46 protein-coding genes (1 of these 46 cut by a window edge) are annotated in these 57,671 nt (G+C 61.5%); 23 read left to right on the forward strand and 23 right to left on the reverse strand.

The features are described from left to right. Nucleotides 1–261, forward strand: the 3' portion of a protein-coding gene (locus C9E91_RS18355; protein WP_280951180.1) for a TetR-like C-terminal domain-containing protein. The gene continues 51 nt to the left of window position 1, outside the view; 261 of the gene's 312 nt are visible here — the last part of the coding sequence; its start codon lies beyond the left edge, outside the window; its stop codon occupies nucleotides 259–261. A 158-nt stretch (nucleotides 262–419) separates the two neighbouring features. Further along, nucleotides 420–1,745, forward strand: a complete 1,326-nt coding sequence (locus C9E91_RS18360; RefSeq protein WP_107109699.1) for a glucoamylase family protein — start codon at nucleotides 420–422, stop codon at nucleotides 1,743–1,745. A gap of 265 nt (nucleotides 1,746–2,010) precedes the next feature. On the opposite strand, the gene C9E91_RS18365 is transcribed toward C9E91_RS18360, so the two are convergent. The 3 genes from C9E91_RS18365 to C9E91_RS18375 form a co-directional block, all read right to left on the reverse strand. Continuing rightward, nucleotides 2,011–3,000, reverse strand: coding sequence for an Ldh family oxidoreductase (locus C9E91_RS18365; RefSeq protein ID WP_107109700.1), 990 nt, complete (start codon nucleotides 2,998–3,000; stop codon nucleotides 2,011–2,013). Between the two features lie 89 nt (nucleotides 3,001–3,089). Further along, nucleotides 3,090–4,625, reverse strand: a complete 1,536-nt coding sequence (gene amaB / locus C9E91_RS18370; RefSeq protein WP_107109701.1) for an L-piperidine-6-carboxylate dehydrogenase — start codon at nucleotides 4,623–4,625, stop codon at nucleotides 3,090–3,092. Nucleotides 4,626–4,729: 104 nt separating this feature from the next. Continuing rightward, a complete protein-coding gene (locus C9E91_RS18375; RefSeq protein ID WP_107109702.1) occupies nucleotides 4,730–6,013 on the reverse strand; it encodes an NAD(P)/FAD-dependent oxidoreductase in 1,284 nt (427 codons plus the stop codon). Nucleotides 6,014–6,224: 211 nt separating this feature from the next. On the opposite strand from C9E91_RS18375, the gene C9E91_RS18380 reads away from it, so the two are divergent. Beyond that, nucleotides 6,225–6,461, forward strand: a complete 237-nt coding sequence (locus C9E91_RS18380) for an Lrp/AsnC ligand binding domain-containing protein (protein ID WP_107109703.1) — start codon at nucleotides 6,225–6,227, stop codon at nucleotides 6,459–6,461. A gap of 402 nt (nucleotides 6,462–6,863) precedes the next feature. Continuing rightward, nucleotides 6,864–8,066 (forward strand): glycosyltransferase family 4 protein, encoded by a 1,203-nt coding sequence (locus C9E91_RS18385; RefSeq protein WP_107109704.1) that lies wholly within the window; start codon nucleotides 6,864–6,866, stop codon nucleotides 8,064–8,066. Here C9E91_RS18385 and C9E91_RS18390 read toward each other — a convergent pair. Next, nucleotides 8,033–8,887, reverse strand: a complete 855-nt coding sequence (locus C9E91_RS18390; protein WP_107109705.1) for a glycosyltransferase family 2 protein — start codon at nucleotides 8,885–8,887, stop codon at nucleotides 8,033–8,035. The genes C9E91_RS18385 and C9E91_RS18390 overlap by 34 nt on opposite strands. A 187-nt stretch (nucleotides 8,888–9,074) precedes the next feature. Here C9E91_RS18390 and C9E91_RS18395 point away from each other — a divergent pair, with 187 nt between their 5' ends. The 4 genes from C9E91_RS18395 (at nucleotide 9,075) to C9E91_RS18410 (ending at nucleotide 14,543) form a co-directional block, all read left to right on the forward strand. After that, entirely contained in the window at nucleotides 9,075–10,589 is a 1,515-nt protein-coding gene (locus C9E91_RS18395; RefSeq protein WP_107109706.1) for a lipopolysaccharide biosynthesis protein, read from the forward strand. 10 nt (nucleotides 10,590–10,599) lie between these two features. Beyond that, on the forward strand, nucleotides 10,600–12,387 hold the full coding sequence (locus C9E91_RS18400) for an alpha/beta hydrolase family protein (protein WP_107109943.1): 1,788 nt from the start codon (nucleotides 10,600–10,602) through the stop codon (nucleotides 12,385–12,387). A gap of 82 nt (nucleotides 12,388–12,469) precedes the next feature. After that, on the forward strand, nucleotides 12,470–13,138 hold the full coding sequence (locus C9E91_RS18405) for a response regulator (RefSeq protein ID WP_107109707.1): 669 nt from the start codon (nucleotides 12,470–12,472) through the stop codon (nucleotides 13,136–13,138). Further along, nucleotides 13,128–14,543, forward strand: a complete 1,416-nt coding sequence (locus tag C9E91_RS18410; RefSeq protein WP_107109944.1) for a sensor histidine kinase — start codon at nucleotides 13,128–13,130, stop codon at nucleotides 14,541–14,543. The genes C9E91_RS18405 and C9E91_RS18410 overlap by 11 nt, the downstream gene beginning before the upstream one ends. Nucleotides 14,544–14,582: 39 nt before the next feature. On the opposite strand, the gene C9E91_RS18415 is transcribed toward C9E91_RS18410, so the two are convergent. Continuing rightward, nucleotides 14,583–15,296, reverse strand: a complete 714-nt coding sequence (locus C9E91_RS18415; protein WP_107109708.1) for a DNA helicase — start codon at nucleotides 15,294–15,296, stop codon at nucleotides 14,583–14,585. A 317-nt stretch (nucleotides 15,297–15,613) separates the two neighbouring features. Next, complete coding sequence (locus C9E91_RS18420) at nucleotides 15,614–16,294, reverse strand: peroxiredoxin-like family protein (protein ID WP_107109709.1); 681 nt, start codon at nucleotides 16,292–16,294, stop codon at nucleotides 15,614–15,616. 350 nt (nucleotides 16,295–16,644) lie between these two features. Here C9E91_RS18420 and C9E91_RS18425 point away from each other — a divergent pair, with 350 nt between their 5' ends. Together C9E91_RS18425 and C9E91_RS18430 are read left to right on the forward strand one after the other, a co-directional pair. Further along, nucleotides 16,645–17,136 carry a GNAT family N-acetyltransferase gene (locus tag C9E91_RS18425; protein ID WP_107109945.1) on the forward strand — a complete coding sequence of 164 codons (492 nt, stop codon included), beginning with the start codon at nucleotides 16,645–16,647 and terminating at the stop codon, nucleotides 17,134–17,136. A gap of 232 nt (nucleotides 17,137–17,368) precedes the next feature. Next, nucleotides 17,369–17,632 (forward strand): hypothetical protein, encoded by a 264-nt coding sequence (locus C9E91_RS18430; protein ID WP_107109710.1) that lies wholly within the window; start codon nucleotides 17,369–17,371, stop codon nucleotides 17,630–17,632. A gap of 191 nt (nucleotides 17,633–17,823) precedes the next feature. Here C9E91_RS18430 and C9E91_RS18435 read toward each other — a convergent pair whose 3' ends face one another. The 3 genes from C9E91_RS18435 to C9E91_RS18445 form a co-directional block, all read right to left on the reverse strand. After that, nucleotides 17,824–18,705, reverse strand: coding sequence for an ABC transporter permease (locus C9E91_RS18435; protein ID WP_107109711.1), 882 nt, complete (start codon nucleotides 18,703–18,705; stop codon nucleotides 17,824–17,826). A 13-nt stretch (nucleotides 18,706–18,718) separates the two neighbouring features. After that, complete coding sequence (locus tag C9E91_RS18440; RefSeq protein WP_107109712.1) at nucleotides 18,719–19,537, reverse strand: ABC transporter ATP-binding protein; 819 nt, start codon at nucleotides 19,535–19,537, stop codon at nucleotides 18,719–18,721. Nucleotides 19,538–19,646: 109 nt separating this feature from the next. Beyond that, complete coding sequence (locus C9E91_RS18445; RefSeq protein ID WP_107109713.1) at nucleotides 19,647–20,660, reverse strand: ABC transporter substrate-binding protein; 1,014 nt, start codon at nucleotides 20,658–20,660, stop codon at nucleotides 19,647–19,649. A 1,310-nt stretch (nucleotides 20,661–21,970) separates the two neighbouring features. Here C9E91_RS18445 and C9E91_RS18450 point away from each other — a divergent pair. From C9E91_RS18450 to C9E91_RS18475, 6 genes are all read left to right on the forward strand, one after another. Further along, nucleotides 21,971–22,429 carry a helix-turn-helix domain-containing protein gene (locus C9E91_RS18450; RefSeq protein WP_107109714.1) on the forward strand — a complete coding sequence of 153 codons (459 nt, stop codon included), beginning with the start codon at nucleotides 21,971–21,973 and terminating at the stop codon, nucleotides 22,427–22,429. A 352-nt stretch (nucleotides 22,430–22,781) separates the two neighbouring features. Next, nucleotides 22,782–24,734, forward strand: a complete 1,953-nt coding sequence (locus C9E91_RS18455; protein ID WP_107109715.1) for an AfsR/SARP family transcriptional regulator — start codon at nucleotides 22,782–22,784, stop codon at nucleotides 24,732–24,734. Between the two features lie 71 nt (nucleotides 24,735–24,805). Then, nucleotides 24,806–25,021, forward strand: a complete 216-nt coding sequence (locus C9E91_RS18460) for a hypothetical protein (protein ID WP_107109716.1) — start codon at nucleotides 24,806–24,808, stop codon at nucleotides 25,019–25,021. Nucleotides 25,022–25,061: 40 nt separating this feature from the next. After that, nucleotides 25,062–26,282, forward strand: a complete 1,221-nt coding sequence (locus C9E91_RS18465; protein WP_245407535.1) for a YcaO-like family protein — start codon at nucleotides 25,062–25,064, stop codon at nucleotides 26,280–26,282. Continuing rightward, nucleotides 26,279–27,001 carry a TfuA-like protein gene (locus C9E91_RS18470; protein ID WP_107109718.1) on the forward strand — a complete coding sequence of 241 codons (723 nt, stop codon included), beginning with the start codon at nucleotides 26,279–26,281 and terminating at the stop codon, nucleotides 26,999–27,001. Before C9E91_RS18465 ends, C9E91_RS18470 begins: the two co-directional genes overlap by 4 nt. Before the next feature lie 136 nt (nucleotides 27,002–27,137). Beyond that, nucleotides 27,138–27,380 (forward strand): hypothetical protein, encoded by a 243-nt coding sequence (locus C9E91_RS18475; RefSeq protein WP_028751435.1) that lies wholly within the window; start codon nucleotides 27,138–27,140, stop codon nucleotides 27,378–27,380. 140 nt (nucleotides 27,381–27,520) lie between these two features. Here the strand turns inward: C9E91_RS18475 and C9E91_RS18480 are convergent, their stop codons facing one another. After that, nucleotides 27,521–28,204: a TetR/AcrR family transcriptional regulator gene (locus C9E91_RS18480; protein WP_107109946.1), complete on the reverse strand. Its 684-nt coding sequence runs from the start codon at nucleotides 28,202–28,204 to the stop codon at nucleotides 27,521–27,523. Between the two features lie 99 nt (nucleotides 28,205–28,303). On the opposite strand from C9E91_RS18480, the gene C9E91_RS18485 reads away from it, so the two are divergent. From C9E91_RS18485 to C9E91_RS18495, 3 genes are read left to right on the forward strand one after another with little or no spacing between them, the layout of a single operon-like run. After that, a complete protein-coding gene (locus C9E91_RS18485; protein WP_245407525.1) occupies nucleotides 28,304–29,599 on the forward strand; it encodes an efflux RND transporter periplasmic adaptor subunit in 1,296 nt (431 codons plus the stop codon). Nucleotides 29,600–29,607: 8 nt separating this feature from the next. Then, entirely contained in the window at nucleotides 29,608–32,751 is a 3,144-nt protein-coding gene (locus C9E91_RS18490) for an efflux RND transporter permease subunit (RefSeq protein ID WP_107109720.1), read from the forward strand. A gap of 39 nt (nucleotides 32,752–32,790) precedes the next feature. Further along, nucleotides 32,791–33,813, forward strand: a complete 1,023-nt coding sequence (locus C9E91_RS18495) for a zinc-binding alcohol dehydrogenase family protein (protein ID WP_107109721.1) — start codon at nucleotides 32,791–32,793, stop codon at nucleotides 33,811–33,813. A 26-nt stretch (nucleotides 33,814–33,839) separates the two neighbouring features. Here C9E91_RS18495 and C9E91_RS18500 read toward each other — a convergent pair whose 3' ends face one another. From C9E91_RS18500 to C9E91_RS18520, 5 genes are all read right to left on the reverse strand, one after another. Next, nucleotides 33,840–36,944, reverse strand: a complete 3,105-nt coding sequence (locus C9E91_RS18500) for an efflux RND transporter permease subunit (protein ID WP_107109722.1) — start codon at nucleotides 36,942–36,944, stop codon at nucleotides 33,840–33,842. Beyond that, nucleotides 36,941–40,060, reverse strand: a complete 3,120-nt coding sequence (locus C9E91_RS18505) for an efflux RND transporter permease subunit (protein WP_107109723.1) — start codon at nucleotides 40,058–40,060, stop codon at nucleotides 36,941–36,943. The genes C9E91_RS18500 and C9E91_RS18505 overlap by 4 nt, the downstream gene beginning before the upstream one ends. Next, a complete protein-coding gene (locus C9E91_RS18510; RefSeq protein WP_107109724.1) occupies nucleotides 40,057–41,601 on the reverse strand; it encodes an efflux RND transporter periplasmic adaptor subunit in 1,545 nt (514 codons plus the stop codon). Before C9E91_RS18510 ends, C9E91_RS18505 begins: the two co-directional genes overlap by 4 nt. Nucleotides 41,602–41,964: 363 nt before the next feature. Then, complete coding sequence (locus C9E91_RS18515) at nucleotides 41,965–43,128, reverse strand: amidase (protein ID WP_107109725.1); 1,164 nt, start codon at nucleotides 43,126–43,128, stop codon at nucleotides 41,965–41,967. A gap of 200 nt (nucleotides 43,129–43,328) precedes the next feature. Then, complete coding sequence (locus C9E91_RS18520) at nucleotides 43,329–44,438, reverse strand: RHE_PE00001 family protein (protein ID WP_107109726.1); 1,110 nt, start codon at nucleotides 44,436–44,438, stop codon at nucleotides 43,329–43,331. Between the two features lie 172 nt (nucleotides 44,439–44,610). Between C9E91_RS18520 and C9E91_RS18525 the strand changes: the two genes are divergently transcribed. Together C9E91_RS18525 and cueR are read left to right on the forward strand one after the other, a co-directional pair. Continuing rightward, nucleotides 44,611–47,094, forward strand: coding sequence for a heavy metal translocating P-type ATPase (locus C9E91_RS18525; RefSeq protein WP_107109727.1), 2,484 nt, complete (start codon nucleotides 44,611–44,613; stop codon nucleotides 47,092–47,094). An 11-nt stretch (nucleotides 47,095–47,105) separates the two neighbouring features. Next, complete coding sequence (cueR, locus tag C9E91_RS18530) at nucleotides 47,106–47,492, forward strand: Cu(I)-responsive transcriptional regulator (protein WP_107109728.1); 387 nt, start codon at nucleotides 47,106–47,108, stop codon at nucleotides 47,490–47,492. Between the two features lie 252 nt (nucleotides 47,493–47,744). Here cueR and C9E91_RS18535 read toward each other — a convergent pair whose 3' ends face one another. Further along, entirely contained in the window at nucleotides 47,745–48,935 is a 1,191-nt protein-coding gene (locus C9E91_RS18535) for an acetyl-CoA C-acyltransferase (protein WP_107109729.1), read from the reverse strand. 197 nt (nucleotides 48,936–49,132) lie between these two features. Between C9E91_RS18535 and C9E91_RS18540 the strand changes: the two genes are divergently transcribed. Together C9E91_RS18540 and C9E91_RS18545 are read left to right on the forward strand one after the other, a co-directional pair. Then, nucleotides 49,133–49,363, forward strand: coding sequence for a type II toxin-antitoxin system VapB family antitoxin (locus C9E91_RS18540; RefSeq protein ID WP_107109730.1), 231 nt, complete (start codon nucleotides 49,133–49,135; stop codon nucleotides 49,361–49,363). Next, nucleotides 49,363–49,758: a type II toxin-antitoxin system VapC family toxin gene (locus tag C9E91_RS18545; RefSeq protein WP_107109731.1), complete on the forward strand. Its 396-nt coding sequence runs from the start codon at nucleotides 49,363–49,365 to the stop codon at nucleotides 49,756–49,758. The genes C9E91_RS18540 and C9E91_RS18545 overlap by 1 nt, the downstream gene beginning before the upstream one ends. 16 nt (nucleotides 49,759–49,774) lie before the next feature. On the opposite strand, the gene C9E91_RS18550 is transcribed toward C9E91_RS18545, so the two are convergent. The 7 genes from C9E91_RS18550 to hutI form a co-directional block, all read right to left on the reverse strand. Next, nucleotides 49,775–50,083: a hypothetical protein gene (locus C9E91_RS18550; RefSeq protein ID WP_107109732.1), complete on the reverse strand. Its 309-nt coding sequence runs from the start codon at nucleotides 50,081–50,083 to the stop codon at nucleotides 49,775–49,777. 104 nt (nucleotides 50,084–50,187) lie between these two features. Next, nucleotides 50,188–51,627 (reverse strand): MFS transporter, encoded by a 1,440-nt coding sequence (locus C9E91_RS18555; RefSeq protein WP_107109733.1) that lies wholly within the window; start codon nucleotides 51,625–51,627, stop codon nucleotides 50,188–50,190. Between the two features lie 203 nt (nucleotides 51,628–51,830). Then, nucleotides 51,831–52,493 (reverse strand): sulfite oxidase-like oxidoreductase, encoded by a 663-nt coding sequence (locus C9E91_RS18560; RefSeq protein WP_107109734.1) that lies wholly within the window; start codon nucleotides 52,491–52,493, stop codon nucleotides 51,831–51,833. 78 nt (nucleotides 52,494–52,571) lie between these two features. Further along, complete coding sequence (locus C9E91_RS18565; RefSeq protein WP_107109735.1) at nucleotides 52,572–53,135, reverse strand: HutD/Ves family protein; 564 nt, start codon at nucleotides 53,133–53,135, stop codon at nucleotides 52,572–52,574. 1 nt (nucleotide 53,136) lies between these two features. Next, nucleotides 53,137–54,822 (reverse strand): urocanate hydratase, encoded by a 1,686-nt coding sequence (gene hutU, locus C9E91_RS18570; protein ID WP_104824744.1) that lies wholly within the window; start codon nucleotides 54,820–54,822, stop codon nucleotides 53,137–53,139. Between the two features lies 1 nt (nucleotide 54,823). Continuing rightward, nucleotides 54,824–56,359, reverse strand: coding sequence for a histidine ammonia-lyase (gene hutH / locus C9E91_RS18575; RefSeq protein ID WP_107109736.1), 1,536 nt, complete (start codon nucleotides 56,357–56,359; stop codon nucleotides 54,824–54,826). Beyond that, nucleotides 56,356–57,612: an imidazolonepropionase gene (hutI, locus tag C9E91_RS18580; protein ID WP_107109737.1), complete on the reverse strand. Its 1,257-nt coding sequence runs from the start codon at nucleotides 57,610–57,612 to the stop codon at nucleotides 56,356–56,358. The genes hutH and hutI overlap by 4 nt, the downstream gene beginning before the upstream one ends. Nucleotides 57,613–57,671: the final 59 nt, after the last annotated feature.

Here is a 57,671-nt window from a genome sequence, read left to right on the forward strand (position 1 = left end):
AATCTTACCGCACCGGCAAGCGCCGCCCTCGCGGCGCGCCAGGCGCTTATGGCCGCCGTCCAGGCCCGCACATCAGACACATCGGCATCGCCGCTGAAGATGGCGGCACAGGCGACGGCCCTCTGGTCACTGGTGCATGGCTTCGCTATGCTCCGGCTAGAGGGACGTCTGAACGGCATGATCAGATCGCTTCCCGGCGACGAAACGGCCGATGGTTTGCTGGACGCAGTGCTCGCGGCTATTCGTCTTGTCGATGATTGAGCTTTCTGGAGGCGGCCGCCTGCCGGTATATCCGGCGGACGTTTCCATCTTAAACAATCGTCCACAAAAGCGTGGCAGCATCAATCATCTTTGATTTGCAACTGTCCGAGCTCTTGTGCTCAGCAGAAACGGGGGGCGCCGAGGAGATGGATCAGACAATGCTGCAACAGACCAACGAAGCCGACGATGTGCTGATCGATCGCTTGCAACGTTCAGCCTTCGACTATTTCATGCTCTACACCAATCCGGAAAACGGGCTGGTGGCGGATACGTCGATCAAGACGAGCCACTGCAGCATCGCCGCCGTTGGTTTTGCACTGTCGAGCTACCCCGTCGCCGTCGAACGCGGCTGGATCAGCCGCGCGGAAGCGGCAGAGCGCGTGCTGACCACACTCAATTTCTTTGCCGAAAGCCAACAGGGCGAAGAACGCGGCGCCACCGGTTATCGCGGCTTCTACTATCACTTCCTCTATATGGCGACCGGCAACCGCGCCTGGAACAGCGAACTCTCGACCATCGATACCGGCCTTTTCCTGATTGGCGTCTTGACGGCGGCTGCCTATTTCAACGGCCCCGACCAGGACGAAGTGGACATCCGTAAGCAGGCGCAGTTTCTCTACGAGCGCTGCGATTGGCATTGGGCCCTGAACAAGGGCCAAACGATCAGCATGGGCTGGAAGCCGAGCAGCGGTTTCCTGCGCTGGCGCTATCAGGGCTATGACGAGGCGATCTTCCTTTATGTGCTGGCGCTCGCTTCGACCACCCATTCCGTGCCGTCCTCGAGCTACGACGCCTTCGCCTCGACCTATACCTGGATGATGTTCAAGGACACGCCCTATCTCTATGCCGGGCCGCTGTTCATCCATCTCTTCTCGCACGCCTGGATCGATTTTCGCGGCATTGCCGACCGGCATGTGGCCGACAAGGATACGGATTATTTCCGCAACACCCAGACGGCCATCGCCGTTCAACGCGATTACACCGACCGCAACCCCGGCCACTTCATCGGCTATGCTAAGGACATCTGGGGGCTCTCGGCCTGCGACGGCCCGAACCCGACGGGCACCAAGCACAGCCGGCGTTACAGCCCGAAGGTTCTCGGCTATGCCGCCCGCGGTGCGCCGCTCGGTCCCGACGACGGTACGATTGCGCCCTGGGGGCCGCTATCCTGTCTGCCGTTCGACCGCAAAGCCGCGCTCGATGGCACCAGGGCTATCCTTGCCACCTATCCGAACCTGTTGCTGGACGGCCGCTTTCCCGGTGGCTTCAACCCGAGCGTCAGGGGTCCCGGCCCGGAAGGCTGGGTCGACGACCGTTCGGTTGCCATCGATCAGGGCCTGCTCGTCATGATGATCGAAAACGAACGCACCGGGCTGATCTGGAACCTGATGCGGCAATCGCCGATCCTGCGCCGCGGCCTGGAACGCGCCGGCTTTACCGGCGGCTGGCTGGACGAAAAGCAGGCAGCGCCGGCGATCGCCTGAGCTTTGGATCGCGGGTGAACGTCAGGCATCTCTATCAATGTCGCAGCCATGTGCCTGGCCCCTCACCCTAGCCCTCTCCCCGCAAGCGGGGCGAGGGGACGATCGAGTCAAGCAAATACCCTCTCACGCGTACAAGCCTCATGCATGTAGCGCCTTGTTTGCGCGATAGCTCCCTCGCCCCGCTTGCGGGGAGAGGGCTGGGGTGAGGGGCCGTGCACAAGAGCGCGGCAAAAAATACATTCACCCGACCATCACCGTCGGCGGTTCAAAGCCTCTCTATCGCGGCAATCACTGCGTCCTCGACGTCGATGCCCTCACTTAGCGCAAGACGCCGCGCCGTCTGCCCGCGCCGACCCGGCAGGCGGACATTGGGATCTTGGGTGATCTCGCTTGCCAGCAATGCCAGCCGCTGCGCCGTGTCGACGGCGCTCGTGGCTGCCGGATTGATCGCGATGATCATATGGCCGAGTGCCGGAGGCGCCCCTTGATCATCGAAGAGCGAAGAGGACTCGAAGGCATAATTGGCACCGGTCAGGCCAGCCGCCAGTATCTCGACCATGAGGGCGAGGGCTGCTCCTTTCGAATCGCCAGCGGGAATCATCGTGCCGGCCAAGGCTTCTTCGGCATTGGTGGTCGGCTTGCCGCTGTGGTCGAAGGCCCAATCCGGCGGGATCGGCACCCCTTTCTGCCGGGCGGCCATGACCTTGCCGCGCGCCACTTTCGAAAGCGCTAGATCGATCACGATCGGCTCGTCATCGGGAAGCGGCGCGGCAAAGGCGATCGGGTTGGTGCCGAAGACAGGTCTTTTGCCGCCCCAGGGCGCCATGGAAGCCGGGGCATTGGCAACCATCAGGGCCACCAACCCCTGATCGGCAAAACGCTCCACGGTGAGGCCCATGACGCCGGCATGATGCGAACGGCTGATGGCCGCGAGCGCAATCCCCTGCTCGCGGGCAATGACCGAAAGCTCGGCAACGGCAAGGTCGAGCGCCGGATAAGCATAGCCGTTGCCGGCATCGATGCGCAGCACAGCAGGATAGGGCCGAACGAGCTGCGGCTTGGCGAAGCCGTCGGTCTTGCCGATCTTTGCCTGTGCGGCATAGGCGGGCACGCGGCGCAGACCGTGCCCACTCTGCCCGGCCGCCTCCGCCGCCACGAGGGCAACGGCCACCGAACGGGCGTTTTCGGGACTGACCCGATTTCGCCGCAGCGCCTCAGCAACCAGCGTTTCGGCCTCGGCGAGCGACAGATACATGGGGAGGAACCTTGGAACGATTAAGGAGGGCGAAAGCGATCCTACGCCCACGCCCTCCTCATCGCAACGCGACGATTGCCATGCTCGCCTTACTCGACGTCGAACTTGACGCCCTGTGCCAGTGGCAATGTCCTGCCATAGTTGATGGTGTTGGTCGCCCGGCGCATATAGGCCTTCCAAGCGTCGGAGCCGGATTCACGGCCGCCGCCGGTCTCCTTCTCGCCGCCGAAGGCACCGCCGATTTCAGCGCCGGAAGGGCCGAGATTGACATTGGCGATGCCGCAGTCCGAACCGCGCGCCGAAACGAAGGCTTCCGCCTCGCGCATGTCATTGGTGAAGATCGACGACGACAGGCCCTGCGGCACGGCGTTGTGCAGCGCCAGGACCTCGTCGAAATCGCTGTACTTCATCACATAGAGGATCGGCGCGAAGGTTTCATGCTCGACCGGACCGGCCTGCTGAGGCATCTCGACCAGGGCCGGACGAACGTAGAAGGCATCGGCGGTACCGTTTTCGACGCGTTCGCCGCCGGTCACCTTGCCGCCGGACGACTGCGCCTCTCCAAGCGCCGCCTGCATCTTGTCGAAGGCCTGCTTGTCGATCAGCGGGCCAACGAGCGTGCCCGTTTCCAGCGGATTGCCGATGGTGACCGAGCCGTAAGCCTTCTGCAGCCGCGGCACGAGCTGATCGTAGACGCTTTCATGCACGAAGAGGCGGCGCAGCGTCGTGCAACGCTGGCCGGCGGTGCCCATGGCGGAAAAGGCGACGCCGCGCAGCGTCAGGTCGAGGTCGGCCGTCGGGCAGACGATCGCGGCATTGTTGCCGCCGAGTTCGAGGATGGCGCGGGCGAAGCGGTTGGCAAGACGCGGGCCGACAGCGCGGCCCATGGCTGTCGAGCCGGTTGCCGAAACCAGCGGAATCTTCGGGTGATCCACCAGCACTTCGCCGACGTCGCGGCCACCGATGATCAGGGTCGAGAGATTAGCCGGCGCCTCGCCGCCCTCGGCGACATAGCGTTTCAGCGCCTTTTCGAACAAGGCCTGCACGGCAAGCGCCGTCAGCGGCGTCTTTTCCGATGGCTTCCAGACGGTGGAATTGCCACAGACAATGGCGAGCGCTGCGTTCCACGACCAGACGGCAACGGGGAAGTTGAAGGCGGAAATGATGCCGACCGGCCCCAGCGGATGCCAGCTTTCCATCATCCGATGTTCCGAGCGCTCGGTGGCAATGGTCAGGCCGTAGAGCTGGCGCGACAGGCCGACGGCGAAATCGCAGATATCGATCATCTCCTGCACTTCGCCTAAACCTTCGGAGGTGATCTTGCCGACTTCGATGGAAACGAGGCGGCCAAGCGCGGCTTTGCCGGCACGCAACTCTTCGCCAAGCAGGCGGATCAGCTCTCCACGTTTCGGCGCCGGCACGGCGCGCCAGGAGAGAAATGCCTCATGCGCCTTGTCGATTGCGGCTTTCGCTTCGGCAGCCGAATGCTCCCTGAGCCGGCCGATTTCAGCGCCGGTCACGGGTGAGGTGACGGCAAGTGTTCCGCCCGTATAACGATCGGCGGCAACGCTGAGTTCGGTCAGGATTGCCTTTGTCTCGGCGGCGAGATCGAGTGTGGCGGTCATGTCGTCTTCCTCTTCTTGTTTTGATGGTCCAGTTCCCGTCCCCAGGACGTCACTCGCACGCGGACCGGAGCGACCCTTGTGCGTTCAAACGAACTCACGGCGCTTCAGCCCCTCGCGCCAACAAAATGCGCGGCCTGGGCGCCGGCTTCGTACCACATTTCCTTCAACGCCCGAAAGCTGGGCTCTTTGGGATCGGTCGGCGGCAACGGCAGGTCGGCTTCGGAAACGCGGCCGAGAACATGGTCGGACAATATTTTGCCGAACACCGTGCCGGGCGCGATACCACGCCCATTATAGCCGGAAAAGCCGACGACATTCGGCGCAAATCGGTGGAAGCGCGGCAGGGCGTTGTCGGTCATGCCGATCTTGCCGTACCACTCGCTTTCAAAGGCGATGTCTCCGAGTTGCGGAAACAGCTTCTTCAGCGAACGTCGCACCCAGTTCTTGTGGATGGCGAGCCCGGTATTGCGCAATGCCCCGACGCTGCCGAAGACAAGGCGGCCGGCCTGATCCATGCGGAAGGACGACAGGATCTCCTTCGTATCCCACGCCCCCTCGCGTCCCGGCAGGACCGATTTGCGCAGGTTGTCGCCAAGCGGCACGGTGGCGAAATTGAAATAGGGAAGATGCACCTGCTCACTGCGCACCTGTTCCCAGGGGCCGGTGCTATAGGCATCCGTCGCGACGATGATCCAATCCGCACTGACAGTGCCGCCGGCAGTCCCGACGATCCATCGCCCACCGTTCTTCTCGGTCGCCGTCACGCGACTGCCGGTGTGGATGACAACACCGGCCTTGGCCGCCGCATGCGCCAGACCGCGGACATAGGCCAGCGGCTGCAATGTGCCGGCCCGCATATCGAGCAACGCCCCCGCATAGGCAGAACTCCCCACCCGCCGCGCCGTCTCGCCAGCATCGAGGACGGTGACCGGGGCACCGCGCTTGCTCCATTGACGGGCACGCTCCTCGATCTCCTTCAGCCCCTCGGATCCAACGGCGCAATGCAAAGTGCCGTTGCGCTCCAGCTCGCAGGCGATGCCGTGTTTCTCGATCAGCGCCATCACCAGCTTTGGCGCATCGCCCAGAAGCTCCAGCAGCCTTTCGCCATAGACCGGGCCGAGCACGCCGGGCAGGTCTTCGGGCATGACCCACATGCCGGCATTGATCAGGCCGACATTGCGCCCTGCACCGCCAAAGCCGATTTCATTGGCCTCCAGCAGCACGACCTTGGTTCCAGCTTCCGCCAGATGTAGTGCCGAGGAGAGCCCCGTATAGCCGCCGCCGACCACCACCACATCGGCCGAAACATCGCCGGCAAGCGGCTCTGTCGCAGGCGGCGGCGGAGCAGTTTTCTCCCAGAGTCCGTGAGAGCGAGGGTCATTCAGCATCGAGTCGATCCAATTGCCTAAAAGAATCCGGCCAATCTAGCGCCACCTCCCGACTTGCGGAAGCAGGAACAACGACATCCGGTGGATAGAGAAAAACTTGCATGGCCACGCCGCTTTCGACCATTATAGAGCAAAGCGGCGGCCGCCATCGCGGCCGGGACAGAGTCAAGACAGCCGCCATCGCGGTCGCGGACAGAACCAGGACAATCTCATGAAGCCCATTTTCGTTCAGCTCCAATGCGCCCCCGGCAAGACCTACGAGGTCGCCGATGCGATCTACCAGACGGAGCTGGTCTCGGAACTCTATTCCACCAGCGGCGACTACGACCTGCTGCTGAAGGTCTACATCAAGGACGAGCTGGATATCGGCAAGTTCATCAACGACAACATCGCCAATATCCCCGGCATCGTCCGCTCGCTGACCACATTGACGTTCCGGGCGTTTTGAGAGGTCCGATTGAGTGACGGGTTATGCCTCTCTTTCCGAGATGGCCCCTCACCCCAACCCTCTCCCCGCAAGCGGGGCGAGGGGGCATACAGAGTTCTGTGTCCAGGAGCACGGTCACGCCGCGAACACCGAAGCAGTCCCCTCTCCCCGCCTGCGGGGAGAGGGCTAGGGTGAGGGGCCCGGAGCCGCCGGGCACAAAACAACACCCGCCTGACAAGCCCAACCTTCCCTAACGGAACGCTCCGATATTAACCCTCTTGCTTGAAACGCCGCGGCCTCTCGTCCGCAATTAAGCTCTTTTTAACCGGCAAGATGATGTGCTTTGCGCGCTGATCAAGAGACGGCGCCTTCGTGCGCCTGATCGCCGCGGCTTTGCGCGGCTTAGGGATCGAGGGCGGGTCAATGACATCGGCTATTTCGGATATTCAGGCACAGAATGCCGCGGGACCGCTGATCGTGCATGTCGTGCGCCAGTTTTTGCCCAACAAGGGCGGGCTGGAAGACGTGGTTGCCAATCTCTGCCGGCAGTTGATCGGCCGCGGCTATCGTGTCCGGGTCGTCACCTGCAACAGCCTGTTCTCCGATCCCACCCGCGAACTGGCGCCGGCCGAAACGATCGACGATATCGAGATCGTCCGCATCCCCTGGTCCGGCTCCAGCCGTTATCCCTTGGCGCCGCAGGTGTTCAAGCATATCGCCGATGCCGACCTCATCCACGTCCATGCCGTCGATTTCTTCTTCGACGCACTTGCTTGGGGCAAGCTGTTCCATGGCCGTCCGATGGTTGCCACCACCCATGGCGGTTTCTTCCACACGCCGAAATATGTCGCCATCAAGAAGCTCTGGTTCAACACCGCAACCCGGCTTTCCGCCCTCGCCTACGCTGAGCTCATCTGCTGCAGCCTGTCGGACGAACGGCTGTTTTCCAGCATCGCCGGCCGCCGCACCCGCCTGATCGAAAACGGCGCCGATGTCGGCAAATTCGCCAATTGCGCCGCGCTCGAAGCCCGCCGCCGCATCGTCACCATCGGTCGTTTCTCCGTCAACAAGCGGCTCGACCGCATGCTTGATGTCATGAAGGTGCTTGCTGCCCGCAATCCGGATTGGCATCTCGACATTATCGGCGCCGTCTCCGATCTCGATCAGCCGACGCTGGAAAAGGAAATTGCCGTCCGCGACCTTGGCCGCCATGTGTCGCTACATATATCGATCGACAATTGCGCCATCCGCAACATCATCGCCCGCGCCTCGATTTTCGCCTCGGCCTCCGAATATGAGGGCTTCGGCCTTGTGGCGATCGAGGCGATGAGTGCCGGCCTGCTGCCGGTGCTGCACACGAACGACGCCTACAAGGCGCTCGCCGAGACCCATCCGATGCTAATGCTGTCCGATTTTTCCAATCCGGAAACTGCTGCCGACGCCCTAGCCGCCGCTTTCGCACGCTTAGGGGCCGAAGGCCTCGGCCTCAGGGAAGAACTCATTCATGACGCCCGCGCCTATGCATGGGATGAGGTCGCGCAGCGCTATATCGATGCTTATGCCGAAGCCATGACGCCGCGCGGCGAACGGCATCAGCCCCTGCCCCACCGCGGCCAGGTCGCATAACCTTCCAGAATGCCCATCAGCCAGGCCCGCTTGTAACGGGCCGTATCGGCCCTGCATCGTACCAGCGCCGCCAGCCAGCCGGCGACGGGCCGGCACAGGCGATAGCCGACATAGGCGAGCGGAAAGCGCTGCTTGCGCATCAGCGCGCCGAAGCCGCGGCCATACTTGCGCGCCCGCTCGATCTGACGCGGACCGTATTCACTGGTGACCTGATCGTGATGAACGATCAATTCGGGAAAGAACATCAGCCGCTTGCCGGCAGCAAGCGCCCGCAACAGAAAATCCGCCTCCTCGCCGCTTTGGAACGGCGAGTCCGAACCGACCCCGAGATTCTCGTCGAAGCCGCCGATATCAGGCAGTGCTGCACGGCGCACAAAGATGCTGTTGGAATTGCCGCACTTCAGGTAGTTCCAGCGCGTCACCGCAAGCGAGATTTCGCCCGTCGGGCTGACGGAGGCCAAGCCGCCGGCATCGAGCGTGCGGCCGGTGACGATGGCAAGCTCGGGATGCTCGGCGAACAGCCGCTCCGCCATCTCCAGCGTATCCGGCTCATACCAGCAGTCATCGTCGGGAAAGCAGACATAGTCGCCATTCGCTGCCGCCATCCCATTGTTGCGTGCCCGCGAAAGGCCTTTGGGCGAACGGATATGGCGGATCGCGAAAGAGGGCGAAAAGCTTCCGATCAACTCCAACAGCCGATCGTCCGGATTTTGATCGACGAGGATCACCTCGAAATCCCTCTGGCGCTGATTCATCAGCGACAGAAACAGCCTTTCCAACTGGTCGAAACGGTCGATCGTGCAGACGACGAGGCTGAACAAGGAGGACCCTCCGAACAAACGGCAAGCCAGCCAATATGGGGATATCGCATATTAGCTGAAGTAAAAATGAAAGTTACATTAGGAATAGACGGTAAATATTAAGGCATATGAAATACAGCAGACGCTATTCCATGAAGAGCCGGACATTTGCGGCCACTTTCTGCGACCTGGGAAAACGGTAATCTTCATGACGAAGAGCATCATGGCGAATTCGGCGTTGAACGCAGCGGCGGGGCTGACCCTGCTGGCGACCGGTTTTGCCTGTTCGATTATCGCGGCCCGCCTGCTTGGCCCGGAGGCCAACGGCATCATCGCCTTTTCGCTCTGGTTGACGACGACGGGCGCGCTCGTTGCCGAACTTGGCACCGGCATCACGCTGCTGCGCATCCTGCCGCAACTGAAGGTCCAGGGCTATTCGACGGAGGAGCGGCGCGGTTTTGCGGCCTATCTCCTGCATCCAACGATCCTGTCGACGCTGATCCTGCTTGCCGGCTATGCCGCCTATTATTGGGAAGCGGAGCGGATGCATTGGGCAAACGATGCATCGTCCATCATCGTCATCACCGGCGCGTTTTTCGTCCTGCAGTCGCTCGGCGCCTACAGCAAGAACTATCTGGTCGGCGAACAGCAGCTCGGCGCTTTCTTCCGCATGACCCTGACCAGCTCGGTGCTGCAGCTCGCCACCGTGCTTCTCGGCGCCATCTTCTTCGGTGTCACCGGCGCCCTTGCCGGCTATGCCATCGGTCAGATCCCGATGTTCATCTCGAGCCTGAGGATCGCCGCCGCTCCCCGGAACAGTTGCGGCGTCGGCCTTGGCTATCTCGTCCGTTCCTCGCTCATTCTCTCGGCCGAATTCATCAACAGCTCGATCTTCCTGAATCGCATCGAGCTGGTGTTCCTGCAGCATTATTGGGGCATCGAAGCCGTCGGCTTCTATGCTGTCGGCCTGTCGCTTGCCAATCTGGCGCTGCAGCTTCCGGTACAGTTGAGCGGCAGCCTGCTGCCCTATTACTCCGAGCAGATGCATTCGCAGGCGTCGGGCAAGCTGCCGGTCCATGTCTTCGAAGGTGTGGCGCGCGCCATTTCCTATATCACCCTGCCGATGAGCTTCGGCCTTGCGGCGATCGCCCCCGAGCTGGTGGTGACGATCTTCGGCAAACCCTTCGGCCCGAGCGGTGGCATGGTGGCGCTGCTGTCGCTGACCGCAGCCCCTTACGTCTTCATGCAGATCTGCACGCAATATCTCTATTCCATCGACCGCATGCGTGAGCGTACCATTATCGGCGGCGTCGCCAGCGCCATCATGGTCGTCGGTTGCTTCATCGCAGTGCCTCTCTATGGCGGCGAAGGTGGCGCTCTGGTGCGGCTGCTCGCCTTCACCGCCATGTGCGTGCTGATGGTGCGCCGTATGGAATTCGAAGGCTCGATGCACAGCATGTTCGTTAGCCTCGCCAAGGTGACCGGCGCATCCGCGCTCTGCGCCGCCGCGGCCTACGGTTTCGTTCATGTGCTGCCCGGTATTCCCGGCCTCGCCAGCGCCGTCATCGCCGGCATCCTGGTCTACGGCCTGGCGCTCCGGCTGCTGAATGCCGTGCCGCCGGAGGATATCGCCGCCCTGCAACAAATTGCTGCGCGTCTACCCCGGCGCGCGCATCCATTTGCCGTTCACGCGCTGGCATGGCTGGCGCCGCGCCGAATTTGAGGAGAATGCCATGGCTGCGTTGGGAGCCGCCGAATACCAGGGTCCGCTTAAGGAGATGACCGCCGCCGCCATGCCGGTGACCTTCTCCCGAACTGTCGGCCTGTTCACGCCCGCCGTCGCGCCGACGAGCCAGACGGCCGTATTGTTCCTCAGCCCCTGGGGCTTCGAGGAAATGTGCACCCGCAAATTCTGGCGCATCCTCGCCGAAGATCTCGCCAAGACAGGCATCGCCAGCCTCCGCTTCGACTATGCCGGCACCGGCGATGCGCTCGACGTTGACGATCCAGGCGAAGGATTGGCGCTGTGGGAAAATACGGCGCGCGACGCCGCGGCCTTGCTGCGATCGCTCTCCGGCTGCGAACGCCTGATTCTGGTGAGCCAAGGGCTCGGAAGTGTCGTCGCCCTTAATATTGCAGAGCAGCTCTCCACCGCCGACGGCATCGCGCTGCTGGCCCCCACCATCTCCGGCCGGGCTTATCTGCGCGAATTGACCATGTGGTCGAAAATGATCGACGAGGGCATGGGGCTCACCGAAACACAGCGCCGGACCGAAGGCGTCACCATCGCCAGCCTACATATGCCGGACACTACCGCCGCCGCTGTCAAAAAACTCAACCTGATGACGCTTGCCCATGTCGGCGTGCCGGATTGCCTTGTCCTGACACGGCCCGGTCGCCCCGCCGATGCCGATTTCGCTGCTCATCTCGAAACCCTCGGCCCGCGTGTCGAACGCGCTGCCTATGAGGGTTATGACGAGCTGGTGTCGAACCCGACTATCGCCACCATGCCGCTCGAAGCCGGCCGGAAAATTCTGGATTGGGCGCGGTCGATCGCGACGGAATCCACGACGGCATCGCGCAGAATTCTCCGCACGCCCCGTGCCGAAGCGCTTGAGGGCGATGGTTTTCGCGAGACGCCGCTGCGTTTTGGCGAGGGCGACCGCCTCTTCGGCATTCTCTGCGAACCCGCAGGCGCCCGTGCGGGCGCGACAGCATTGCTCTTAACGACGGCCTATGACCGCCATGCCGGCTGGGGCCGGATGTCGGTGACCATGGCGCGGACACTCGCCCGCGACGGCATCCCCTCGCTGCGTTTCGATACCGCCAATGTTGCCGACAGCCCGCCGCTTCCCGACGCGCAGGAGCAGGTGCTTTATTCCCGCGATCAGCAGCAGGACGTTGACGCCGCACTCAACTTTCTGGAGAATCGTGAGCTGCTGCCCGCCTTTGCCGTCGGCCGCTGCAGCGGTGGTTATCTCGCCTTTCAGAGCGCTATCCGCGATAGCAGATGCCGCGGTCTGATCACCGTCAATCCTTACGCTTTCTTCTGGGATGAAACCCAGCCGGTCGACGAAGCCCTGCGCTTCGTGCCGCGTTCGCTTGAGACCTACGGCCTGAAATTCCTGCAGTTCGAGACCTTGAAGCGGCTCTATGGCGGCCAGATCGACGCCAAGAGCGCGGCGCGCAACATCGTCGTGGCGCTGGCGCGGCGCGCCGTCCGTCTCGGTCGCCCGCTGCTCGGCGTTCTCCCCTTCTTCGCCGGCGAGCATGAAACCGTCATCAACGGCTTCCGCACGCTTACAAAACGTCAGGTCGATATTTCGCTGATCTACAGCGCCCACGACATCGGTCTGGATCATTTCCGCGAACACTTTGGCGAAGACGCCGCCGGCCTGAAGAACTTTCCGGACATCCGCCTCACCATCATCCCCGACGCCGATCACAATCTGACACCGTCCTATGCGCGGAAAGTGTACTTGCACGAGGTGAGAGAGATGGCATTGAGGCTCGGCAAATGAGTGCCTATCTCGCCGCTGGCGAGATAGGTGTCGGGCGGCCCAAAACACTCGCAACACCCTGCACTTGCTGTATACTCGCCCCATGAGGCTCCTGATCGTCGAAGACAACCGCGAACTGGCGTCCTGGCTCGGCAAGGCGCTGCGTCAGGCACAATATGCCGTCGACATCGCCTATGACGGCGAGGACGCCGAACATATGTTGAAAGTGGCGGGTTACGCAGTCGTTATCCTGGATCTGTCACTGCCGAAAATCGACGGGTTGACGCTGTTGAAGCGGTTGCGCCAGGGCGGCAACAAAGTGCCGGTCATCATCCTGACCGCCAATGCCAGCCTCGACGGCCGCGTTGCCGGGCTCGATAGCGGCGCCGACGACTATCTGGCAAAACCTTTCGAAATCGCCGAGCTGGAAGCCCGCGTCCGCGCGGTCGTCCGCCGCGGCCATGACCGCGCCGCGCCCGAAATCGCCGTGGGCGACCTGCTCTTCGACGGCGGCACGCGGCAGTTCTTTCTCGGCGGGGAAACCCTGGCGCTCACGCCTCGCGAACATGCCGTGCTCGAACATCTCATGATGAAGGTCGGCACGACGGTCACCAAGACCGCGCTCTCCGAAAGCGTCTTCGGCTTCGACGATCTCGCCGATACCAGTGCCATCGAAATCTACGTGCACCGCGTCCGCAAGAAGCTCGAAGGCAGTGCCGTGCAGATCGCCACGCTGCGTGGCCTCGGTTACCTCCTACGCCATGCGCAATGACGAAAGCCGCCCCCGCAAAGGACATTTGCGCCGCGCCGTCGCAGGGCTGAGCTCCAGCCTGCGGGCGCAACTTTTTGCCTGGGTGGTGCTGACGCTGATCGGGGCGATCTGCATCAATCTCTATCTCAGCTTCCACTCGGCGAATGCCACTTCGGACCTCGTCACCGACCACACGCTGCTTGCCTCAGCCCGCGTCATCGCCGAAGCCGTGCATGTCGACGGCAACGGCACCGTCCAGGTCGATATCCCACCGGCTGCGCTGGAGATGTTCGATACGGGCTATGGCGATCGCGTCTTCTATCAGGTGGTGACCGCCTGGGGGAACCTCGTCGCCGGCTATCCCGATCTACCGCAGCCAAAGAAACCGCAGGTCGGTGAAGACACGGCATTTCGCAACGATCAGGTCCGCGTGATGATGCTGAACCACCCGATCGTCGGCCTCAGCGAAGACAGCACGATCTCCGTTACCGTCGCCGTCACCCATAACAGCCAATACGCCATGCGTCGCAGGCTGTGGCTCTCGGATTTCACCAAGCAGCTCGTGCTCGTGCTGCTCGCCGGCCTGGTCACCATCATCGGGCTGCAGCGCGGTCTGGCGCCGGTACTCCGGCTGCGCGATGCGGTGCGCGAACGCGGCCGCCAGCGGCTGGACCCGCTGGAACCGGACATGGTGCAGAGCGAGCTGCGCCCCCTGGTCCATGCCCTCAACGATCATATGGAGCGGGTGCAGAACCAGATGGCGGCACAGCGTCGCTTCGTCTCCAACGCCGCTCACCAGTTGCGCACGCCGCTCGCGCTGATCTCGACGCAAGCAAGCGTGGCGGCACGCGAGGATGATAATGCCAGGCGCGACGAAGCGTTGACGGCGTTGCGCTCCAGCACGCGACAAGTGACACGGCTGGCGAGCCAGCTTCTCACCCTCTCGCGGGCCGAGCCCGGCAGCCGCCGTCCGCGCAGCGACACGATCGACCTCGTCGCGACCGCCCGACAGGTCCTGGAGAACCTAGCGGAGGAGGCCCTGAGGCGCAACATCGACCTGGGACTGGAGGCCGATGATGCGCCGGTTCATGTCGAAGGCGACGGCACCATGCTGCGCGAAATGCTGGTTAATCTCGTCGACAATGCCCTGCGGTATACCCCCGCCAATGGCCGGGTCACGGTCGGCGTCCGGCGCGATGATGACAGCGCCTTGCTGTGGGTGGAGGACAACGGTCCGGGTATCCCCGAGGCCGAGCGCGGCCAGGTGTTTGAGCGCTTCTACCGCATCATCGGCACGGAACCAGAGGGCAGCGGCCTCGGGCTCGCCATCGTCCGCGAAGTCGTCGACGGCGCCGGCGGCACGATAGCGCTGAGCGATGCGACCGGCGGCGGCCTACTGGTGACGGTAAGGCTGCCGGCGGTTTGATCGATTCCCAACTGCCGGCAACCGGATTAAGCGGAACCGCTACCCAGCCACCTGAAGCTGGACTTCGCCCCTGTTCAGGAAAAATGTCTTGTCGAACAGCGCCAGATCCAGCGGATTGGGCAAGCGGACATCCTCCAGACCAGGATAGGCTTTCGCCGACGGATCGTAGGACCGGTCGATCTGCGAGAGGAAGACGATGATCAAACCTCGCTCCTGCGCAAAGGACCTCAACGCCCGAACCTGCACCATCAATTCCGGCTTCTGCCGGTTCTGGTCGAGTATTTGCAGGTAATCGATGACGACAAGCGTTCCCTCGGGCGCCGACGCCAGTTTGTCGACAATATAGTCGGCGCTGATCGCGTCCGAACTGTCAAATTCGAACAAGCCTTCAAAAAGCTCGAACTTAGCGCCGATCACCCGGAAACGATCGAGAACATCACTTTCGGTATCTTCCAACGTGAAGAAGGCGCCCCGATTGCCGGATTTCATCGCCTCGACCGCCAGCCTGAGGCTCATCAAGGTTTTACCGTGGCCACGGCGGGCGCCCAGAAGCACCAGATCGCCACGGTCCAATTGAGCGAACATCTCTTCGGCTGACGTGGTCGTCTCGGCACGCGCTGCGAGCAAGCTCCAGCCGCGGAAACCTTCTTCGACTGCTATCCGGTCAAGTGCTTCGTGCAAGGGAATGTTCTCCTCGCGCGACATGAGCCGGGCTTTACGCTTCAAACGATAGATTGGGCCAGAAAGCCTCATGTGAAAAACCTCCTATTGCGAGCAACGACCGCAACCCCTCCTTATGCTTGGCGCCCGAACAGTCGGTTCGATGATCGATCAGCCCCGCATGAATGATACTTTCCCAGATGGAGGGGGGAGGCATGGGCTTTGCCGGAATCGGACCATAAGCTGATTCTCGTTCGGTGAAAATTGCGCGATTGGGGACCAACCATCACCCGGCGGTTCCGCCGCATATGGACCCAGCTTTGCGCCAAGAGCGGTCATCGCCCGATCAATGCGTCACGCCGCCCTCATTCGACATCGCGCAGCAACGCCGGCAGACGGTTCGCTGCAGGTTAGCGTCCAAGGTCGCTCGCGGCGGCGATGATCTCCGCTGCCGTCGGGAAGATGGAGATGCTGTTCGGTCCGTCCAGCGCCTCAATTTGTACCCAGCGGATTGTGCCGTTCGCATCGACCAGGAAGTGGCCGACGAGCTGGGTAGCGTGGTTCGCGAAGATCGCATTATCGGCTTCATCAAGCTCGAAGCGGTCCTTGGCGTTGAGTATCGTGTTGGCTTCCATCGGGTGTAGCGGTTCCGGCAACTCGCCTGTGGGGTTGATGCGCGCCGCCTGGAACTGCGCCATCGTCGCGCTATAAGGCCATTCGGGCTGCTCGCTGCTCCCATCGGGCAGGAACTCAGCATACGGCACACCGTAGGCCCGATGTGTGCGGCAGTCCGGATCGCAAAGTAGCGTTACTGGCGTCGGACGGTGGCGGAAATACAGGCGAGCGCGTTCCACCGGCGTGTTGATAACGGCCACAGTCTCCACCCCGGCAGCGCGCAGGGTGGGCTGAATGCCGGCGAGCTGTTCTACCTGACGCCGGCAGAACGGACAGTGCAGCCCGCGAAAGAAACCGATCAAGAACGGGCGATCGCTCAAGTCGGCGAAAGAGACCGTTCCGTCGAAGTTGGCCGTGGCTAGCGCGAACGCGGGCGCGGTTTCTCCAGGTTGCAGCGGGCGCTTTTGGTCTCCCATGGAATAATTCCTTTCTCGTATCGTCCAAGATGAAACGACCGAAATTGAACTATATCACTTGTCGCAAGAAGGCCCACCGCCCGATGTTGATCGCCGAGAGTGGCCAGGCACGCTGCTCACCGCTCCGACCGGTGTCAAAGCTGCCCCCGCATCTTGCCTCTTCGGCCGGTAGAAGGTCCAAGAGCCCGTAAGGAAGAACAGGCGGAAGGTCGTCACTTCCGGAATGTGCCAACAGCGGACGAACCACGAAGGGACTAGGCGCCGAAACGATACAATCGGGAAATAGAGATGACATGGTTTGCCTGCCGATATTATGGTGCGCAAGCGAACCGGCGGATAGGGGCCCCTTTATGTCTCGGCAGATCAAGACCAACGCGCGCGACGACGCCTTTGCGGTGCGGCGCGCTGTCTTTATGGACGAGCAGGGCTATGAGAACGAGTTCGATGGCATCGACGACAACCCTTCCTGTGTACATGTAACCCTCTATATCGATGGCGAGCTAGCCGGGTGCTCACGCCTGTTCCCCGAGCTACTGGAGCGCGCCCTTGCGCCCGATAGGCCACCGTCGCCCACATGCACGTTCGACGAGGGCGTGATGGCAGGGGAGACGTACCTGCTGGGCCGCGTAGCCGTGATGCCGGCGTTTCGCCGCCGGGGTTTGGCGAGTGTGATCATCGCTGCGAGCGACGAGGCCGCGCGCGAGGCCGGCGCCAAACTGGTGAAGCTGCATGCCCAGGAATACGCGCACGATCTGTACGCCAAGCAGGGCTATACGCAGATCAGCGATGTCGATTGCGAGGACGAGGGCCAGCCGCACCTTTGGATGGCCAAGCGGCTGTGATCGCGGACAGTTCCCTCAGCAGCAGATCAGACAGTAGGTGTCCCCACCGCTCCGTGTCCACCATAGGACAACTTCAACAGAGGCGACCCGGCGCAGGTGCCGCTTTAGGGCCGGAAGCAGGCGAGAACATCGACATCTCTGCCATTTGCGACGATGCGCTCCGCCCATCCGGGTAATATCAATGTGATCAATCGAGGCGTAGTGTTCCATTTGGCTTTGAGAGGAGGATGCTATGCCTACCATATTGGCCTATCACGACGTCAAAGACGTCAAACACTGGCTTGCTTCACCACGCCGTAAAGAGGTTTTCGAACCCCTCGGGTGCGCAAACATACGCACGTTTATCGATCCGCAAGCGTCGAACCGAGTAGGCCTAGTCATGGACGTTCCCGACATGGACCGCTTGGCGGAATTTATGAAGTCCAAGGCAGCGGCGGATGCGATGGAGTATGACGGAGTATTGCCGGAGACCTTGGTGATCCTCGTTCAATCGTAGCGGGGATGCTGAAGGCATTTTGGCGGATGGAGTTTCTGGCGACGCGGTGACGACTGCTGCAGAGTTCCGGAAAATTGTTCCCATAAGCGTCTTCGCATAGCCGTCGTCCACGCCGGGGCGGCCAACTGGCGGCAAAAAAGAGGCCGGGTGGGGGTGCCCGGCCTTGGGAGGAAACTGAATGCCTCGATGGCTTATTGCACGTCCATGTGCTGCTGCGGACGCCATCTGGTGATGCGGTTTTCGACAAGCGTCATCACGTATTCGGCGCCGAGCGTCACCACCATCACTAGGATGATCGCGGCATAGAGGCCGGCGGCATCATAGGTGCCCTTGGCGATCGAGATCAGGTAGCCGATACCGGCAAGCGAGCCGACGAATTCGCCGACGATCGCACCGATGATGGCGAACGAGAAGGAGATGTGCAGGCTTGCAAAAATCCAGCTCATCGCCGACGGCAGGATCACATTGCGGGTAACCTGCCAGTTCGAGGCGCCGAGAATGCGGGCATTGGCGATCATGTTGCGGTCGGCCTCGCGAACGCCCTGGAAAGCGTTGGCGAACACGACGAAGAACACCATGATGAAGGCAAGCGCGACCTTGGAGGCAAGGCCGAGGCCCATGATCATCACGAAGATCGGCGCCAGCACGACGCGTGGGATCGAGTTGATCGCCTTGATGTAGATCGACAGGATATCGGAAGCCAGCTTGTTGCGGCCAAGCGCCACGCCGACGAGAACGCCGGTGACCGAGCCAATGACGAAGCCGATCAGCGCTTCTTCCATGGTGACGCCGAGATGGTACCAAAGCGAGCCACTTTCGGTGCCTTCGCTGATCCAGTCCCAGAGGCGCAACGCAATGCCATAGGGGCTGGAATAGAAGAACGGATCGATCCAGTGCAGATCGGACGCGACCTGCCAAAGGCCGAGGATGGCAAGGAGAATGCCGACTTGCCAAGCCACGACAACGTACTTGCGGCGGGCGAGCGCCTTCAGCGCTGCAGCTTCGATTTCCGCGTCCGAGGTACCGGCGCGGAAGATCGGGGCATTGCCTGTTTCGAGGGCTGTGTTTGCCATGATCAATCCTCCCTTATGCCGCTTCCGCGGCGCGGCGATAGCTGGTCTCGACCTCTTCGCGCAGGTCATCCCAGATCGTCTTGCAATAATCGATGAAGTTCTGCTCGTAACGGATTTCCGAGACGACGCGCGGACGCGGCAGGTCGATCGTATAGACCGACTTCACCGTCGCCGGGCCTGCCGTCAGCACATAGACTTTGTCGGCGAGCGCCACGGCTTCTTCAAGGTCGTGCGTGACGAAGACGACAGACGCCTGGCGTTCTGCCCAGAGCTTCAGGAGCTCTTCATGCATGACCGTACGGGTCTGGACATCGAGAGCCGAGAAGGGTTCGTCCATCAGTAGGATTTCCGGCTCGTTGATGAAGGTCTGCGCCAGCGAAACGCGCTTGCGCATGCCGCCCGAGAGCTGATGCGGATAGTGATGCAGGAACTTCGAGAGGCCAACGCGGGCAAGCCAGTCCTTAGCGCTCTTTTCGGCTTCCGCCTTCGACTTGCCACGGAACAACGGGCCTGACATCACATTGTCGATGACGTTCTTCCAGGGGAAAAGCGCATCCGTCTGGAAGGCGAAGCCGACGCGTGGATCGATGCCGCTGACGGGTCCGCCCATCAGTCGAACTTCACCGGCGCTGGGTTTGGCCAGCCCGGTGACGAGATTGAGCGTCGTCGACTTGCCGCACCCGGTCGGGCCGACGACGGCGACGAACTCGCCGCGTTCGACGGTCATGTTGAAATCGCGCAGTGCCGTCAGCGACTTGCCGGTTGGGGATACGAAACGGCGGCTGACATTGATGAGCTCGATCGCCGGTGTACGGCGTTCATCCTGTTGCATGGTGCTGATCCTGACGCGTGCCTTCGGGGCGTGCACGCAAAGCCCAGTGAACTGCAAAGTCTCTTGAACTACCGCTTCCGGAACCGGCCGGAAGCGGCGTTATGACTGCTTACTTGACGTTCTTGACGAATTCCGTCGTGTAGGTCTTCGACAGGTCGATCGTCTTGCCCTTCACGTTCTTGGAGAACTGCGAGAGCACGGCGAGAACGGTCTTCGGACCATCTTCCGGCATCACGCCGTCGGCCGTGAACATTTCCTTGCCGGCGTCGAGAGCCTTGATGTAGCCCTCCTTGTCGCCGACGTAGAAATCCTTCGGCATCTTTTCGGCAATCTCGGCCCCGGAATGGGTGTTGATGAAGCGCAGCGTCTTGACGAAGGCGTTTGCAAGCTTCTGCACTTCTTCCTTGTGACCATCGACCCATGCGGCATCCATATAGAGCGACGCGGCCGGGTAAGTACCGCCGAGCGCGGCCTCAGTGCCCTTCAAGGTTCTGAGATCGACGAGAACCGAAGCTTCGCCAGTCTTCAGCATGCGCGAGATCGTCGGTTCGGTGGTCATGCCGGCCTGGATGGCGTCCTGCTGCATGGCAGCGATGAAGGTCTGGCCGGCACCGACCGGAACCGGGGTGACGTCAGCCGGCGATAGGCCTGCCTTTGACGCCATGAAGAGCGTCAGGAAGTTGGTGGATGAACCGAGGCCGGTAACGCCGACGCTCTTGCCCTTCAAATCGGCGAAGGACTTGATTTCCGGATGCTTGGCCGACACCAGTTCCACTTCGCCGGGCGCCTGGCTGAACTGCACGACGGATTCGACGAATTTACCCTTTCCCTGCAGGTCGATACAGTGATCGTAGAAACCGACGACACCCTGAACGGCGCCGGCAAGCATTTCGTTTTCCGCATCGACGCCCGCAGGCTCGTTCAGAAGCTCGATATTCAGACCTTCGTCTTTGAAGTAGCCGAGGGATTCCGCCAGCTTGGCCGGCAGATAGATCTGCTTTTCATAGCCGCCCACCATGATGGAAATCTTGTCGGCGGCATGAGCCGCCGTGACACCGAGTGAGCTGCCGGCGATAACGAGGGAAAGGGCCGCAGAATAAAGGAACATGCCTGACGAACGCATAAATATCTCCTCCTATGGATGCCGAGCGCTTGATCGCTACCTCGACAAATGCTTCTTCCCGAAGCGGGACAGGCATGCATCAACAACCTTTCAGTGAGCTGAAAGGCGTCGGTTACCTTTGAAGCTGGAAGAGCATTGCGGTTCGCAATGCAAATATTTGCGAGTACCGGCGTTTTGCAATGCTTGTGCGAGTTGCATCACCAGCAATTAAAGCAGGAGTTTGTGGACGGCAGAGGAGTTCTGGTGGATCGTCGTGCCGCCGTGCTTGGACGGCCGGGGCTCGCTGACCCCCCTGCTGTGTTGGCATGGCGGGCCCCGCAAAAATAACCAATGAAGGTGGGAAAAAAGGACCCGCTGTTCTTGGTGCAGCGGGCCTAAGGACTCCAGCAACTTGTCCGGGCGCGGGCACGACCGGACGATGGGCATTAAGACCGTCTAATATAACAGGGTCAAGACGCGAATCCGACCAATTTTGGTAATGTCACTCAACCGAAAATAGAGTCGTCCGTTGCGAAATACGCTAGAGCGTTGATTTTATAATAAGAAATATAGCCAAGCCTATCTCGCAAAGAAAAAGCTTTCCCGTAAAAAATTTTTGCTTCCAACCCCGCTCGACTCCTCCAAAGGATGGGCAATTCCCTCATTGACATAGTTGAAAAGACTGACGTTACGTTAAGTAAGAAAAACTTAATGTAACGATCCGATGCCAATTGACCGCTTGAGGCGGCTAACGTGCACGTAAGATGCTGAGCAGCCACAAGAATATTTCGACGTCAATCTTCATCGCAGGAGCGGGATTGCTAATCCGGGAATAGGAGGAGCGCAGAACGGGTCATCGGATTGCGAATGATTTCGCCGGAAGCATTGTCGCAAACGGGCGAATATGATTTTGCGCGTATATTAGAAAACCATAGTATATTGGAATTTTTTTCCAAGAATCCACAGATAGTTTTCAGTATCTCCGCAACAATAGTGACCCTATACGATCGCTACTTCGCCAGTAACTGCCGTGCAAAACCGGCCTATTTTGCGGCTCACGCCAGTGTACCTAGCAAGGATAACCCGATAGGCCGCTGTACAATTTCAGGTCGTCATCAGCCTTTAGTCCACATTGACGCGAGGAATCTTTTCTGACGTTTATCTATCTGACGCTTGAAGGAAAAACTCTGGCGTCAGGACTTTTGGTTGAACTTTATCGACATTTAATACACACTGAACGGGCAGATTGGGGACGTGTCCTTGCCTCTTCCCCGGGCATCTGTAAGGTGGCGCCCGCTGGGGTACCCCCGTTCGAATGAGGAGATTGCGCAGTGAGTGCAAAAGTACCAAATCCGATTGACGCCTATGTCGGCTCACGCGTGCGCATGCGCCGGCTGATGCTCGGTATGAGCCAAGAACGGCTCGCCGAACAGATCGGCGTTACCTTTCAGCAGGTGCAAAAATACGAAAAAGGCACCAACCGCATCGGCGCCAGCAGATTGCAGGCGATCGCGGGGGTTCTGGCTGTCCCAGTCGCTTTCTTCTTCCAGCAGGACAATTCGCAGCCCCTGTCGACGGAAGGGCTGGGCGCCATCAGTGGCCTTGAAGATTTGTCCGATTTTCTGACGTCCAAAGAAGGACTTAGCCTCAACAAGGCCTTCATGAAAATCAACGATCCCACCGTCCGCCAATCCGTGCTGATGCTTATCAAGTCGCTGGCCAATGCCTCCGAACCCTCGGTCGTGCATGCGCCGCCTGCGGCCGAAGCTCCTTTCGGCCTCAGAAACTGATCTCCATGCCTCGCCCCGTTAAAACGGGTGAGGCGCGGATCTTGATCGAGGGGGCAGATTGTCCCCATATCGACGATCGCGGCATCCGCAATCGCAGAAAGTGCTTGAGCGCGATGCGTTCATTCGACCCTAGACGGATGGCTGCGACTTTTTGATCCAGAGCATTTTCCCGCTTTCAGGTGATTCATCTCAAAGCAGGATGTTCTAGCGATTGCGATAGGATAGCAGTCATCGTAGTGTGAAATTCATGAATCGCAGATGACACCTGTGATACACATGACACTGTTGATCGCAAGCAAAACGGGAAATCGCGGTTGCGATATCGGGACGCTGCTAAATGCAGTAGGGGCGTATGGATTTCAGGCTGCTGACATTCGGAGATCTACGTCTGGTGGACGGAACAGGCTCGACAGTGCCTTTTCCGGAAAAGGGCCTGCTGTCGATCTGCTTTCTGCTGACGAGCCCCTCGCCGCAAAAGACCCGTGCGGAGCTTGCAGAATTTCTTTGGGGCGACGTTCCCCTGGATAAGGCGCTCGCCAATCTGCGGCAGACTCTGTCCCGCATCAAAAACCGGCAGGACGAACTCGGAATCACGCTGCTGCTGATCGAGCAGGCAACCGTTAGCGTGAATGTGCAAGCCTTCACCAGCGATCTCACGCTGTTGAATGCGGTTTCGCAAACCAATCCCCACACCGCGCTGGAAGAATTGTTGCAACTCGGCCGCTGGGATTTTCTCGCCCGCACGGAAGTCATCGGTGGTCAGGCCCGCATGTGGCTGCACGCACAGCGGGATCGCATCAAGGCGCAGCTATTGACGACGCTTGGCGATGCCATTGCGGCCATGAGCAAAGACGCGGACCCCACGATCATCAAGGAAGCGGCGCTGCGACTGTTCGAGGCCCATCCCGAAGATGAGGCGGTCTACCAGATCCTTGGGGAGACCTATGCCGGCGAACCCCAGCTTGAAAACGCTCGCCACATTTTTGAGAGCCGCAGAAAATACCGCTGGGGCGAATTGCCTGTCGACCCCGACCAGCAGACGCTCAGCGTTGCGCGACGGTTGTTCGAACGCCAGCGCAGCGTCGTGCCTCAGCTTCGAGAGGTACCAGGCCAGCAGGTGGAAATCGTTCCGCCCGAGCCCCGCGGGCCGCCCAAGCTCGCGCTGCTGCCGCCGGTGAACACCGCCAGCAACCATCAAGCGGCCGTCTTCCTCTCATCGGCACTGCTGGAAGATATCACCGTCGGCCTGTGCGTGCTGAAGACTGTGACGATGGTGGCGCATTACACCGCGGAAAAGATTGCGCTGCACTTCGATCGCGCGGCAATGCTGGACAAATACGGCATCAATTATGTGCTGGACACCAGGCTTAGCTTCGACGGCAACGCCTACTGGCTTTTCGCGCAGCTAATCTACGCCGGCAACGACGAAGTCATCTGGGCGGCGCGCTTCAGTATGGAGGCCCAGGATCTGCCGCGCCAGCATCGCGAAATCGCGCAACGCATCGTGGCTTTTGTCGCCAGCTATGTCGAGCGCAACGAATTTTCCCGCGACTACTTCGAGCGCAACCCGACAGTCTATCACCAATATCTGCAGGGTCAGCGTCATCTGAAGCATCTCGGCCTGCCGGACATTCGTCGAGCTCGCAAGGCATTCCAGGCAGCTTTGAAGGAAAACCCCTATTTCTCGCCGGCCCTAAGCGGCATGGCCCGCACCTATCATCTCGAGTGGTTCTTGACGGCGCGCGGAGATGCGGACCTGCTGAAGCGCATCGAGGAAGAGGCAGGCAAGGCGATCGCCACGGGCCAGGATCTCGCCAACGGCTATCGTGAATTTGCCGCTGCGAAACTCTTTCAGGGCGACTTCGACGAAAGCCTCAATTCCTTTGAACTCGCCGAGACCATCAGCCCACATCATGCCGATATCATCACGGACTATGCGGACGCGCTGGTTCATGCCTCCCAGCCCGGTAGGGCTCTGGAGAAGATGGAGCGTGCCATCAAGCTCAATCCGATGAGCCCGGACTTCTATTACTGGACGGCCGCCGGAGCCAGCTACTTTCTTGAACAATATGATCAGGCAATGACTTATATCGACCGCATGGCCGATCCCGCACCCGCGGCGCGGCTCGCCGCCGCTGTCGCTGGCATGGTAGGCGATACACGCAAGGCGAAACGCCTCGTGCGCAAGGTCAAGGAAACCTATCCAGAATTCGAGGTCGACAAATGGCTTTCCGTCGTGCCCATGCGCGAGCAATGGCAGAAGGAACATTATAGGGAGGGGCTAAAACGCGCAGGCTTTAGTTAGGCGCCGATAAACACCAATTCACACTTTTCCTCAGCTCGTTCTTAACCATCGATCAAATTGGAGATTTAGAAATGGCACACGTCGTAATCGGCATCCCCGGCGATCCGCAACTTTACCTCGCCGACCTCAGCGCAGGCACAGTCACGCCACTTGCACCGCAGGCGCAAAGTCCACTCCACGCAGCCGACCAGTTGCGCCATGCCGGCGCAACCGTCGTCAAGGGCGTCAACTTGGCTGTTGTTGTTGGCGGCGCCGCGAAGGCCGCAAGCGGCGTATTTGACGGCTGATATCGTGACGGCAGACCTATCCCTGTCTCTTGCCGAATTCCTGGCACGGAATTCCAGTGAGCGGGATCTTGTAGCCGCGTCTCTTTATTCAGATCGCGTCTGCACTGCCGAAGAAACGTTTCGGCGCATCGAGCCCTGTCTCACCGGCCACGGCATCACCCGCCTTGGCCGGCTGACGGGGCTTGATCGCATTGGCATTCCGGTCTGGCAGGCCATTAGCCCGAATGCCAAGTCGATCGTCATCAACAACGGCAAGGGCATCACCGATCTCGACGCGAAAGTTTCCGCGGCCATGGAGGCGCTAGAACGAACGGTGGCCGGCGCCCCTGCGGTCAAGACGATCTCTGCCAGTCAACGGGAGCTCTTGGCCAAAGGACAGCATGCCGATCCGCTCTCGTCTCTCATTGCAAGCGGCCAAGCCGACATTGGCGATGACGAAGAAATCGCCTGGACTGAGGGTCGCGATCTCATCGCCGATCGAAACGTCTGGATTCCCTTCGGCGCCATCACGCTTGATCGAACCCCTCTTAACGCACGCTTCTGGCAGTCCTCCGATGGCCTCGCCTCCGGCAATGTGCTGACAGAGGCCATCCTCCACGGCCTGCTTGAACGCATCGAGCGGGACGCCAAGGAACTGTGGGATGTTTCCGAGCCGGCCCTGCGCACGAAAACCTGCGTCGACCCCGCTTCGCTGGCAGATCCAGTGTTGAACGAATTGCTCCGAAAGATTGAGGATGCCGGTCTAACGCTCAAGCTGTTCGACATGACAAGCGATGTGAAAATACCGGCCTACACCGTCTTTCTCGGCCCAGGCGAAATAAACCGGGCAAAGCATGTCCGTTATATCGACGTGACCATGGGCTGCGGCGCGCATCCATCGTCGGTGCGGGCAGCAATCCGCGCTGTAACGGAGGCGGCGCAATCGCGCCTCACCTTCATCAGCGGCGCCCGCGACGATATTCATCCCAAGGATTTCACTCGGGAGCTGCCGGAAAGCATCCGCCGTTATTTTGAGGCGGTGCCCAAAGCGGCGGCAAGACCGGATGAAGCCCTGCCGGATGGCGCAGAGGCCCTGCTGCACCTGACCATCGACCGTCTGCGCCATGCGGGCATCAATTCCGCCATCGCGCTTTCCCTCGGCGATGCCTCGCTTCCCTTTGCCGTCGCCAAGCTCATCCTGCCGCAACTGGAAAATCCGGCTGGGGACCGCAAGCGCCGCTTCGGCTACCGCGCCATCTCGAAAACGTTGCAACTCCTATGAAGATCCTGTTTGTCGGCCCCACGCTTCCCGATGCCACCGAGATTGCCGGTCCCGGCATCGTTCTGAGGCCGCCGGCAAAGCAGGGCGACATCGTCGGCGCCATGGAAGAGGGAGCCAATGTCATCGGCCTGATCGACGGGCTTTTCGAAAATGTCGCGCCCGTCTGGCACAAGGAAATCCTCTTTGCGCTGTCGAAGGGCGTCCGCGTCTATGGTGCGGCCAGCATGGGCGCGCTGCGCGCCTCCGAATGCGCCGCCTTCGGCATGGTCGGCATCGGCCGCATTTTCGAGGCCTATGCCTCCGGTGCGGTTGCAGACGATTCCGCCGTGGCGCAGATTCATGGTCCGGCCGAACTCGGACACCTTCCGCTCAGCGAGCCGCTGGTGAATGTGCAGGCAACATTGGGGGCGCTTGCCGAGACCGGCGCGATCAGTGACGCCGAACATGCCGCTCTGCAGGCGCGCGCCGAAACTATGTTCTTCAAATCACTGACCTATCGCTCCCTGGCGGAAACCGCTGATCTGCCAGATCCAGCACGCCGGCAAACCATTTACGATCTCCTGCGCACCAAGGCGGTCAACCAGAAGCGCATCGATGCGCTGGAATTGCTCCGTGTGATTGCCGACTGCCCGGACGAACCGCAACAACCGCCGCGTGACTGGACGTTCAAGGCCAATAGTTTGTGGCGCAGCGCCTTCCACCGTCTTGAAATTGCATAGTAAAAACTCGTTCGCAATCTCACCTCGTGTCACGCTGTATGTCACGCGCCAACACATTCGACTTGAGTTAATGTCTGCTCATGTTCCTGGCGATGAGTATCTAGTTCTCCAGGAACTGAGGTCAAAGGGGCGTGAAATGACAGCAATACTTCCTATCGAAATGGCACACCACGATTCGGATTCACTGAAAGAACTGGCGTCGATCGCGCGGTTGATCACCTATGCGCGCCAGAGCGCCAAGAGCATGAACGCCGAATTCCCGGTCTGGTGCCTGGATCTCGCACTCGGTGCCGTATTGCAGGAAATGTATGCAAACGGCCTGCAGATGCCACTTTTCGAAGAGGGTATGGACAAAGTGAATAGGGCTGTCGCACACTAAGCGCAGTTTCTCGGATTTCTGGCGGGGGGCCGGAGAAAGATGCCGGTATGGTTCTTCGGAGCCATGCCGGCATTGCTCTTTTGGTGAGAGCGTAGGCTCGAAACGTGCGCGGCTGTTTTCCTGGAAAAGAGCACTGAACCCTATCGCGGCTTCCGATGCGGCTGCACACCCGCGACGAAGATTGCGATGCATTGACGTAAGTGCCGCAGACGGGTTTCGCGGTCGGGCCAGTCGTTCAGCTTGCCGGGATGCGAAATCATCGCGCCGAAGATCATGTTCATCAGCATGCGCGCACCGCTAATGGCATCGACAATTTCGATGAGACCGCGTTTCTGCTGCAGATGGAGCCAATCGGCGAGCATTTGTCGCGACTGTTCGGCGCCGTAGGTGCGCAACAGCGCTGCCATCTCGGGAAATTGCTGCGCTTCGCTCACAATGAGGTGAATGAAAGCTTCGCGGTCCCGCTCCGCCGCCTCATCGATATCGATCATGAAAATTTGTTCCAACGCCCTGTCGAGCGGCAGATTTTCCTCGGGATCGCGCGGCAGGGCCAGCATCGAGGCGCGATGCCTGGCGATGATCGCCATGAAAAGTTCGGTCTTGCTCGAAAACAAGCGATAGAGGGTTTGCTTGGAAATCCGGCACCGTGCCGCCACGAGATCCATGGTCGTACCGCCGTAACCAAGCTCATGAAACGTCGCGCGGGCCTCCGTCAGGATCTCCGCCCGCTTTGCGTCGTCACTCGCCGTCTTCGGACGGCCGCGCGGCCGGCGAGCGGCGGTTTGATCTGCATCTCTTGCCCTTAGCTCCGTCCGAGCTTCCATCTTCACCTCAAAAAAAGCCAAATGAGATTGACATTTACAGCGGTAGAAATATTTTCCGTACTAATTGGTACTGTAATTAAGACGATGGGAAATAGCAACGTGGGAAAGCTCGCCTCTTCTACCCGTGTATTCATACGTCCGGCGACATCCGAACGCCTCCTAGCCTCGCGGATCTCACTGATCGCAGCCGGGGTCGCCGCCACGTTGCTGCTGGCGGGCTGCAATGAGCAGAAGGCTGCTCAAAACAATGCACCGGCCGTCAAGACCGAAGTCAGCGCCATGACGCTGCATCCGCAATCGGTTGCGATCACCGCCGAGCTGCCCGGCCGCACCAGCGCCTATCTGATTGCCGAAGTGAGGCCGCAGGTCGGCGGCATCATTCGCAGCCGTAATTTCAAGGAAGGCAGCGAAGTCAAGGCGGGCGACGTGCTCTACGAAATCGACCCCGCCACCTATCAGGCCGCCTTTGACAGCGCCGCCGCCGCTCTGCAGAAGGCGGAAGGCGCCATACCGAGTGCGCAGGCCAAGATGGACCGTTACAAGGGCTTGAGTGCCCAGAACGCCGTCAGCCAGCAGGATTACGACACTGCGCAGGCGACCCTGGTCCAGGCGCAGGCCGATGTCGCCTCGGCCAAGGCCGCGCTCGAGACTGCACGCATCAATCTCGACTATACGAAATTGCGCGCACCGATCGGCGGCCGCGTCGATGCCTCGACGGTCACCGTCGGCGCGCTCGTCACCGCCGACCAGACGACGGCGCTGACCACGATCCGCCAACTCGATCCGATCAATGTCGACGTCACGCAGTCGAGCACCAACCTGCTTGAGTTCCGCCGCGCCATTGCGGAAGGCCGATTGAAGACCAGTGGCGACAACGTCTCCGTCCACCTGACGCTGGAAGACGGTTCCGAGTACAAGGAAACCGGTAAACTCCAATTTTCGGAGGCCTCTGTCGCCGAGACCGTCGGAACGATCACCGTGCGCGCGGTCTTCCCCAATCCGGAACGCGTATTGCTGCCCGGCATGTATGTTCGCGCCAGCATCGAGGAAGCCATCGCGGAAAACAGCTATCTCCTGCCGCAGCGTGCAGTCTTCCGCAACACCAAGGGCGAACCGACGGCGATGTTCGTGACCGCCGACAACAAGGTGCAGCAGCGTGTGCTGAAGGTGCAAAGAAGTGTCGGCAATAGCTGGCTGGTAAATGAAGGCATGGCCGATGGTGACCGCCTGGTCGTGGAAGGCAGCCAGCGCGTCCGGGACGGCCAGGAGGTCAATGTCGCCGCTGTCACGATCGACGACGCGACCGGCGAAGTGAAGCAGGTCGCCGGGGAGCCCGCCGAACAGGCCAAGCTGGAAAAGACCGATCCCCAGCCCGCCTCCGGCGCTCAGAAGTGAGGTAAGCGATGTCGCGCTTTTTCATCGACCGGCCGATCTTTGCCTGGGTCATCGCCATCGTCATCATGCTGGCGGGGGCGCTGTCGATCTTCACCTTGTCGATCTCGCAATATCCGCAGATCGCCCCGACGACGGTCAGCATCAACGCGACCTATCCCGGCGCCGATGCCGCAACCGTCGAAAATTCGGTGACCAAGGTCATCGAGCAGGGCATGACCGGTATCGACAATCTCGACTACATGACGTCGACGTCGACCTCGACGGGCCAGGCATCCATTTCGCTGACCTTCACCAACAAGGCCGATTCCGACGTGGCGCAGATGCAGGTGCAGAACAAGCTGCAGCTCGTCACGGCGCAATTGCCGCAAACGGTGCAGTCGACGGGTATCACCGTTTCCAAGTCGACATCGAACTTCCTGATGGTCGTGGGCTTCGTGTCGAAAGACGGCAAGCTGAATTCCAACGACCTTGCCGACTATGTTTCCAGCACGCTGAATGACACGCTGAAGCGCATCGAAGGCGTTGGCAACACGCAGATCTTCGGCGCCGGTTATGCCATGCGCATTTGGGTCGATCCGGATAAGCTGGCCAAATACCAGTTGATGGTCAGCGACGTCACCAGCGCGATCCAGTCGCAGAATTCGCAGGTCTCGGCCGGCCAGCTCGGTGCGCTGCCGCAGCGCAAGGGCCAGCAGCTCAACGCGACGGTTACGGCCAAGAGCCGCCTGCAGACGCCCGAACAGTTCAACAACATCATCCTGAAGAGCCAGTCCAACGGCTCGCTGGTCCGCCTCAACGATGTCGCGACGGTCGAGCTCGGAGCAGAAAGCTACAACACGTCGAGCACCTATAACGGCCATCCCTCGGCCGGTCTCGCCGTCATGCTCGCGTCCGGCGCCAATGCCATCAATACCGCAGAAGCCGTGAGATCGACCATCGACAGCCTGAGGCAGACCCTGCCGCCGAATGTCGAAATCGTCTATCCCTACGACACGACGCCCTTCGTCAAGCTATCGATCGAAGATGTGGTCAAGACGCTGTTCGAAGCCATCGTGCTCGTCTTCATCGTCATGTTCGTCTTCCTGCAGAACATTCGCGCCACCTTGATCCCGACGCTCGCCGTTCCGGTCGTGCTGCTCGGCACCTTCGGCGTGCTGTCGCTGTTCGGCTATTCGATCAACACATTGACGATGTTCGGCATGGTGCTGGCGATCGGCCTCTTGGTCGACGACGCGATCGTCGTCGTCGAAAACGTCGAGCGCGTGATGGAGGAAGAGGGGCTTTCGCCACGCGAGGCGACGATCAAATCGATGCAGGAAATCACCGGCGCGCTGATCGGCATCGCGACGGTTCTCTCTGCCGTGTTCATCCCGATGGCCTTCTTCTCGGGCTCCGTCGGCGTCATCTACCGTCAGTTCTCGGTGACGATCGTCTCAGCGATGGTCCTGTCGGTCATTGTCGCGCTGATCCTCACGCCGGCACTCTGCGCCACCATTCTCAAGAAGCCCGAGCACGGTTCCAAGCAACGTGGCGCCTTCGGCTGGTTCAACCGCAATTTCGAACGCGCAACGCTTCGATACCAAAGCGGCATTCACGGCATGATCCGCCGCGCGGCCGTCTTCCTGCTGTTGTTCGTGTTGATCGGCGGCGCCGTCGGCTATCTGTTCAACCGCCTGCCAAGCTCGTTCCTGCCGGATGAGGATCAGGGCATCCTCCTGACCGCGATCCAGCTTCCGCCTGGCGCCACGGAATCCCGCACCTGGGCCGTGCTCAACCAGGTGAAGGACTATTATCTCAACAACGAGAAAGACTATGTCGAAGGCGCATTCGCTGTCGCCGGTTTCGGCTTCAGCGGTCAGGGCCAGAATGTCGGCATCGTTTTCGTCCGGTTGAAGGACTTTGCCGAGCGAAAGACGCCGCAATCGAAGGCGCAAGCGATCGCCGGCCGTGCCATGGGCGCCTTCTCGAAGATCAAGGACGGCAGCGTCTTTGCACTCGCGCCGCCCGCCATTCCCGGCTTCGGCAGCTCTAGCGGCTTCGACTTCTTCATCAAGGACATCAACGGCTCCGGCCATGCCGCGCTGATCGCCGCCCGCAACCAGTTGCTCGGCGCCGCCGCGAAAAGCCCGCTGCTCTTCGGCACGCGTCCCAATGGCCAGGAAGACACGCCGCAATATTCCCTGAACATCGATCAGGAGAAGGCGAGCGCGATGAACATCACGCTCTCCGACATCGACACGACGCTGTCGACCGCTTGGGGCGGCACCTATGTCAACGACTTCATCGATCGTGGCCGCGTCAAGAAGGTCTATGTCCAGGCGGATAAGAAGTTCCGCATGCAGCCCGAGGATTTCGGCCGCTGGTATGTGCGCAATTCCGATGGCGCCATGGTGCCCTTCTCCGCCTTCTCGAAGGGCGAATGGACCTATGGCTCGCCACGTCTCGAACGCTACAATGGTTCCTCCGCCGTCGAAATTCAGGGCGCTGCCGCTCCCGGCGTCTCGTCCGGCGTCGCCATGAACCAGATCGACCAGATCATGGCGTCTCTGCCGCCGGGCTTCAGCCACGAATGGACCAGCCTGTCAGCCCAGGAAAAGCTTTCCGGCAACCAGGCGACCCAGCTCTATGCCATCTCCATCCTGGTGGTCTTCCTGGCGCTGGCGGCCCTCTATGAAAGCTGGTCGATCCCGCTTGCCGTCATGCTTTCGGTGCCGATCGGCATCTTCGGCGCCCTTCTCGCCGCCACCATTTTCGGCCAGTCGAACGACGTCTATTTCAAGGTGGGCCTGCTGACGACCATCGGTCTGGCGGCGAAAAACGCCATCCTGATCGTCGAATTCGCGATCGAGCAGCAGGCGAACGGCAAGGATCTGATCCCGGCGACGTTGGAAGCAGCCCGTCAGCGCCTCCGACCGATCCTGATGACCTCGCTCGCCTTCATCCTCGGTGTGATGCCGCTGGCGATCGCTAACGGCGCGGGTTCCGGCAGCCAGAATTCGATCGGTATCGGCGTCATGGGCGGCATGATCTCGGCGACCGTGCTCGGCATCTTCTTCATCCCCTTGCTCTTCGTATCGGTGCGTCGCATCTTCAAGGGTGGGAAGCGGCCGACGACCGCGGCATCGGAGCCAACTCCGGACACGGCGCACTAACAAGCGTCACCTGCATGCGGCTTATGGGAGGAGAATGCTGTGATCAAGGCTTTGATGATCGAGGCGGAAAACGTGACGCGCTTCCACGACGTCGCGGAAGCGTCGCTCGGCGCCGGCCAGGTCCGTGTCGGTGTGCGGCACATCGGCCTCTGCGGCAGCGATCTCAACACCTTCAAGGGCCTCAACCCGCTGGTGAAGCTGCCGCGCATTCCCGGCCATGAAATCGGCGGCGAGATCCTTGCCGTCGGCCCTGGTGTCGATCCCGCCTATGCGCCCGGCCGCCGCGTCATCGTCATGCCCTATACCAATTGCGGAGAGTGCACCTCCTGCCGCAAGGGCCGCCTCAACGCCTGCCGCTACAACAAGACTCTCGGCGTGCAACAGGATGGCGGTTTGGCTGAAGAGATCGTGCTGCCGGCTGAAAAACTGATCCTCAACGATACGCTGCCGCCGCGCCACCTGGCACTGGTCGAGCCGCTATCGGTCGGCTTTCACGCTGTCGAACGCGGGCGCGTAGCAAAAGGCGAGCGCGTCGTCGTCCTTGGCTGCGGCATGATCGGCATGGGCGTCCTGATCGCCGCCGTCGCCCGCGGCGCCGAGGTCATTGCCGTCGATCTTAGCGAGGAAAAACGCGCGCTCGCCCGGCAATTCGGCGCCGTCGAGGCGATCGATGCCGGCAGCGAGGATGTTGTCGCCAAGATCAGCGAACTGACAGGCGATGACGGCGTGGATATTGCCTTCGAGGCCGTCGGCCTGCCCGCGACCTTCACCCAGGCCATCGATCTCGCATGCTTCGGCGGCCGCGTCGTTTATGTCGGCTATTCCAAGGCGCCGGTCACCTACCAGACGCAGTTCTTCAACCTGAAGGAACTCGACATCATGGGTTCCCGCAACGCCCTGATGCGCGATTTCCAAAACGTCATCAGCCATCTTGAGAAAATCGGCGACAAGGCCGACGCGCTGATCTCGAAGGTCTTTCCGTTTGAAGAGGCCGAAAAAGCGCTGCCCTATTGGGACAGCAACCGCAATGCGCTGAAGATCGTGATTGAGCGCGGCGCCTGACATTCGCACATTCCCGAACCGCCCACTCAAGACGTCGAAGATATCGGCGTCTCTACTTGCTGCTTCGTCGACCACCTACTGTGCAGTTTGGCTAGCATCAGGTAGATGATCGGCGTCGTGTAGAGCGTCAGGACCTGCGATACGATCAGGCCGCCGACGATGGTGATGCCGAGGGGACGGCGGAGTTCTGCGCCGGGGCCGGTGGCGATGATCAGCGGGATGGCGCCCATCAGGGCGGCGAGCGTGGTCATCAGGATCGGACGGAAGCGTTTCAGGCAGGCTTCGTAGATTGCCTCGTCCGACGGCAGGCCTAACATGCGTTCGCCCTGCAACGCGAAATCCACCATCATGATACCGTTCTTCTTGACGATGCCTATCAAGAGAATGATGCCGATGAAGGCGATGATCGTCAGTTCCGTGCCGCTGATGACCAGCGCCAGCAGAGCGCCGAGACCGGCTGAGGGCAGCGTCGAGATGATTGTCAGCGGATGCGCCAGGCTCTCGTAGAGGATCCCGAGAACGATATAGACCGTGAGCAACGCCGCCAGAAGCAACAGTGGCTGGCTGCTCGAAGATTGCGTGATGCTGGCCGCATCGCCGGCAAAATCCGCATGCAGCGTATCCGGCAGATGCATTTGCAGCACCGCCTGTTGGATGGCATCGTTTGCTGCTTCAAGCGTCGTATTGAGCGCCAGATTGTAGGAGATGGTCACGGAGGGATATTGCCCCTGGTGATTGACCACCAGCGGCGCCAGGGTCCGCTCGACCGACGCCACGGCACTGAGCGGAATCTGAATGCCGCCCGACGCCGGCACATAGAGCTTGGAGATATCGTTGGGATCGCGGGCGTAGCTGGGATCGGCCTCCAGCACGACGCGATATTGATTGCGCTGGGTATAGATGGTCGAAACTTGCCGCTGCGCAAAAGCATTGTTGAGCGCTGCGTCGATCGACTGGATACTGACGCCGAGCCGCGAGGCTTCGGCGCGGTTGATGTTGACCGTCGCCTGCAAGCCGTTCGGCTGCCGGTCGGTGGCGACATCGGTTAGCCCTGGCAGCTTCTGCATGCGAGCGAGCACTTTCGGCGCCCAATCCACCAGCTCGTCGTAGTTCGCACCCCAGAGCGTGAATTGATATTGCGACTGCGATTGGCGCCCGCCAGCGCGGATATCGCCCGGCGAAAACAGGAAGGTGCTGAGACCGGGAATGGCCATCAGTTGCTTACGCAGCCGGTCGATCACCTCGGCGGTCGAAACGCGTTCCGATTCGGGTTTCAGCGAAATGAACAATTGCCCGCGATTGATCGAACTCGAAAAGCCACCACCACCCACGGAAGAGCCGACACCGGAGACGGCCGGATCCCTGCCGACCATATCGGCCGCCTGTTGCTGCAACTTGGCCATGGCGGGATAGGAAATATCGGTTGCCGCCTCCGTGCCGCCCTGGATGTAGCCTGTATCGTCCTGCGGAATGAAGCCTTTCGGCACCTTGACATAGAGATAGCCGGACATGACGACGCAGGCGAGGATGACGAGGACGGAGAGCACGCGATGATGCAGCACCGCCTTCAGCGTCCGGCCATAGAAATTGGTGATTGCGCCGAGCGTCCCTTCGACGATCCGGCCGAACAAACCCGGTCGGGCTTCCATATCGCGCGCCCGCAGCCGGTGGCCGCAGATCATCGGCGTCAGCGTCAAGGACACCAAGGTCGAGACCACGATGGTGAAGCCGAGCGTCAGCGAGAACGTCTGGAAGAAACGGCCGACGATGCCGCCCATGAAGAACAGCGGAATAAAGGCGGCAAGCAAGGAGAGGCTGATCGAAACGACCGTGAAGCCGATCTGTTTCGCGCCTTCGAGTGCGGCCCGCATCGGCTTCATGCCGATTTCGAGATTGGCGTAGATGTTCTCGATCATCACGATGGCATCGTCGACGACGAAGCCGACGGAAACGGCAAGCGCCATCAGCGACAGATTGTCGATCGACAGTCCGAAGAGCCACATGGCGGCGAAGGTGCCGCAGAGCGACAATGGCACGGTGACCCCGGCCGCGAAGGTGGTTGTTGCGCGCCGCAGGAAAACGAAGACCACAGCCATGACCAGGCAGATGGTGGCGAGCAGCGTCCATTGCATGTCGGTGACGCTGGCATGGATCGTTGTGGTGCGGTCGGAGAGAACCGCGATGCGGACACCGGACGGGATGAGGCTCTGCAATTCGGGGATCAGCGCCTTGACGCCATCAACCGTGGCAATGACGTTGGCGTCCGCTTCCTTGGTGATGTTGAGCAGCACGGCCGGTTTGCCGTCATACCAGGCATCCGAGCGGCTGTTGCGCACGCCCGGCTCGACCGTGGCGACATCGGAAAGGCGAACGGCCGTGCCGTCGCCGCTTTGTACGATGATCCGGCCATAAGCCTCAGGGGTCCGTAACTGACCATTCATGGAAATGGAGAAGGCAGCGCTGTTGCCGTCGATCGAGCCTATAGGGCCGAGCACATTGGCATTGACGATTGCCGTACGGATGCTGTCCAGCGACAGGCCCATGGCGGAGAGCCTATCGGGATCGAGCCTCACGCGCACGGCCGGCTGATCGGCGCCGCTGACGGTGACGCCGCCGACGCCGTCCACCTGCGAGATGCGCTGCACCACCACGGTATCGGCCGCGTCGTAGATGGCGCTCGGCGATACATTGTCCGATGTCAGCGCCAGGATCAGCACAGGTGCTGCGGCCGGGTTGATCTTGCGGAAGGAGGGCAAGGTCGGTAGATCGCCGGGCAGATCGGTCGCGGCCGCGTTCAGCGCAGCCTGCACATCCTGCGCCGCGCCATCGACACTGCGCGACAGATCGAATTGTGCGACGATGCTGCTCGATCCAAGTGAGCTGACCGAGGTCAACTGCGTGATGCCGGCGATGGTGCCGAGATGTCGCTCAAGGGGCGCTGCGACGCTTGCCGCCATGCTGGCGGGGTCGGCGCCGGGACGGCTGGCGGAAACGACGATCGTCGGCAGATCGACGGTCGGCAGGCTCGCCACCGGCAGGAAGCGGTAGGAAACGATGCCGAGGATCATCAACCCGATCGCCAGAAGCGTCGTCCCGACAGGACGTTTGATGAACGGCTCGGAGAGATTCATGTCCCGCCACCCGCAACTTCGTCCAGTTCCTGAGCCGGCGTGCCGGTCGGCCGTCCGACGATCCGGGCTCGCAGGTTTTCGAAAGCGAGGTAGATCACCGGCGTCGTATAGAGCGTCAGAAGCTGGGACAGCACCAGGCCGCCGATGATGGTGATGCCGAGAGGGATGCGCAGCTCCGCTCCGGTGCCTTGCGCCAGCGCCAATGGCAGGGCGCCGAAGAGGGCCGCGAGCGTCGTCATCATGATCGGGCGGAAGCGCAGGATCGAGGCTTTCAGTATAGCCTCGCGCGGCGCCAGCCCCTCCTTGCGTTCGGCCTCCAGCGCGAAGTCGATCATCATGATCGCGTTCTTCTTGACGATACCCATCAGCAGCACGATGCCGATGAGCGCGATGATCGACAGGTCCTGTCCGAACAGCATCAGCGCCAGCAGCGCACCGACGCCCGCCGACGGCAAGGTCGACAGGATCGTCACCGGATGCACCGCGCTCTCGTAAAGCAGGCCGAGAACGATATAGATCGTCACGACAGCGGCGAGGATCAGCCAGGGCTCACCTGCAAGCGACGAGGCGAACTCCTCCGCATCGCCGGAATAGTTGCGCTGAATCGTATTTGGCATGCCGATATCGCGTTCCGCCGCCTGGACTTCGGTAACGGCCTCGCTGAGCGACGCGCCCTTGGCGAGATCGAAACTGAGGGTCACGGCCGGAAACTGTTCGTCATGGCTGATGACCAGCGGCGCCGTCATGAACGAAGCTGTCGTAAAGGCGTTGAGCGGCACCTGCGTGTCGCCGGCGCCTGCGACATAGAGCTTGTCGAGCGATTTCGGGTCGGATTGATATTGCGGTGCGGCCTCGAGGATGACGCGGTATTGATTGGCCTGACCGTAGATCGTGGCGATCTGGCGCTGGCCGAATGCATCGTTCAGCGTGTCGCTGACGGCCTGCATCGACACACCCAGTCGAGAGGCGGTTTCGCGGTCGACATTGACGAAGATGCGGCCGCCGCCCATCTCGACCTCCGAGGCGACGTCGATCAGCTTCGGGCTCTCCTGCAGCCGCTGCGCCAGTTTCTCAGCCCACTCCACCACGGTCGCGGTGTCCGTGCCGGTTAGCGTATACTGATAGGGTGCGCGGCTGACACGCGTACTGATCGAGATGCCACGCACGCTCTGGAAGGTAACGTGGATGCCCGGCAGATCGACCACTTCACCACGCATGCGGTCGATGATTTCGGCTGCCGACGCCGCGCGCTGGCCCCTGGGCTTCAATATGAGGCTGAGATTGCCGGTGTTGGACGTCAGGTTGCTGGCGCTGGTGCCGACGACCGAGACGATACCGGTTACGTCAGGGTCTTTGCGCAGCCGCTCAGCCACAGTCTCCTGCGTCTGTTTCATCGCTTCGAAGGAAGTGGTGGGCTCCGTCTCGACGACGGCGGTGATCAGGCCTGTATCCTGCGCCGGCAGGAAGCCCTTGGGAATGACGATGTAAAGCGCGATCGTAGCGGCAAGCGTCACCACCGTGACCAGCAGCATCAAGGCGCTGCGGTCCACCACCCAGACGAGGCTGCGGCGATAGCCCTCGATCAACCGTCCCATGCCGCGATCGGTACCCGCCAGCAAACCGCCGCGATGCTCTTTCGGCTTGCGCAGGATGCGGGCGCACATCATCGGCGTCAATGTCAGCGAGATCACCGCCGACACCACCACAGCGATGGTTAGCGTCAACGCAAACTCGCGGAACATGCGCCCGACGATGCCGGTCATGAACAGCAGCGGGATGAAGACGGCGATCAGCGAGAAAGTCAGCGAGATGATGGTGAAGCCGATTTCGCCGGCGCCCTTCAGCGCCGCCTGCATCGGTTTCTCGCCCTCCTCGATGTGGCGGGCGATGTTCTCGATCATCACGATGGCGTCGTCGACGACGAAGCCGGTACCGATCGTCAGCGCCATCAGCGATAGATTGTCGAGGCTGAAGCCGGCAAACCACATGACACCGAAAGTCGCGATCAGCGACAGCGGCAAGGCTACGCCGGCGATGAAGGTCGCCGTCACCGTTCGCAGGAACAGGAGAACAACGAGGATGACCAGGCCGATACTGACGACGAGCGTCCATTGCACGTCATGGATCGAAGCGCGGATCGTCTCGGTCCGGTCGTTGACGATGTCGAGCGAGATACCGGCCGGCAGCGCCTGCTTTAGTCGCGGAAGCTGCTGCAGCACGCTCTCGACCGTCTGAATGACGTTGGCGCCCGGCTGACGCATGATGTCGAGGATAACCGCTGGCTGGCCCTGATACCAAGCGCCGACGCGATTGTTTTCCAGCCCTTCGACAACGGTGGCGACGTCCTTCAACTGGACCGGCGCGTTGTTGCGATAGGCGACAATGACGGATTTATAGATGTTGGGATCGACGATCTGGTCGTTGGCGGCGAGCGTGAAGCTCTGCTGCGTACCGTCGAGCGCCCCTTTGGCGCCGGCAACACTGGCATTGGTAATTGCTGTGCGCAGATCCTCCAGTGCCAGGCCGTAGGAGGCAAGCCGTGGAAGGTCGGCCTGGATGCGGATTGCCGGCTTGACGCCGCCCTGAATGTTGACGTCGCCGACCCCTGTGACTTCGCTCAGCCGCTGCGCCATCATCGTATCGGCGAAATCGCTGAGTTCGCGGATCGAATAGCTATTGGAGCGCAATGCCAGCGTGACGATCGGCGTATCGGCCGGGTTCACCTTCGAGTAGGTCGGCGGATAGGGCAGCGTGCGCGGCAATGTCGAACCGGCGGCATTGATTGCCGCCTGAACGTCCTGAGCCGCGCCATCGATATCGCGGCCGAGATCGAATTGCAGCGTGATCTGGCTGATGCCGAAGGCGCTCGACGAGGTCATCGACGCCAGCGACGGGATCTGCCCGAGCGGCCGTTCCAGCGGCGCGGTCACCAATGCCGCCATCGTATCGGGATCGGCACCTGGCAATTGCGTCGTCACCCGGATCGTCGGAAAATCCACCTGCGGCAGCGGCGCCACCGGCAGGAAGAGGTAGCCGAGAATGCCGCCCAGCAGCACCGCGACCCCGAGAAGCGAGGTGGCAACCGGCCTGGAGATGAAGAGCGACGAGACGTTCATTGCTGTTGCGTTGACGTAGCGGATGGATTGGTGGAAGCGGCGTCGCCCCCGCCTGTATTACCGTTGGTATTGGCGTCATTGCCGCCGGCACCGTCCGCATTGTGCCTGCGGTGGCCACCGTTGCCGGCACCCTGGCCGCCATTACCGTTCTGGCCCCCACTACCGCCCTGGCCATTGTGCTGGCGATGCGGACGCTGGCCATCGCTGGCCGTATTGCCGTCAGTTTGAGCCTGATTGGGTTGAGCTGCGTTTTCGGCAACCGGCTGGCCATCGACCGCGGGCGGCGTTGCGGCCGGTGCAGCCGCGCCGGCTCCGGCGGAAATCTGCACTTTCGAACCGTCCTGCAGCCGGGCAAAGCCCGTCGTCACCACCTTGTCGCCGGGGGCTAGACCATCGGCGATGACAGCCTGCACATCGTCCTGCTGGCGCACTGTTACCGGCTTCATGGCAACCGTTTGATCCTGCCGGACGATATAGACAAAGGTGCCGTTCGGGCCGCGCTGCACGGCGGCGGTCGGAATGACCGTCACACCCTTCAGCGTCTCGACGAGCAGGCGAGCGTTGACGAAGGCGCCCGGCCACAGCGCCAGCTTGTCGTTCGGGAAATTGGCTTTCAGCTTCACCGTACCCGTGGTCGGATCGACCTGGTTGTCGACCACCGCCAGCGTGCCGTTGTCGATCACCGTCTGGCCGTTGCTCGCGATCGCCTGGACGGAAAGTGCCCCCGTCGCGCTCGCTGCGTTAACGCGGGCAAGCTGCTGCTGCGGAATGGAGAACAGGACGGAAATCGGCTTGATCTGCGACAGCGTCACGATGCCCGTCGCATCCGACGAGCTGACGAGATTGCCGACATCGACATTGCGGATGCCGGTGCGCCCGTCGATCGGCGCCTCGATCGTCGTATAGTCGAGCGTCGCCTGCGCGCTTTCGATGGCTGCCTGGTCGGACTGGATCTGCGCCGTATATTGCGCCACCAGGGATGTCGAGGTATCGACCTGCTGCTGGGTACCCGAAGCGGTCGCCACCATGCGCTGAAAACGCTCGAGATCGCGTTTCGCACCAGCCAGCAAGGCCTCGTCCTGCGCCTTCTTGGCGATGGCCTGGTCGAGCTGGGCCTTATAGACGGCATCGTCGATGCGGGCGATGACGTCGCCCTTCTTGATATCCTGGCCTTCCTCGAAACCGATTTCGACGATCTTGCCGCTGACCTGGGCGCGCACCGTCACCGTGTTCAGCGCCTTCACCGAGCCGACACCGTCGATATAGACGGGCACATCGGTGGATTTTGCATCCGCCGCCAGCACCGGGACCGGGCCAGTGAATTGCGAAAGGCTGCCACGCCGCCGTCCGCCGCCTTGACCAAAACCCTGACCCTGATTGCCACGGCGTTCGCCCTGGGCCTGCTCGCCGGGCGCAGCCGCGCTCTGATAGCCGAGCAGACGCTCGGCGCTGCCAAGCCAGCGCTCACGCGTCACATAGGCGCCATAGGCCACGGCGCCAATCACTGCTATCGACATCAGGACCCGAAATGTCCGAGCCATCAACACACCTTCCTTCACAGCTCCGGCTTCAATGATCTGCCGGTGCGATACAGGCGCGACTTTAGCTTGCAGCTCGTCGCTAAGGAATTTGGTATGGCCATTAAATTTTGTCCATTTTTGTGTGGCTTAGCGCAACAAACTGTTACATTGGACGAAAATCAAGATTGCGGTTGTAGGCGAGGAAACCGCGGAGCACGTCCTCCTTGTCTTACAAACTCTGGGCAACGCCTATGGTTCGAACGCCTTGGTGTTTCCACTCAGGCCTTGCCGCCGGCGCCTCTCGCTTTACGTGTGGACGCCGATAAAATGCGGATATTAGGTGGGCTAGTCGTCCGGCAATCGACGGGCCTGCTGGGACAGAAGTCACAGGCCTTCCAGCAGTTCCAGAAGGCCACCGTCGCTGTTGCGGCGGCCGATGACCGACAGCCCTACCGGTCCGCCATCCATCTTGCCGGCCGGCATGGAAATCTGCGGCAGGCCGGCATGGCCGGCGATGGAGAGAATACCGAGAGCCTGCTGGCGGTAGACTTCGAACATCTCTGGCGATGAATCCTTGCGGGGAGCAGGCCCCGGCGCCGTCGGAATGATGATCACCAGGCCGCCGGCAAGGGCTGCGTCCATCGCTCCGGCAATCTCGCGGCGAGTGGCATCCACCCTGGCAAAGGTCTCGTCGCTGACGGATCGGGCCGCAGCAAAACGCGAGGCGATATCCGGGCCGAGTTCGGCATCATGCGCCTTGACCCAGCCGCCCAACGCTTTCCATGCATCATAGCCCTGCCAGAAGCGATAGACCTCGGACCTTTCTTCCGGCCCGACGATCGGCAGCGGATCGGTAACGGTTTTGCCGAACCGGGCCGCGATCTTTTCCGCCGCCGGCCGCAGCAAGGCCGCAAGCCCCGGATCGATGCCTGTCCAGATATCCGAAGGCAGCCAGGCGGCCGAAAAATCCGTCTTGCCGGCAAGGCCGAGCGCGCGGCCGACACGAACCAATGTCCCGGCATCGCGGGCGAACCAGCCGAGCGTATCGAAACCCGGCCCGAGCGGCACCACGCCGCCCATGTCGATCGCCCCGTGACTGGGCCGCATGCCGAAAATGCCGTTGAAAGAGGCCGGCAGCCGCACCGAGCCGCCCGTATCCGTCCCCAGCGCGAAATCCACGAGACCGGCGCCGACCGCCGAAGCCGAACCAGAGGAGGAGCCGCCGGGCACACGGTCGGGCGCGGCACTGTTCAGCGGCGTGCCGTAGTGCGCATTGGTGCCCATCAGGCTATAGGCAAATTCATCCATATGCGTCTTGCCGGCAAGCACTGCGCCCTCGGCCAGCAGCCGGGCGACGACAGGTGCATGCGCCGCCGCCGGGCCATGCGCGCGCCGCCAGACCGGATTGCCATTGCCGGTGATCCGCCCTTCGACATCGATATTGTCCTTGGCGGCAAAGGTCAGCCCGGCCAACGAGCCGCTATCCCCGGTGCGAACGGGTTGCGCGAAGAGTTCGATGAAGGCATTGGCGGTATCGATCAGCGGCATGGGTGCCTTTCCGTGAAGGTAGGATAATAGGCTAGCGGCATTCCGCTCTGCGGACAATGACGGCTCTACCTTTCGATGAGCAATCTAGTGCAAGTCGCGCAAAAGTGTGCGGCGGTTTTGCGAAAATGACATGCAAAAACAAGGAGCTAAAGCGTTGGAGCGAATCTGAAGGATCGCGACGAGCTTTAGCGCTCACCGCGTCAAAGGACACCCCAGCCGCGATAGCGCCCGCGTCCTGTCATCTCGCGTATGCCGAGTTCGGCCACCAGATTGAGAGCACCACGGGAGGTGACGCCGACATGGCGTGCAACCATGCTGGCGGAGACGATGGGCCGGGAAAGCACGATCTCGATAACGCCGGGCAAACTGCTGTTCGACCGCCGATCCTTCAGCCGCTGTTCCATCTGTATCTTGGCGAGCGACAGGCGATCGAGCTCCTTCAGCCCCGCCTCCGCTGACAGTGCCATGGCCTCGAGAAACGCCGCCAGCCGTATCGTGCCGTCAGACGAGCGGCGGCGCTCGCGCCGAACGGACTTGAGGCCGGTATTGAGGCAGAAAAGATGTGACGTGACCTTGCCGCGGCTGCGAAGATAGGCACTGACGAGCAGGCTGCCCAGCCAGTGCTGCCGCCGCAGAGGCTCGATTCGCTCCCAGGCATCGAACAGCACGGCAGCCCCCAAAGCCGGCGGCAGGAGATCGGCCTGATGGATGACGGCGCGCCAGTTCTCCAGCCGCTCGTTTTCGTCCCAATCCTGATCTCGGATCAGGCCGAGCGGATCGTCCGTGGTCACAACCTTGGCTTCCGGGATCTTTCCATCCAGCACTTGGCCGGAGCGGGCGATGATGGCATCGATTTCGGCAAAATCCATGCCGAAATCATCTGCGTCATCGTCGTCGCCATCTTCTTCTGCTTCCGCCCTCTCCACGGAGATGAAGCGCGGCGTGGCCGTTTCCTCGGCATCACCGACATCGCCGCGCAAGGCGGCAAGACCGGCCATTCCCAGCCCCCAATCCGGCTCGCCGCTCCATAGCCGCCGCCGGGCGCGCAGCACGGCATGGGCGATGGTCAGCTCATGCGTCGGCGCGCGGGCATCCACATGCGCATCGTGCAGCACCAGATCCTCGACATGCACCAATTCGCCGCCGACCCAGAGCGCGCCGACCGCATCGAAAAAATGCCCACGTTCGCGAAAACCGTTGCCGACCACATGCCGCAACACCCGCTCATCCAGCCGCGCCAGCATATCCTCCGCCCTGGTCATCGCGGGCAGAAGCGTCGTCAGCGGTAGGGTGGCAAGATCATATCGCATTGGAATCACATGATTGATTCGATCTTACGGAAGTTAACACCCCTGGCGGCACCGGGATAGAAAGCAGCCTCTTTCAACTGTGGACGGTGATCACCATTTTTCCTCTTGACCTTCCAGCAACAGGAAGGTTCATAAACCTATCCGACGCCCGCTTCCGGTCACTGGAGTTCCCATGACATTGCATGACGAACACGAACACCACCACCATCAAGATGCACCGCAGGATGCGGTCATCCGCGATCCCGTCTGCGGCATGACCGTCGATCCTAAGGCCGGCAAGCCGTCATTGGATTATCGTGGCCATACTTTCCACTTCTGCAGCGAAGGTTGCCGCAGCAAATTCGAAGCGACGCCTGAACATTATCTGACGGCCAAAGACCCGGTCTGCGGCATGGATGTCGACCGCGCCACCGCGCGGCATTTCCTGAAGCATGAGGGCGAGAAATTCTATTTCTGCTCCACAGACTGCAAGGCCAAGTTCGAAGCCGATCCCACAGCCTATCTCGACGGCAACAGGCCGGCACCGAAGCCGATGCCGAAGGGCACGCTCTATACCTGCCCGATGCACCCCGAGGTCGTCAGCGACCATCCCGGCGATTGCCCCAAATGCGGCATGGCCCTGGAGCCAATGGGCGTACCGGCCGCCGATGAAGGCCCGAATCCGGAACTGGTCGATTTCACCCGCCGCCTCTGGGTCAGCGCCGCGCTGTCGCTGCCGCTGTTGACCCTTGCCATGGGGCCGATGCTCGGCCTGCCCTTGCGCGACCGGATCGGCGAGCCCGCTGCCACATGGATCGAGCTGCTGCTGGCGACGCCGGTCGTGCTCTGGGCCGCCCTGCCCTTCTTCCGCCGTGCATGGAATTCGGTTGTCAACCGCAGCCCCAACATGTGGACCTTGATCGGCCTCGGCGTCGGCACAGCCTATCTCTACAGTCTCGTGGCGACGCTGGCGCCCGGTATTTTCCCGATGAGCTTTCGCGGCCATGGCGAGGCTGTGCCCGTCTATTTCGAGGCGGCTTCGGTCATCGTCGCCCTGGTCTTCGTCGGCCAGGTGCTGGAGCTGAAGGCCCGCGAGCGCACCGGCTCGGCAATCCGCGCCCTGCTCGACCTCGCGCCAAAGACCGCCCGCCGTATCGGCAGCGACGACAGCGAGACGGACGTGCCTGTCGATGATATCCAAGCCGGCGACCGGCTGCGCGTACGGCCCGGCGAGCGCGTGCCGGTGGACGGCTCAGTCATCGACGGACAGTCGACCATCGACGAATCGATGATCACCGGCGAACCGCTGCCGGTCGAAAAGGCCGAGGGCGATGCGCTGACGGGCGGCACGATCAATAAAAACGGCACGCTGATCATGATTGCTGAAAAAGTCGGCGCGGAAACGACGCTGTCGCGCATCGTCGAGCTGGTCGCCAAGGCGCAGCGGTCCCGTGCGCCGATCCAGACGATGGTCGATCGTGTTTCGGCCGTCTTCGTGCCCGCCGTCGTGGTGGCCGCCATCATCGCCTTTGCGATCTGGGCCTTTGTCGGACCGGAGCCAAGGCTGGCGCATGCGCTGCTTGCCGCCGTCGCCGTCCTGATCATCGCCTGCCCCTGCGCTTTGGGGCTTGCAACGCCGATGTCGATCATGATCGCCACCGGCCGAGGCGCGCAGGAGGGAGTCCTGGTGCGCGACGCCGAGGCGCTGGAGCGCTTCGCCAAGGTCGACACCCTGATCGTCGACAAGACCGGCACGTTGACGGAGGGCAGGCCGAACCTGACCGATATCATCCCTGCCGCCGGCGTAGACGAGGCCCGCCTGCTGTCGCTTGCTGCGAGCCTGGAACGCGGCTCCGAACATCCGCTCGCCGAGGCGATCGTCGCCGGCGCGCAGGAGCGCGGCGCGAGCCTCGTCGATATATCCGACTTCGCAGCAAAAACCGGCAAGGGCGTGGAGGGTCGCGCCGGCGATACGGCGATCGCTCTCGGCAATGCCGCGATGATGACCGATCTCGGCGTCGCGACCGACGCGCTGCAGGCTGAAACCGAGCGTCTGCGCGGTGATGGCAAGACCGTGATGTTCGTCGCCCTCGATGGCCGATTGGCCGGCATTGTTGCCGTCGCCGACCGGATCAAGCCGACGACAGCGGCAGCCATCAAGGCGCTGCACGACAGCGGCCTGAAAATCATTATGGCGACCGGCGACAACGCCCAGACCGCCAAGGCCGTCGCCGCCCATCTCGGCATCGACGAAGTCCGCGCCGACATGTTGCCCGAAAGCAAGAAGGCACTGATCGACGAGCTCAGGGCCAAGGGTAATGTCGTCGCCATGGCCGGCGACGGCGTCAACGACGCGCCGGCGCTGGCCACAGCCGATGTCGGCATCGCCATGGGGACCGGCGCCGATGTTGCGATGGAAAGCGCCGGCATCACTCTGGTAAAAGGCGACCTCAATGGCATTGTCCGGGCGCGGCACCTTTCGGAAGCCACGATCCGCAACATCAAGCAAAACCTGGCCTTCGCCTTCGGCTACAACGCCCTCGGCGTGCCGCTTGCTGCGGGCGTGCTCTACCCGGTCTTCGGCCTGCTTCTTTCGCCGATGATCGCGGCGGCGGCCATGAGCCTTTCCTCGGTCTCTGTCATCGCCAACGCGCTGCGGCTGAGACTGGCGAAATAAGGAGAGTTCAGATGAATATCGGCGAAGCATCCCGCCGTTCCGGCCTGCCGGCGAAGACGATCCGCTATTACGAGGATATCGGCCTGATCAGCCCCGATCGCTGTGAAAATGGCTACCGCGACTACGGCTCGGACGACGTGCACAAGCTGCGTTTCCTGCACCGCTCCCGCAGCCTGGGCTTCTCCGTCGACGAGTGCCGGCAACTGCTGGCGCTCTACGAAGACAAAAGCCGCGCCAGCGCCGACGTTAAGGAAATCGCCACATCGAAGCTCACCGAGATCGACCGCAAGATCCGCGAACTGACCGAGCTGCGCCGCACACTGGAGCATCTGGTGCATGCCTGTCATGGCAACGATCGGCCGGATTGTCCGATCCTCGAGGAGCTATCGGAGGGGTGAAGTTGCTGCCTCGGCAGGTCAGGCGAATGCGTTGATGCCGGAACGACGTACCTGGCCCCTCACCCCCCTCTCCCCGCAAGCGGGGCGAGGGAGCTTTTCGTGCCCTACACTGCCCTCCGGCGGAGTGAAGAGGCGTTGTTTTGCACCGTCGTCCCTTCTCCCCGCATGAGCGGGGAGAAGGCTAGGATGAGGGGCCATGCCCGCAGGCGCGGCATCGGCAGACGCGCCTGACTTGCCCCATAATCCCTCCGGTCAATTCACCCGCTCCACCGCAATCGCCGTCGCCTCGCCGCCGCCGATGCAGAGGGCGGCGACACCCCGCCTCGCGCCCTGGCGCTGCAGCGCATGCAGCAGCGTCACGATCAGCCGTGCACCGGTGGCCCCGATGGGATGACCCAGCGCACAGGCGCCGCCATTGATGTTGAGGCGGTCGCGGTCGATACCGAGATCCTTGGCGGCGGCCATGGCGACGACGGCGAAGGCTTCGTTGATCTCGAAGAGATCGACATCGCCGACTTTCCAGCCGGTCTTGTCCAAGACCTTGCGGATCGCGGGGATCGGCGCGGTTGTGTACCAGGCCGGCTCTTGGGCATGGGTCGCATGCGCTCTAATCTCGGCGAGGATCGGTAGTCCTTCACGCTCGGCGATCGAGCGGCGTGTCAAGACCAGCGCAGCCGCGCCGTCCGCATTGGCCGAGGCGCTGGCGGCGGTGATCGTACCGTCCTTGCGGAAGGCCGGCTTCAGCGTCGGGATCTTTTCCGGCGAGACCTTCTGCGGATGCTCGTCCTTGTTGATCGTCACCGGACCGCCCTTGGCGGCAACGGAAATCGGCGTGATCTCGGCTTCGAACGCCCCCGTCTCGATCGCCTTGCGCGCACGCGTCAACGTCTCCACAGCATAGGCATCCTGGTCGTCGCGGCTGAACTGATAGGCTTCGACGGCCATCTCGCCGAATTCGCCCATCGAGCGGCCTTTTTCGTAGGCGTCTTCCAACCCATCGAGCATCATGTGGTCGAAGATGCGGTCATGGCCCAGGCGGTAGCCGCCCCGTGCCTTGGCGAGCAAATAGGGCGCGTTCGACATCGACTCCATGCCACCGGAAACCGCGATCGAGGCGGAGCCGGCAAGGATCAGATCATGCGCCAGCATGGTCGCCTTCATGCCCGAACCGCAGACCTTGTTGATCGTCGTAGCGCCGACCGCATCCGGCAATCCTGCGCCTCGCGCTGCCTGTCTGGCAGGGGCCTGCCCCTGCCCCGCCGGCAAGACGCAGCCGAACAGCACCTCATCCACCTTCTCCGCGGACAATCCGGCACGCTCCAAAGCAGCACGGATGACATACGAGCCAAGTTCCGGTGCCTGCAACGGAGACAATTCGCCTTGGAAACGGCCGAGCGGCGTGCGCGTAGCGGAGACGATGACGACAGGATCGGTGACAGACATGATGGCTCCTCACAATTTGCAAGTTAAGTGATCAAAACCATTGCTACCACGTTAAATGATGTTCGTCATGTAAATATCTCGGAAACATTTCCTCGCACAAAAAGCGTCCGCTATTGCACGATTTGGAATTGCCGGAATGATTGTTCGTTTCGCCGACATGCATTATGAATATCCATAATTTAGAAATTGGATATCCCATGCCTCTCTACATCAAAGACGATGCCATCGACCTGTTAGCGCGGCGCTACCAGGCGCTGACGAAAACGTCCACTAAAACCGAAGCCGTGCGGCTGGCATTGCAAAAGGCGCTGGACGAGGAGCTTGCCAAACCGTCGCTCGTCGATATCGCCGTCACCTTCTGTCGTAACCTGAAGCAGAAGGCAGCCACCAAAGAGACGGCCAATCCTCTTCCCGGGGAGGATGCCTGATGTTCATCGATGCTTCTGTGCTTGCCGCCATGATGACCGATGAGAATGATGCGCGTGAATTTGCCACGCGCATGCAGGCCGATACGGTGCGTATGACCTCACCTTCGACAGTGGCGCAGGCGGCGATCCATGTCGCCGCCATGCTCGATCTGTCTTTTATCGATGCCGGCGACGCGATCAGAACGTTTTTGACGCTGGTAAACATTCAACTGCTGGCCACGCCCCCGCGCGCGGCTTTTCTCGCGCTCGAAGCCTATGAGTGTTTCGGAAAAGGCCGCCATCCTGCCGATCTCGACTTGGACGATTGCATGGCCTACGCCTGCGCCCGCTATTATCGGCAACCGCTATTGGCGAAAGGCGACCGGTTCGGCCATACGGATATCGATATGGCCTAACCGGTCTGTATCGAAACTACTGTCCAGGGCAACGCGAGGTCGGACCGGCGGCATATGTGTTCGAAACGCCAACGGCGTTCGGCGCTGCGGCGCATTGCAACCTCGTTATCGCATCACCCGCACGGATGGGACCGGTGACCGACGGATCGGTGTTGATCGTGCCATCCGGAAGGATTGCGTCCTTGGAATGATCGACGACGCCAAAGTCGGTCTGGATTGCCTGTGCGTCGAAGGTCGTTGTGCGATGTTTGTGAGCGGGGCCAGCCAAAGCTACGCTGGATGCGCCAACGATGAGGGCGGAGATGGTAAGAGCCTTGAGCAGCATGGCACGTGTCTCCTATGAAGTTGAAACCCATTTTATATTATGAATCACGAAGATATTTTACACCATCGCATGGCCACACGTCACGCTTGTTTGATGGACCTGCATCACGTGTTCACGCGATGCCGCGACACTTCCGCGCCCGCATCATGCGGCAGGCGGAGGAATCGCAACGCCGACACGGCCCCGATCAGGCTGACAACGATGAACGCCCAGTGGAAATCGACCAGGGAAAGGCTTTCACCGCCATGAATGGTGCGCGAGAGATTGAGAACTGCGGCAGCGACGGCCACGCCGAGCAGCAACGACACTTGCTGCAGCATGCTCGATAGGGTCGAGGCGGAACTGCGCTGTGCGGCATGAATATCGGCAAAGCCGAGCGTATTCAGCGCAGTGAAGTTCATGGACCGCGAAAGTCCGGCAATGAATAGCAGGCAATATATTACGATGTCCGGCGTCGACGGGAACAGAAACGCACATGCGCCGATGCTGGCCGAGGAGATCAGGCCGTTGACGACGAGCACGTTGCGGAAGCCAAAGGCTTTCAACATCTGCGTGGTGATCGCCTTCATGCCGAGATTGCCGACGAAGTAGAACAGCAGATACGTACCGGCAGAGATCGCCGTCCGCCCAAAGCCCACCTGGAAGAGCAACGGGACCAAAAAGGGCGTGGCATTGATCGCCACCCGGCTCGCCGTTCCCGCCGAAAGCGTCGACATGGCGAAGGTCTGCACCTTAAAGGCGGAGAGATCGAGCAGCGGCGCATCGACCTTCATGAAATGCCGGGTGGCGATGACGGAGAAAAGCACGCCCGCAGCGATGAGCCCGAAGCTGGGAACCAATCCGGTCGTACCCTGCACGACGAATTCCAAACCGGCGAGCAGGAAGGTCAGCCCTGCCGCCGACTGGAGGAAACCGATAAAATCAAGCGGCGCAACCTTCTGCTCCCGCTGATCCGGCACGAACCGCAGCACGAGACCGAGACCGATGATGCCGATCGGGATGTTGATCAGAAAGTTCCAATGCCAGCTCAGATAGGTGGTGATGAAGCTGCCGAGCACCGGGCCGATAACGGGCGCCGTCAACGCCGGCCAAGTGATCATCGACATGGCATGCACGAGATCGGATTTGCGCGCGTTTTTCAGCACGATGATGCGACCGACCGGCGTCATCAACGCGCTGCCGATACCCTGCACCGCACGGGCGATGACGAATTCGGTCAAATTGCCGGAGAGGCCACAGAACAGCGATGCCACGGTGAAAACCGTGATCGATGCCAAGAACACCCGCCGTGCTCCATAGCGATCGCCGGCCCAGCCCGCCAGCGGCACGAAGGCAGCCATGGTGAGCAGATAGACCGTGATGCCGATGCTCATCGCCACCGGCTCGACACCGAACGTCGCCGCCATCTGCGGCAATGAGGTCGTGACGATCGTGCCGTCCAGGATCTGCATGAAGAAGGCGACGGCGACGACGAAAGCGATGATGCGGGATTGCCGGCCGAAATTTTCTTCGGAAGGCTGCTCTGTGGTCCGAACAACGGTCATGACATGAAATTTCAGAAAATGGCGTTAAGGGGCCGGGTGTCCCCGACAACAATCATACGATCATTGAATACGCCTGTAGGCATTGCTTGCAAAGCCGCAAACCCATGCCGGAGCCATCAAAAACTGGCACGGTGACATAAAAAATCGCGATCTCTGCCGGGTTTTCTTCGGTCGCACCTTCGGCCTGCAACGTCGTGCAGGGGTCAATCGTCCGAGTATCGCTGCTCCCGCCAGGGGTCCCCATACATGTGATAGCCGTTCTTTTCCCAGAAGCCCGCCCTGTCAGCACCGATGAGCTCGATGCGGCTCAACCACTTGGCGCTTTTCCAGAAATAGAGATGCGGCACGACGAGGCGCATCGGCCCGCCATGCTCGCGCGTCAGCGGCTGGCCTTCCCAGGCGGTGGCAAGGATCGCATCCTCGGCCGCGAAGTCCGCAAGGGGCAAGTTGGTGGTGTAGCCGTCATAACTCGTCAGCAGCACATGCTGCGCCTCGGGCGTCGGCATGGCGAGATCGAGCAGATCGCGCGTCGAGACACCCTCCCATCGGATATCATAACGCGACCATGTGGTTACACAGTGGATGTCGCTGACATGGGTGCTTTGCTCGATCGCCTGGAAAGCCACCCAATCGAGACTGAGCCGCTTTTCCACAAAGCCGAACACGTCGAGCCGCCAGCTCAAAAGCGACACCTGCGGCTGCTGACCGAGATCAAGCACCGGCCAGTTCCTGACGAGATGCTGCCCCGGCGGCAAGCGCTCTGTTTCCGGCCGGCTGATCCGCCCGGTCAGAAACTTGCCCTCCGCCGCCCAGCGGCGCTTGGAGGTAGTGAGCTTGCTATCGGCGGGGATCGGATCGTCGCTCATGCAGGTATCCTCTCTGCGGCGCAGAAATAGGATAGCGGAGCCGGGTGGGTGTCAAGTCGGAGGGCTGCTGATAGCCGACTATATTGCCTCGATGGCGATGCAGAATAGCTGCGCCTGGCCGGAGACCAAATGTCGCGTGGCGCCATCGTTAGAAAGCAAGAGACAATCGCCCACGGCAAGTGCCGTACCATCGATTTCGACATTGCCACGATGGCAAAGAACTACGCTGGTCCCGCCCTTGAAAGCGACTTCGCTGTTTCCATCAACCGAAACGCGCCATACCGAATGCGTATATCTGCCCCGCCGCGTCATCACGTTGAGGTCCGTGATCGTCCCGTCGATTAGAGTCGCCGAGGTCGGCGCATCGGCCGCGAAGGGCAGCGGATCGCTCGCCTGTGTCAGGCGTTCAGGCTCCCGCCCTTCGATGAAAAGGGTCATGCCCTCGCCCTCGAGAATGGATAGCGTGCGATCTATGCCTGGAAAGACTGAAAACGGTCCATCCGTGGCAACGGTCGCCATGCTGACGCGCCAGTCGAAGTCGGCAAGCCCGGCGCCGTCGGGCGAAACGGCGATCTCCACCGTTTCGCCGCCGCCGTTTTTCCAGGGCATGCGCTTATGGTCGCTGGCGCGCAGCAGCTTCATCTTAGTTCCCCAGGATGGCCGGCAGGCGCAGGCCCTGCTTCTTGGCCCAGTCGAGGGCAATGTCGTAGCCTGCGTCGGCGTGGCGCATGACACCGGTTGCCGGGTCGTTCCAGAGAACGCGTTCCAGACGCTTGGCCGCATCATCCGTGCCGTCGGCGCAGATGACCATGCCGGAGTGCTGGCTGAAGCCCATGCCGACGCCGCCGCCGTGATGCAGCGATACCCAGGTGGCGCCCGATGCGGTGTTGAGCAGCGCGTTCAGCAGCGGCCAGTCGGAAACGGCATCTGAGCCGTCCTTCATGGCTTCCGTTTCGCGGTTCGGCGAGGCGACCGAGCCGGAGTCGAGATGGTCACGGCCGATGACGACGGGCGCCTTCAGCTCGCCGTTCCTGACCATTTCGTTGAAGGCGAGGCCAAGACGGTGACGATCGCCGAGACCGACCCAGCAAATGCGTGCCGGCAGGCCCTGGAAGGCAATGCGCTCGCGCGCCATGTCCAGCCAGTTGTGCAGGTGCTTGTTGTCCGGCAGCAGCTCCTTCACCTTGGCGTCGGTCTTGTAGATATCCTCCGGATCGCCCGAGAGAGCAGCCCAACGGAACGGACCGATGCCGCGGCAGAAGAGCGGACGGATGTAAGCCGGCACGAAGCCCGGGAAGGCGAAGGCGTTTTCGAAGCCTTCATCCTTGGCGACCTGGCGGATGTTGTTGCCATAATCGAGCGTCGGCACGCCAGCATCCCAGAAGGCGACCATGGCTTCCACATGCACCTTCATAGAAGCACGGGCGGCAGCTTCGACGGCCTTTGGATCGCTCTCGCGCTTTGCCCTGTGTTCGGCGACCGTCCAACCGGCCGGCAGGTAGCCGTTCAGCGGGTCGTGGGCAGAGGTTTGGTCGGTGACGATATCCGGGCGTGGGCCGCCGGCCTTCATGCGCTTCACCAGTTCCGGGAAGATTTCGGCGGCGTTGCCAAGCAGGCCGACAGACTTGGCTTCACCGGCCTTCGTCCATTTGTCGATCAGGGCCAGCGCTTCGTCGAGCGTCTTTGCCTTCTCGTCGACATAGCGGGTGCGCAGGCGGAAATCGATGCGGGTTTCATCGGATTCGACGGCGAGGCAGCAGGCACCGGCCATGACAGCCGCCAGCGGCTGTGCGCCGCCCATGCCACCGAGACCACCGGTCAAGATCCACTTGCCCTTGAGGTTGCCGTTGTAATGCTGGCGACCGGCTTCAACGAAAGTCTCATAGGTGCCCTGCACGATGCCTTGGGTGCCGATATAGATCCACGAGCCGGCCGTCATCTGGCCGTACATGGCAAGGCCCTTCTTATCCAGTTCGTTGAAGTGATCCCAGGTCGCCCAGTGCGGCACGAGGTTGGAGTTGGCGATCAGTACGCGCGGCGCATCCTTGTGGGTGCGGAACACGGCGACCGGCTTGCCGGACTGCACCAGCAGCGTCTCGTCCTCGTTGAGCGTCTTCAGCGTCGCAGCGATGCGGTCGAAATCGTCCCAGGTGCGGGCAGCGCGGCCGATGCCGCCATAGACGACCAGCTCATTCGGGTTTTCCGCAACGTCCGGATCGAGGTTGTTCATCAGCATGCGCAGCGGCGCTTCGGTCATCCAGCTTTTGGCGTTGAGCTCCGGGCCGCGAGGTGCGCGGATTTCGCGGATATTATGGCGTGGGTTGGTCATGTCATATCTCCAGAGAGGGCAGGATGCCGGCGGATACGGATGCGTTGAGGGCGCCGGAAGCGACGAGGTCGCTGGCGGCCTTGAGGTCGTTTGCCATGTAGCGGTCTTCATCCAGCGTGGGTGCTGCGGCGCGGATGGTGGCAATGGCAAGGGTCAGTTCGGGACTGGTGGTCAGCGGCGCGCGAAGCTCGACGCCCTGCGCCGCCGTCAGCGCCTCGATGCCGACGATGCCGAAGAGATTGTCGGTCATCGGCAGGAGCCGGCGTGCGCCATGGCAAGCCATGGACACATGGTCTTCCTGATTGGCGGAGGTCGGCGTCGAATCGACCGAAGCCGGATGCGACATCTGCTTGTTTTCCGACATCAACGCGGCGGAGGTGACCTCGGCAATCATCAGTCCAGAGTTCAGACCGGGCTTTTTCGCGAGGAAAGCCGGCAAGCCATAGCTCAGGGCCGGATCGACCAGCAGAGCGATACGGCGCTGCGAGATCGCACCGATCTCGCAGATAGCGATCGCGATCTGATCGGCAGCAAAAGCCACCGGCTCGGCATGGAAATTGCCGCCGGAGACTACGGAATTGTCCGACAGGACAAGCGGATTGTCGGTGACGGCATTGGCCTCGATTTCAAGCGTGCGGCCGGCCGAACGCAGGAGATCCAGGCAGGCGCCATCGACCTGCGGCTGGCAGCGGATGCAGTAGGGATCCTGAACGCGCTCGTCGCCCTCGATATGGCTTTGACGGATCACCGAGCCGGCAAGCAGGCCACGAAGGGCAGCAGCAGTGTCGATCTGGCCCTTATGGCCGCGCAGCGTGTGGATATCGGAATGGAACGGTGCGGAAGAGCCCATGGCGGCATCCGTCGACATCGCGCCGGTGATCAATGCTGCCTGCGCGGCGCGATGGGCGCGGAAAAGGCCGGCGAGCGCGAGAGCCGTCGAAACCTGCGTCCCGTTGATCAGCGCCAAACCTTCCTTGGCGGCAAGCACGACCGGCGTCAGTCCAGCCTTTTTCAGCGCGGCTGCGCCATCCAGCCGTTCGCCGGCATAGAAGGCCTCGCCATGGCCCATCATCACGGCGGTCATATGCGCGAGCGGGGCGAGGTCGCCGGAAGCGCCGACGGAACCCTTCTCGGGGATGACGGGCACGACGCCCTTTTCAAGCATCGCCTCGATCAGCCGCACCAGCTCCAGCCGTACGCCGGAAGCACCGCGGCCGAGCGAGATCAGCTTCAGCGACATGATCAGGCGAACGACGTTCTCCGGCAGCGGCTGGCCGACGCCGCAGCAATGCGAAAGAATGAGATTGCGCTGCAGCGTGGCGACATCGGCGCTGTCGATCTTGATGGAGGCCAGTTTACCAAAGCCGGTGTTAATGCCGTAGACCGGCGCGTTGCCGGCGGCGATCTCGGCAATACGCGCAGCGGCTTTGAGAATGCCGGCATCGAAGGAGGCATCGAGCTTGGCAGGCTCGCCAGTCCAATAGATCGCGGCCAATTGTTTCAGCGAGACGGAGCCTGGATGGAGTGTGACGGTCATCGGTCGAATTTTTCTCCCTTGAAGACGCGGGCATGAAGCGGATTGAAGCCGATGCGATAGACAAGCTCGGCAGGGCTTTCGATGTTCCAGATGGCGAAATCGGCCGATTTTCCGGCCTCCAGCGTCCCGGTCTTGGCGAGCAGGCCGAGAGCACGGGCACCCTCACGGGTGGCACCCGCGATGCATTCCTCGACGGTCAGGCCGAAGAGGGTCGCTGCCATGTTCATCGTCAGCAGCATCGAAGTCAGCGGCGAGGTGCCGGGATTGCAATCGGTGGCGATGGCGATCGCAACACCTGCCTCGCGCAGCGCCTTGACCGGCGGCTTCTGCTTTTCATGAATGGCATAGAAGGCGCCGGGCAGGATGACGGCGACCGTGCCGGCATCCGCCATGGCCTTCACGCCGTCCTCATCGAGATATTCGAGATGGTCGGCGGAAAGAGCGCCATAGGAGGCGGCAAGCTTGGCGCCGCCGAGATTGGAAAGCTGCTCGGCATGCAGCTTCACCGGGATGCCAAACGCCTTTGCACGATCGAAGACGCGGGCGATCTCGGCCGGCGAAAAGGCAATCCCCTCGCAGAAGCCGTCGACGGCATCGGCCAGGCCCCTGGCATGCGCTTGCTCCAGACCCGGCAACACGACGTCGGAAATATAGTCGTCGTTCCGACCCCTATAGTCCGCCGGCGTCGCATGCGCGGCGAGATAGGAGGTGACGACGCGGATCGGACGGGCGTCTTCCAGCGCACGAGCGGCTTGCAGCATCTTCAATTCGGATTCGACGCTGAGACCATAGCCGGACTTCACCTCGATCGTGGTGACACCTTCGGCAAGCAGCGTATCGAGGCGGGGCAAGGCCGTCGCAATGAGATCATTGACGGAAAGCGCGCGCGTTGCGTTGACGGAGGAGACGATGCCGCCGCCGGCCCGCGCGATTTCTTCGTAGCTCGCGCCTTCCAGCCGCATCTCGAATTCGCGGGCGCGGTTACCGCCGTGAACGATGTGCGTGTGGCAATCGATGATACCGGGCGTGATCCAACGACCTTCCAGATCGACGACTTCGGCATCGCCGGTCTCAGGCACATCGCTTTCATTGCCCGCAAAAACGATGCGGCTTCCCTTGGTCAGGATCGCACCCTTCTCGACAATGCCGAGCCCTAGCCGATCGCCTTGCAAGGTCGCCAGACGGGTGTTGCGCCAAAGGCGGCTTTTGCCCTCGGATCTCACGCTATCGCTGGAAAAATTGTTCCCACTCATCAGCTTTACGCCTTTCCTTATGGGCTCATAATGTATATACATATTAAAAGAGCTGACAA

This window comes from Rhizobium sp. SEMIA4064 (assembly GCF_003025035.1).
GTDB classification, from domain to species: domain Bacteria; phylum Pseudomonadota; class Alphaproteobacteria; order Rhizobiales; family Rhizobiaceae; genus Rhizobium; species Rhizobium paranaense.

Coding starts and splice junctions, on each gene's coding strand:
- C9E91_RS18360 (WP_107109699.1), top strand. CDS start 420: ATGCTGCAACAGACCAACGAAGCCGACGATGTGCTGATCGATCGCTTG.
- C9E91_RS18365 (WP_107109700.1), bottom strand. CDS start 3,000: ATGTATCTGTCGCTCGCCGAGGCCGAAACGCTGGTTGCTGAGGCGCTG.
- amaB (WP_107109701.1), bottom strand. CDS start 4,625: ATGACCGCCACACTCGATCTCGCCGCCGAGACAAAGGCAATCCTGACC.
- C9E91_RS18375 (WP_107109702.1), bottom strand. CDS start 6,013: ATGCTGAATGACCCTCGCTCTCACGGACTCTGGGAGAAAACTGCTCCG.
- C9E91_RS18380 (WP_107109703.1), top strand. CDS start 6,225: ATGAAGCCCATTTTCGTTCAGCTCCAATGCGCCCCCGGCAAGACCTAC.
- C9E91_RS18385 (WP_107109704.1), top strand. CDS start 6,864: ATGACATCGGCTATTTCGGATATTCAGGCACAGAATGCCGCGGGACCG.
- C9E91_RS18395 (WP_107109706.1), top strand. CDS start 9,075: ATGACGAAGAGCATCATGGCGAATTCGGCGTTGAACGCAGCGGCGGGG.
- C9E91_RS18400 (WP_107109943.1), top strand. CDS start 10,600: ATGGCTGCGTTGGGAGCCGCCGAATACCAGGGTCCGCTTAAGGAGATG.
- C9E91_RS18405 (WP_107109707.1), top strand. CDS start 12,470: ATGAGGCTCCTGATCGTCGAAGACAACCGCGAACTGGCGTCCTGGCTC.
- C9E91_RS18410 (WP_107109944.1), top strand. CDS start 13,128: ATGCGCAATGACGAAAGCCGCCCCCGCAAAGGACATTTGCGCCGCGCC.
- C9E91_RS18415 (WP_107109708.1), bottom strand. CDS start 15,296: ATGAGGCTTTCTGGCCCAATCTATCGTTTGAAGCGTAAAGCCCGGCTC.
- C9E91_RS18420 (WP_107109709.1), bottom strand. CDS start 16,294: ATGGGAGACCAAAAGCGCCCGCTGCAACCTGGAGAAACCGCGCCCGCG.
- C9E91_RS18425 (WP_107109945.1), top strand. CDS start 16,645: ATGTCTCGGCAGATCAAGACCAACGCGCGCGACGACGCCTTTGCGGTG.
- C9E91_RS18430 (WP_107109710.1), top strand. CDS start 17,369: ATGCCTACCATATTGGCCTATCACGACGTCAAAGACGTCAAACACTGG.
- C9E91_RS18435 (WP_107109711.1), bottom strand. CDS start 18,705: ATGGCAAACACAGCCCTCGAAACAGGCAATGCCCCGATCTTCCGCGCC.
- C9E91_RS18440 (WP_107109712.1), bottom strand. CDS start 19,537: ATGCAACAGGATGAACGCCGTACACCGGCGATCGAGCTCATCAATGTC.
- C9E91_RS18445 (WP_107109713.1), bottom strand. CDS start 20,660: ATGCGTTCGTCAGGCATGTTCCTTTATTCTGCGGCCCTTTCCCTCGTT.
- C9E91_RS18455 (WP_107109715.1), top strand. CDS start 22,782: ATGGATTTCAGGCTGCTGACATTCGGAGATCTACGTCTGGTGGACGGA.
- C9E91_RS18460 (WP_107109716.1), top strand. CDS start 24,806: ATGGCACACGTCGTAATCGGCATCCCCGGCGATCCGCAACTTTACCTC.
- C9E91_RS18470 (WP_107109718.1), top strand. CDS start 26,279: ATGAAGATCCTGTTTGTCGGCCCCACGCTTCCCGATGCCACCGAGATT.
- C9E91_RS18475 (WP_028751435.1), top strand. CDS start 27,138: ATGACAGCAATACTTCCTATCGAAATGGCACACCACGATTCGGATTCA.
- C9E91_RS18480 (WP_107109946.1), bottom strand. CDS start 28,204: ATGGAAGCTCGGACGGAGCTAAGGGCAAGAGATGCAGATCAAACCGCC.
- C9E91_RS18490 (WP_107109720.1), top strand. CDS start 29,608: ATGTCGCGCTTTTTCATCGACCGGCCGATCTTTGCCTGGGTCATCGCC.
- C9E91_RS18500 (WP_107109722.1), bottom strand. CDS start 36,944: ATGAATCTCTCCGAGCCGTTCATCAAACGTCCTGTCGGGACGACGCTT.
- C9E91_RS18505 (WP_107109723.1), bottom strand. CDS start 40,060: ATGAACGTCTCGTCGCTCTTCATCTCCAGGCCGGTTGCCACCTCGCTT.
- C9E91_RS18510 (WP_107109724.1), bottom strand. CDS start 41,601: ATGGCTCGGACATTTCGGGTCCTGATGTCGATAGCAGTGATTGGCGCC.
- C9E91_RS18515 (WP_107109725.1), bottom strand. CDS start 43,128: ATGCCGCTGATCGATACCGCCAATGCCTTCATCGAACTCTTCGCGCAA.
- C9E91_RS18520 (WP_107109726.1), bottom strand. CDS start 44,438: ATGCGATATGATCTTGCCACCCTACCGCTGACGACGCTTCTGCCCGCG.
- C9E91_RS18525 (WP_107109727.1), top strand. CDS start 44,611: ATGACATTGCATGACGAACACGAACACCACCACCATCAAGATGCACCG.
- cueR (WP_107109728.1), top strand. CDS start 47,106: ATGAATATCGGCGAAGCATCCCGCCGTTCCGGCCTGCCGGCGAAGACG.
- C9E91_RS18535 (WP_107109729.1), bottom strand. CDS start 48,935: ATGTCTGTCACCGATCCTGTCGTCATCGTCTCCGCTACGCGCACGCCG.
- C9E91_RS18540 (WP_107109730.1), top strand. CDS start 49,133: ATGCCTCTCTACATCAAAGACGATGCCATCGACCTGTTAGCGCGGCGC.
- C9E91_RS18545 (WP_107109731.1), top strand. CDS start 49,363: ATGTTCATCGATGCTTCTGTGCTTGCCGCCATGATGACCGATGAGAAT.
- C9E91_RS18550 (WP_107109732.1), bottom strand. CDS start 50,083: ATGCTGCTCAAGGCTCTTACCATCTCCGCCCTCATCGTTGGCGCATCC.
- C9E91_RS18555 (WP_107109733.1), bottom strand. CDS start 51,627: ATGACCGTTGTTCGGACCACAGAGCAGCCTTCCGAAGAAAATTTCGGC.
- C9E91_RS18560 (WP_107109734.1), bottom strand. CDS start 52,493: ATGAGCGACGATCCGATCCCCGCCGATAGCAAGCTCACTACCTCCAAG.
- C9E91_RS18565 (WP_107109735.1), bottom strand. CDS start 53,135: ATGAAGCTGCTGCGCGCCAGCGACCATAAGCGCATGCCCTGGAAAAAC.
- hutU (WP_104824744.1), bottom strand. CDS start 54,822: ATGACCAACCCACGCCATAATATCCGCGAAATCCGCGCACCTCGCGGC.
- hutH (WP_107109736.1), bottom strand. CDS start 56,359: ATGACCGTCACACTCCATCCAGGCTCCGTCTCGCTGAAACAATTGGCC.
- hutI (WP_107109737.1), bottom strand. CDS start 57,612: ATGAGTGGGAACAATTTTTCCAGCGATAGCGTGAGATCCGAGGGCAAA.